52 protein-coding genes and 1 other RNA gene (1 of these 53 running past the window's edge) are annotated in these 57,671 nt (G+C 46.0%); 42 read left to right on the top strand and 11 right to left on the bottom strand.

Annotated features, from left to right (window positions below; translation table 11 throughout):
• The 9 genes from S1OALGB6SA_RS03790 to S1OALGB6SA_RS03750 all read right to left on the bottom strand — a co-directional run.
• A protein-coding gene (locus tag S1OALGB6SA_RS03790; RefSeq protein WP_124032611.1) for a type I restriction-modification system subunit M crosses the window boundary here: on the bottom strand, positions 1 to 1,564 show its 5' portion. It extends 68 nt beyond the left edge of the window; the window shows 1,564 of its 1,632 coding nt (coding positions 1–1,564); its start codon is at positions 1,562 to 1,564; its stop codon lies beyond the left edge, outside the window.
• Positions 1,565 to 1,585: 21 nt separating this feature from the next.
• Positions 1,586 to 1,801 carry a helix-turn-helix domain-containing protein gene (locus tag S1OALGB6SA_RS03785; protein WP_124032610.1) on the bottom strand — a complete coding sequence of 72 codons (216 nt, stop codon included), beginning with the start codon at positions 1,799 to 1,801 and terminating at the stop codon, positions 1,586 to 1,588.
• Positions 1,802 to 2,166: 365 nt separating this feature from the next.
• Positions 2,167 to 3,036 (bottom strand): hypothetical protein, encoded by an 870-nt coding sequence (locus S1OALGB6SA_RS03780; protein WP_124032609.1) that lies wholly within the window; start codon positions 3,034 to 3,036, stop codon positions 2,167 to 2,169.
• Complete coding sequence (locus tag S1OALGB6SA_RS03775) at positions 3,033 to 3,317, bottom strand: SAM-dependent methyltransferase (RefSeq protein ID WP_230204397.1); 285 nt, start codon at positions 3,315 to 3,317, stop codon at positions 3,033 to 3,035. Before S1OALGB6SA_RS03775 ends, S1OALGB6SA_RS03780 begins: the two co-directional genes overlap by 4 nt.
• Positions 3,318 to 3,539: 222 nt before the next feature.
• Positions 3,540 to 3,875: an HsdM family class I SAM-dependent methyltransferase gene (locus S1OALGB6SA_RS03770; RefSeq protein WP_230204396.1), complete on the bottom strand. Its 336-nt coding sequence runs from the start codon at positions 3,873 to 3,875 to the stop codon at positions 3,540 to 3,542.
• A 38-nt stretch (positions 3,876 to 3,913) separates the two neighbouring features.
• Positions 3,914 to 4,867, bottom strand: coding sequence for a competence protein CoiA family protein (locus tag S1OALGB6SA_RS03765; protein ID WP_124032608.1), 954 nt, complete (start codon positions 4,865 to 4,867; stop codon positions 3,914 to 3,916).
• Between the two features lie 194 nt (positions 4,868 to 5,061).
• Positions 5,062 to 5,436, bottom strand: a transfer-messenger RNA (tmRNA) gene (ssrA, locus tag S1OALGB6SA_RS03760).
• 341 nt (positions 5,437 to 5,777) lie between these two features.
• Entirely contained in the window at positions 5,778 to 6,251 is a 474-nt protein-coding gene (gene smpB, locus S1OALGB6SA_RS03755) for an SsrA-binding protein SmpB (RefSeq protein WP_124032607.1), read from the bottom strand.
• Between the two features lie 85 nt (positions 6,252 to 6,336).
• On the bottom strand, positions 6,337 to 7,944 hold the full coding sequence (locus S1OALGB6SA_RS03750) for an SUMF1/EgtB/PvdO family nonheme iron enzyme (protein ID WP_124032606.1): 1,608 nt from the start codon (positions 7,942 to 7,944) through the stop codon (positions 6,337 to 6,339).
• Positions 7,945 to 8,043: 99 nt separating this feature from the next.
• On the opposite strand from S1OALGB6SA_RS03750, the gene lepB (S1OALGB6SA_RS03745) reads away from it, so the two are divergent.
• The 8 genes from lepB (S1OALGB6SA_RS03745) to queA all read left to right on the top strand — a co-directional run bounded on the left by lepB (S1OALGB6SA_RS03745) (position 8,044) and on the right by queA (position 14,549).
• On the top strand, positions 8,044 to 9,081 hold the full coding sequence (lepB, locus tag S1OALGB6SA_RS03745) for a signal peptidase I (RefSeq protein WP_124032605.1): 1,038 nt from the start codon (positions 8,044 to 8,046) through the stop codon (positions 9,079 to 9,081).
• A 59-nt stretch (positions 9,082 to 9,140) separates the two neighbouring features.
• Positions 9,141 to 9,806 carry a signal peptidase I gene (gene lepB, locus S1OALGB6SA_RS03740; RefSeq protein ID WP_195910283.1) on the top strand — a complete coding sequence of 222 codons (666 nt, stop codon included), beginning with the start codon at positions 9,141 to 9,143 and terminating at the stop codon, positions 9,804 to 9,806.
• 524 nt (positions 9,807 to 10,330) lie between these two features.
• Entirely contained in the window at positions 10,331 to 10,558 is a 228-nt protein-coding gene (locus S1OALGB6SA_RS03735) for a hypothetical protein (protein WP_124032603.1), read from the top strand.
• A gap of 144 nt (positions 10,559 to 10,702) precedes the next feature.
• Positions 10,703 to 11,443, top strand: coding sequence for a YebC/PmpR family DNA-binding transcriptional regulator (locus tag S1OALGB6SA_RS03730; RefSeq protein WP_124032602.1), 741 nt, complete (start codon positions 10,703 to 10,705; stop codon positions 11,441 to 11,443).
• Positions 11,444 to 11,947 carry a crossover junction endodeoxyribonuclease RuvC gene (gene ruvC, locus S1OALGB6SA_RS03725; RefSeq protein ID WP_124032601.1) on the top strand — a complete coding sequence of 168 codons (504 nt, stop codon included), beginning with the start codon at positions 11,444 to 11,446 and terminating at the stop codon, positions 11,945 to 11,947.
• Positions 11,920 to 12,513, top strand: coding sequence for a Holliday junction branch migration protein RuvA (ruvA, locus tag S1OALGB6SA_RS03720; protein WP_124032600.1), 594 nt, complete (start codon positions 11,920 to 11,922; stop codon positions 12,511 to 12,513). The genes ruvC and ruvA overlap by 28 nt, the downstream gene beginning before the upstream one ends.
• A 19-nt stretch (positions 12,514 to 12,532) precedes the next feature.
• On the top strand, positions 12,533 to 13,549 hold the full coding sequence (ruvB, locus tag S1OALGB6SA_RS03715) for a Holliday junction branch migration DNA helicase RuvB (RefSeq protein ID WP_124032599.1): 1,017 nt from the start codon (positions 12,533 to 12,535) through the stop codon (positions 13,547 to 13,549).
• Positions 13,524 to 14,549 carry a tRNA preQ1(34) S-adenosylmethionine ribosyltransferase-isomerase QueA gene (gene queA, locus S1OALGB6SA_RS03710; RefSeq protein ID WP_124032598.1) on the top strand — a complete coding sequence of 342 codons (1,026 nt, stop codon included), beginning with the start codon at positions 13,524 to 13,526 and terminating at the stop codon, positions 14,547 to 14,549. The genes ruvB and queA overlap by 26 nt, the downstream gene beginning before the upstream one ends.
• 36 nt (positions 14,550 to 14,585) lie before the next feature.
• Here the strand turns inward: queA and S1OALGB6SA_RS03705 are convergent, their stop codons facing one another.
• Complete coding sequence (locus S1OALGB6SA_RS03705; protein WP_037560552.1) at positions 14,586 to 15,200, bottom strand: DUF8513 domain-containing protein; 615 nt, start codon at positions 15,198 to 15,200, stop codon at positions 14,586 to 14,588.
• Positions 15,201 to 15,266: 66 nt separating this feature from the next.
• On the bottom strand, positions 15,267 to 16,025 hold the full coding sequence (gene tmk, locus S1OALGB6SA_RS03700; RefSeq protein ID WP_052079664.1) for a dTMP kinase: 759 nt from the start codon (positions 16,023 to 16,025) through the stop codon (positions 15,267 to 15,269).
• Between the two features lie 27 nt (positions 16,026 to 16,052).
• Here tmk and S1OALGB6SA_RS03695 point away from each other — a divergent pair, with 27 nt between their 5' ends.
• From S1OALGB6SA_RS03695 to S1OALGB6SA_RS03530, 34 genes are all read left to right on the top strand, one after another.
• Positions 16,053 to 17,555 (top strand): hypothetical protein, encoded by a 1,503-nt coding sequence (locus S1OALGB6SA_RS03695; protein ID WP_124032597.1) that lies wholly within the window; start codon positions 16,053 to 16,055, stop codon positions 17,553 to 17,555.
• The gene (locus S1OALGB6SA_RS03690; RefSeq protein ID WP_052079666.1) at positions 17,548 to 18,183 is read left to right on the top strand and encodes a MotA/TolQ/ExbB proton channel family protein; all 636 of its coding nucleotides are present in this window, start codon (positions 17,548 to 17,550) and stop codon (positions 18,181 to 18,183) included. The genes S1OALGB6SA_RS03695 and S1OALGB6SA_RS03690 overlap by 8 nt, the downstream gene beginning before the upstream one ends.
• 10 nt (positions 18,184 to 18,193) lie before the next feature.
• On the top strand, positions 18,194 to 18,559 hold the full coding sequence (locus tag S1OALGB6SA_RS03685; protein ID WP_037560554.1) for an ExbD/TolR family protein: 366 nt from the start codon (positions 18,194 to 18,196) through the stop codon (positions 18,557 to 18,559).
• The gene (locus tag S1OALGB6SA_RS03680) at positions 18,556 to 19,278 is read left to right on the top strand and encodes a hypothetical protein (protein WP_124032596.1); all 723 of its coding nucleotides are present in this window, start codon (positions 18,556 to 18,558) and stop codon (positions 19,276 to 19,278) included. The genes S1OALGB6SA_RS03685 and S1OALGB6SA_RS03680 overlap by 4 nt, the downstream gene beginning before the upstream one ends.
• Positions 19,275 to 23,591 carry a translocation/assembly module TamB domain-containing protein gene (locus S1OALGB6SA_RS03675; RefSeq protein ID WP_037560556.1) on the top strand — a complete coding sequence of 1,439 codons (4,317 nt, stop codon included), beginning with the start codon at positions 19,275 to 19,277 and terminating at the stop codon, positions 23,589 to 23,591. The genes S1OALGB6SA_RS03680 and S1OALGB6SA_RS03675 overlap by 4 nt, the downstream gene beginning before the upstream one ends.
• A gap of 35 nt (positions 23,592 to 23,626) precedes the next feature.
• Positions 23,627 to 26,113 (top strand): outer membrane protein assembly factor BamA, encoded by a 2,487-nt coding sequence (gene bamA, locus S1OALGB6SA_RS03670; protein ID WP_037560558.1) that lies wholly within the window; start codon positions 23,627 to 23,629, stop codon positions 26,111 to 26,113.
• An 11-nt stretch (positions 26,114 to 26,124) separates the two neighbouring features.
• On the top strand, positions 26,125 to 26,649 hold the full coding sequence (locus tag S1OALGB6SA_RS03665) for an OmpH/Skp family outer membrane protein (RefSeq protein ID WP_037560559.1): 525 nt from the start codon (positions 26,125 to 26,127) through the stop codon (positions 26,647 to 26,649).
• A gap of 36 nt (positions 26,650 to 26,685) precedes the next feature.
• The gene (gene mutS / locus S1OALGB6SA_RS03660; protein ID WP_124032595.1) at positions 26,686 to 29,226 is read left to right on the top strand and encodes a DNA mismatch repair protein MutS; all 2,541 of its coding nucleotides are present in this window, start codon (positions 26,686 to 26,688) and stop codon (positions 29,224 to 29,226) included.
• Positions 29,227 to 29,274: 48 nt separating this feature from the next.
• Positions 29,275 to 29,925, top strand: coding sequence for a ComF family protein (locus S1OALGB6SA_RS03655; RefSeq protein ID WP_124032594.1), 651 nt, complete (start codon positions 29,275 to 29,277; stop codon positions 29,923 to 29,925).
• 113 nt (positions 29,926 to 30,038) lie between these two features.
• Positions 30,039 to 30,473, top strand: a complete 435-nt coding sequence (locus S1OALGB6SA_RS03650; RefSeq protein WP_081949776.1) for an LSm family protein — start codon at positions 30,039 to 30,041, stop codon at positions 30,471 to 30,473.
• A 15-nt stretch (positions 30,474 to 30,488) separates the two neighbouring features.
• Positions 30,489 to 31,976, top strand: a complete 1,488-nt coding sequence (gene nusA / locus S1OALGB6SA_RS03645) for a transcription termination factor NusA (RefSeq protein WP_037560562.1) — start codon at positions 30,489 to 30,491, stop codon at positions 31,974 to 31,976.
• Complete coding sequence (gene infB / locus S1OALGB6SA_RS03640) at positions 31,976 to 34,753, top strand: translation initiation factor IF-2 (RefSeq protein ID WP_037560563.1); 2,778 nt, start codon at positions 31,976 to 31,978, stop codon at positions 34,751 to 34,753. Before nusA ends, infB begins: the two co-directional genes overlap by 1 nt.
• Entirely contained in the window at positions 34,746 to 35,099 is a 354-nt protein-coding gene (rbfA, locus tag S1OALGB6SA_RS03635) for a 30S ribosome-binding factor RbfA (protein ID WP_037560564.1), read from the top strand. The genes infB and rbfA overlap by 8 nt, the downstream gene beginning before the upstream one ends.
• Positions 35,100 to 35,105: 6 nt before the next feature.
• Positions 35,106 to 35,981, top strand: coding sequence for a tRNA pseudouridine(55) synthase TruB (truB, locus tag S1OALGB6SA_RS03630; protein ID WP_306766981.1), 876 nt, complete (start codon positions 35,106 to 35,108; stop codon positions 35,979 to 35,981).
• A gap of 243 nt (positions 35,982 to 36,224) precedes the next feature.
• A complete protein-coding gene (gene rpsO / locus S1OALGB6SA_RS03625) occupies positions 36,225 to 36,494 on the top strand; it encodes a 30S ribosomal protein S15 (protein ID WP_037560567.1) in 270 nt (89 codons plus the stop codon).
• A 12-nt stretch (positions 36,495 to 36,506) separates the two neighbouring features.
• Complete coding sequence (pnp, locus tag S1OALGB6SA_RS03620) at positions 36,507 to 38,663, top strand: polyribonucleotide nucleotidyltransferase (RefSeq protein ID WP_077067504.1); 2,157 nt, start codon at positions 36,507 to 36,509, stop codon at positions 38,661 to 38,663.
• Positions 38,664 to 38,699: 36 nt separating this feature from the next.
• Positions 38,700 to 39,161: a dUTP diphosphatase gene (gene dut / locus S1OALGB6SA_RS03615; RefSeq protein ID WP_037560568.1), complete on the top strand. Its 462-nt coding sequence runs from the start codon at positions 38,700 to 38,702 to the stop codon at positions 39,159 to 39,161.
• Between the two features lie 140 nt (positions 39,162 to 39,301).
• Entirely contained in the window at positions 39,302 to 40,402 is a 1,101-nt protein-coding gene (locus tag S1OALGB6SA_RS03610) for a ligand-binding sensor domain-containing protein (protein ID WP_195910282.1), read from the top strand.
• Positions 40,389 to 41,666, top strand: a complete 1,278-nt coding sequence (locus S1OALGB6SA_RS03605) for an LptF/LptG family permease (RefSeq protein ID WP_037560571.1) — start codon at positions 40,389 to 40,391, stop codon at positions 41,664 to 41,666. The genes S1OALGB6SA_RS03610 and S1OALGB6SA_RS03605 overlap by 14 nt, the downstream gene beginning before the upstream one ends.
• 2 nt (positions 41,667 to 41,668) lie before the next feature.
• Positions 41,669 to 42,742, top strand: coding sequence for an LptF/LptG family permease (locus tag S1OALGB6SA_RS03600; RefSeq protein ID WP_037560572.1), 1,074 nt, complete (start codon positions 41,669 to 41,671; stop codon positions 42,740 to 42,742).
• A gap of 8 nt (positions 42,743 to 42,750) precedes the next feature.
• Complete coding sequence (gene tgt / locus S1OALGB6SA_RS03595) at positions 42,751 to 43,872, top strand: tRNA guanosine(34) transglycosylase Tgt (protein ID WP_124032592.1); 1,122 nt, start codon at positions 42,751 to 42,753, stop codon at positions 43,870 to 43,872.
• Entirely contained in the window at positions 43,844 to 45,445 is a 1,602-nt protein-coding gene (murJ, locus tag S1OALGB6SA_RS03590) for a murein biosynthesis integral membrane protein MurJ (protein ID WP_306766980.1), read from the top strand. Before tgt ends, murJ begins: the two co-directional genes overlap by 29 nt.
• On the top strand, positions 45,435 to 46,865 hold the full coding sequence (locus tag S1OALGB6SA_RS03585; RefSeq protein WP_195910281.1) for a HEAT repeat domain-containing protein: 1,431 nt from the start codon (positions 45,435 to 45,437) through the stop codon (positions 46,863 to 46,865). The genes murJ and S1OALGB6SA_RS03585 overlap by 11 nt, the downstream gene beginning before the upstream one ends.
• Positions 46,866 to 47,692: 827 nt before the next feature.
• Complete coding sequence (gspG, locus tag S1OALGB6SA_RS03580; protein WP_230204399.1) at positions 47,693 to 48,148, top strand: type II secretion system major pseudopilin GspG; 456 nt, start codon at positions 47,693 to 47,695, stop codon at positions 48,146 to 48,148.
• Positions 48,120 to 48,341: a hypothetical protein gene (locus tag S1OALGB6SA_RS03575; protein ID WP_124032589.1), complete on the top strand. Its 222-nt coding sequence runs from the start codon at positions 48,120 to 48,122 to the stop codon at positions 48,339 to 48,341. Before gspG ends, S1OALGB6SA_RS03575 begins: the two co-directional genes overlap by 29 nt.
• Positions 48,319 to 48,840: a hypothetical protein gene (locus S1OALGB6SA_RS03570; protein WP_124032588.1), complete on the top strand. Its 522-nt coding sequence runs from the start codon at positions 48,319 to 48,321 to the stop codon at positions 48,838 to 48,840. Before S1OALGB6SA_RS03575 ends, S1OALGB6SA_RS03570 begins: the two co-directional genes overlap by 23 nt.
• Positions 48,837 to 49,847, top strand: coding sequence for a hypothetical protein (locus tag S1OALGB6SA_RS03565; RefSeq protein WP_124032587.1), 1,011 nt, complete (start codon positions 48,837 to 48,839; stop codon positions 49,845 to 49,847). The genes S1OALGB6SA_RS03570 and S1OALGB6SA_RS03565 overlap by 4 nt, the downstream gene beginning before the upstream one ends.
• Positions 49,848 to 49,855: 8 nt before the next feature.
• Positions 49,856 to 50,281 (top strand): prepilin peptidase, encoded by a 426-nt coding sequence (locus tag S1OALGB6SA_RS03560; protein ID WP_195910280.1) that lies wholly within the window; start codon positions 49,856 to 49,858, stop codon positions 50,279 to 50,281.
• A complete protein-coding gene (locus S1OALGB6SA_RS03555) occupies positions 50,278 to 52,434 on the top strand; it encodes a secretin GspD/PilQ domain-containing protein (RefSeq protein WP_195910279.1) in 2,157 nt (718 codons plus the stop codon). Before S1OALGB6SA_RS03560 ends, S1OALGB6SA_RS03555 begins: the two co-directional genes overlap by 4 nt.
• A 3-nt stretch (positions 52,435 to 52,437) precedes the next feature.
• Positions 52,438 to 53,871, top strand: coding sequence for a GspE/PulE family protein (locus S1OALGB6SA_RS03550; RefSeq protein WP_124032584.1), 1,434 nt, complete (start codon positions 52,438 to 52,440; stop codon positions 53,869 to 53,871).
• Positions 53,871 to 55,055, top strand: a complete 1,185-nt coding sequence (locus S1OALGB6SA_RS03545) for a type II secretion system F family protein (protein ID WP_124032583.1) — start codon at positions 53,871 to 53,873, stop codon at positions 55,053 to 55,055. The genes S1OALGB6SA_RS03550 and S1OALGB6SA_RS03545 overlap by 1 nt, the downstream gene beginning before the upstream one ends.
• Positions 55,052 to 55,840, top strand: coding sequence for a PilN family protein (locus tag S1OALGB6SA_RS03540; protein WP_124032582.1), 789 nt, complete (start codon positions 55,052 to 55,054; stop codon positions 55,838 to 55,840). The genes S1OALGB6SA_RS03545 and S1OALGB6SA_RS03540 overlap by 4 nt, the downstream gene beginning before the upstream one ends.
• Positions 55,830 to 56,714 carry a hypothetical protein gene (locus tag S1OALGB6SA_RS03535; RefSeq protein WP_124032581.1) on the top strand — a complete coding sequence of 295 codons (885 nt, stop codon included), beginning with the start codon at positions 55,830 to 55,832 and terminating at the stop codon, positions 56,712 to 56,714. The genes S1OALGB6SA_RS03540 and S1OALGB6SA_RS03535 overlap by 11 nt, the downstream gene beginning before the upstream one ends.
• A 3-nt stretch (positions 56,715 to 56,717) precedes the next feature.
• Positions 56,718 to 57,398, top strand: a complete 681-nt coding sequence (locus S1OALGB6SA_RS03530) for a hypothetical protein (protein ID WP_124032580.1) — start codon at positions 56,718 to 56,720, stop codon at positions 57,396 to 57,398.
• Positions 57,399 to 57,671 lie beyond the last annotated feature (273 nt).

The raw sequence follows: 57,671 nt of genomic DNA, 5'->3' as shown, positions 1-57,671 counted from the left end.
CCTTCAACAAATCTGTAAACTCCGCCTGCAGACCAGCCATTTTTTCATCGAAATCGATATTCTCGTCCCGGTTTACAAACTCGATATATTTACTTGGAACAAGAGAGTAGTCCTTAGCTCTGATCTCATCGATATTCGCTGAATAGCAATACTCAGGAACATTTTCGTATTCCGTATCAGCTATGGTTTGCTGCCATGTATGATACGTTTTTGCTATCTCCTGAATGTGTTCGTCTGGAAACTGAGTATACTTCTTCTCAAAAGGCTCACCGATCTGACGGAGATCCATAAATAAGACTTCGCCTTCACGGTCGCGATAGTGGCGGGAAAGATCACCACCTGCTTGCGCGCCACGAGCAGGCAAGTGCTCAACGGTTCTGGCCTTCTTATTCTTGTTTAAAATCCAAAGTGTCACACTGATGTCGGTGGTATAGAACATGTTTCGGGGCAGTATTGTCACAGCTTCCACAAGGTGATTCTCGATCATCTTTTTGCGGATTTCTTTCTCTGTGTTGTCCCCGGAGAGAGCACCGTTTGCCAGAATGAATCCGGCCACACCGTTTTCTGACAATTTGGATGCGATGTGCAGAATCCAGCCGTAGTTGGCGTTGCCGGTTGGCGGCACTTCATAGCCTGACCAACGTGAATCATCGGTCAGCTCATCGGATGCTCGCCAGTCCTTTTGATTGAACGGCGGATTGGCCATGATGTAATCGGCTTTTAGGTCTTTGTGCTGGTCACGCGAGAAGGTGTTTGCGGCAACTTCACCAAGGTTGGCGGCAATGCCACGAATGGCCAGGTTCATCTTGGCCAGTTTGTAGGTTGCTCCGGTATATTCCTGTCCGTAAATGGAAATGTCTTTTTTGTTTCCCTGATGGTTTTCCACGAATTTCATGGACTGAACAAACATACCGCCCGAACCGCAACAAGGGTCATAAATCTTGCCTTTATAGGGCTCAATCATTTCAGCAATCAGATCTACTATGCTTTTTGGGGTATAGAACTCTCCCTTGCCTTTGCCTTCGGCGAGAGCAAATTTACTCAGGAAATACTCATAAACCCGCCCGACAATATCTTGCGACTTGTCAGCAAGAGTATTGATGTTATTGATAGTGTCGATGAGAGCAGCCAGTTTGCTGACATCAAGACCAAGGCGTGAAAAGTAGTTGTCCGGCAGTGCGCCTTTCAGGGCTTTGTTGTTTTTTTCAACGGTGAAGAGAGCGGTATCGATTTTGACGGCTATATCATTCTGCTTGGCGTGTTTTTTAATAAAGCTCCAGCGGGCCTCTTCCGGCAGATAGAAGACGTTCTTCATGGTATAGAATTCCACCATGTCGACATAGTCGCCTTGACCTTCGTCGATCAATTCCTGCATACGTTCTTCAAATTCGTCCGACGCGAACTTCAGGAAGATCAGACTCAGCACCACATGCTTGTATTCTGAAGGTTCAACACTGCCGCGCAGCTTGTTCGCGGAATCCCAAAGGGTTTCCTCAAAGCTCTTCTGTTTTCCTGCCTTCGCTTTGCGAGCAGGTGAATTGTTATTAGTCGCTTTCTTCGCCATTATAAATCCTCAACGGACCGGTTAATTGTTTTCATCTTCCGGATTGTCTTGTGTGGAACTGGTTCCGCCTGCCTCAACCCACTTGTCCACCTGATCTTTTTTGAATTTCCACAGGCGGCCCATGCGATGAGCGGGCATGCCGTGCTTATCGATCCACTTGTAGACGGTATCCTTACCGATCCCGAGGTATTTGCATATTTCGTCTACTGACAACCAGCGATCATCTATTTCTGCCATGTCTCATACTCCTCTTGGGGGCTATTGCGTTTTACCATGGCCTCAACAGAGGCAGTTAAGGAATGCCGCAAATACAACACTCCCACTTTAATTCACCTTGCAAATATGCTTAGATGAACGCCAGATGTCAAATATTCTTTGCCGATTTGAGCCGATTTCATTCTATTTTGCTGGATACCAGCGTCCAGAGGCAATCCTTTCCGTATTATGGCCGAGCTTGTAATTGTACAGCCAAACGGGCCAGATCAAGTCGTTGGTCTCCACCGTCACCAAAACCCGCGTATAAACACAGCGGCCATTGGGATCGAATGCCTCCAACCGGTCTGTGGCGGCACCCCGGAGCAGATTCTCTCAATTCATTTTTTTCATTGTCGGTAATGCAAATGCTCTGGGCCTCTACACCCTATATTGATATAGCCATTTTTTACCTCCGGCTTAGTCTCGGAGAGAATAAAGACCGTTTTGGGGGTCCTATCAGCTAAGTTTTCTAGTTCCTCAACCTTAAAACGCTTGAAGCCAGACTCTTTTGCCTTATCCATCGACATATAAGCTGAGGGCCGTTTGGTAATCTCACCTGATGTGAGTTTGTTATCAAAAACGATGGAATAATAACTCTCTTTTTTATTGAACCAGGCTTTGCCGTAGTAGATTCTAAACTCGTTTTTGAAGTCAGATAAGTCTTGCCCATTGATTTCGATGAACAAATCATTGATGTCAATTACACCGTTTCCAGGAATCCTTACCGGGTATGACTTTTTCGCTAAAAAATCATCAATCATTGACGAGGGCCTTTTTGAGCGTTGAATGCTGTGCTCGCCAGATTCTGGATTATTGCTTGGCCGAGCTCTTCCTTCTGCATCATCTGCACCTTGAATGTTACCTGTTGGCTCGGGTCTTTTAGTGCTTGGCGGTTGCAGATCTAAGAGAATGGTACGATCAACATATTCATCGCTGTCAATGTCAGTTCTGACTCTTGAGCCCTTCTTCCGGGTCTCAATGTTTTTTGCTATATCGCATCTGGAACTGTGTTTGCCGACAGCTTTGTAATATGGATTGCGTTTTCTTTTTTCTTTAGGGCGATCTAAATTGGCACAGGTAACCGCTGCATCGCAGTTTTTACCAGGACACTGAAAGCTAAATTTGGATTCAATGTTTCCTTTTGCAAACTGTTTATCTGCTTCTTGCGCTGTTATGTTTAGCGCAAGGTCTTCTGAAAAGGCTTTTTCCAACTTCATACTTCGAAATCCTCCTTAATCAACAAGGCTTCAAGCTCCTCTTCGGCTTGTTCAAGAGCTGCCAATTTGTTTTGGAAATCTTTTAAGACTTCTTCTACTGTGGTGGTTCCTTCTTCAAATGGCTTTTGCACATAACGGGCAATGTTCAAATTGAAGTCGTTCTCTTCGATTTCGCTCAATGGCCCCCAGCGTGCGACACCTTCAATTTCATCTACGGACAACCATCTGTCTTCCATTTTCAACTCCATTATTCTTTGAGGGCCGTCCAAACGGCTCGTCATTTGTTTAACCGGACAACATCCCATGAGGGGCAATCCGGCTACATTAGGTTAAACAGGTTTAAGGATATACAGGTGAAATGAAAAAATCAGGTTTTCCTCCCGGATTTAATCGAATTTAGCCGAATTTCCTGCCGTCCCTATCCACCGGGAAGGCGTAAACTGCCCCGGAGAATATGGTTGAGGCTTATGGTATGTCCGCAAGAGAAAAGGCCATCTTGGCCTTCAGCTGCCGCCAGTACCGCAAGCTGGGTCATAAACACTTTCACCTGCTTGTGGATCAAAGATATTCACCATCAGTCGGACTATCGTTCGTGGCGTATAGAACTCACCGGCTTTTTTATTGACTTTATCGGCAAAGCGTTTAATCAGATATTCACAGGCACGCCTCATGTCATCATCACGAACAGAGGCAACACCGAGATTCACTTTGTTGAAGTGGTTAAGCAAGGTGCTTAACAGTCCGTCGGATAGACGTTTCTTGCTGATCCAGCCGGCATCGCCAAAAATGCCATGTAGTTGAGGGTTAGCGAGTTCGATACCACGGTAAGCATCTTCCAATGTCTGGCCGATATCTTTATTCTGCTCAAAAAGCGTCGTTACAAATCTTTTCCATCTCCGTTAAATCTCAACACCAGGTGATCCAGATTTTTAAGATGAACTTCCAGTGGACAAAAAGAGCCTGTACTGGTCTTTACTGGAACTTCTTTCAGGGTGGGGTATGTGCCAACGAAAAAGCATTTAACGCCACTAACACCATCTTTGAGCAATGAGTCGATCCAGCTCCGGAACATTTTTCTTTTTCGGTAGCTTTCGATCAATTCATTTCGGATGTAGATGGATATCTGACGATTTTCACCTTCGAACCAGGGACGCTCCTTAAATGTAATGGCATAATTCTTGCCATAATCTTTGATTGATTTGACATGTCCCCAGTAAATCAAGCCTTCTTCATCGGTGAAAGAATTGATGTTTTTGAAGGCATTTTGGTAATTTTTGTTTTTGTCACCAATGGTAAGTGGTAAATATTGCAAAACTTCTGCGTCATTCGACACCCATATTTCGACGACATGTTCCAGGCAGCTGGTTTTATGGGGGGAAAAATTGTCACTATTGCTATTCGAGAGTGAGGCATCGACAGTGGTTTGGGGATTGGCTGCCTTTCTCTTTTTCTTCGGCTTCCCTGTACCGGAAGGAGGCGGTTGCCTTTCGAGCAGCAGCACTTCTGGATGATAGGATGCCTTGTAATTCCTTTCAGTGCCTTTCCTTTTTGATTCATCAGAGGCCTTCATGTTGCTTTCGTTCCCATAGTCACAAGCTTCCGAGTGTTTATGGTCGATCAGCAGGCGAAAGTGAGGCGTATTCTTGAATTTAACACTGGCATGGTTGACGCCGACCAGAGGTGCATTGCAGTCTTCATCGGGGCATTCGAATTTGGCATTACGGGCATCGAAGCTCGCATCGTCATCGAAATGTAAGTCACGCACCTGATAGATTGTCAGTACACTGTCGAATTCGTGGCAGTATGCATGGTCGAGCTTTATTAACGCCATGAAACGCCATGAATTTCCCCCCCGTCATTCGCTAAGGGTTCTGTCCTTTAGTCATGGGATTGATATGAGTCAGTGAACAGCTCATCATCTGAGTCCCTCATGGACCAATCCCCCGCGTTCTCTATAAGAACTAAAACAGTCAGCATTTTGCCATACTCTTCTTATGAGTAGACACTGTGCTCTTTGGCCTCTTCAGATGGAGGTGGCGGGAATTGAACCCGCGTCCGGTGAGCTGAAAATAGCATATCTACAGGTATAGTTAGCCGATAAATTTTCGTCCGCGAAGCAAGCGGCCAACTTCCGCCCGCGTCTTATCCCGATTAATGTCCCCAGGCTACCTCGGGCCGACACCCAGGTTAGTTCTGATTTATGTCAGAGTTACCAGTCCTCAAGAACCGCGTACTGGGACTCCGTGGCTGTCTTTTTATGCAGCCAGGGCGAGAGCATTGTCGAATTCGACAACTATCTCATCTTCAATTTTGGCACTTGAATGTGCGCTAGTTTTAGGAGTTGGCGCTCCACCTGCAATACTACCCCCTGTATCTCCCCGTCGAAACCGGGGCACCCCCAAGGACGCAAGAATACACTGAATGCTATGAACGGTCAAGTAAAAAGTGGAGAATAATCAAGGATTAATCAAGGATGAAACAATCTTGCGGGGAAACAAAACAGCCTGCGTGAGATAGTACTACAATATTTTGTCAGGTTTGGTGAGAAGCTTGAATGAATTTGCATCTCGACTTTATAAGGGACTTTATAAGGGACTTTATAAGGAACGCCGAGTTTTCTTACAATAGAACGCAAATTGCAAAGAATTCCCGCGCTAGCGGTAAGCTTCTTCTCATAAATGGCAGATTTCTCTCTCTTCTCATTAACGGGTTAACAGGGGGGGGATTTTCCCGTTAGCTGCCTAGCGGTTTTTGAAATCACGGTCGATATCGCGCTGAATATCGTGCACCTTAATGCTTTGGCGTTTGTCAACCAGTCTTTTCCCGCGGCAGAGGGCAAGTTCAACCTTTATCCTTCCCTGGACGAGGTAGAATTTTAAAGGTATGAGGGTGAAGCCCCTTTCATTGACCTTGTGCTCAAGTTTCAGAATTTCCTTTTTGTGAGCTAGCAGTTGCCGCGGGCGATCGGATTTGTGGTTGAATAGACTGGCATGGTTGTACGGAGTAACACTGAGATTGCGAAGGGTGAGTTTCCCGCCACTTGCTTCGATAAAGGAGTCGGAGAAGTCGAACTTGGCTGCTTTGATTGATTTCACCTCAGTTCCCCGGAGTTCTATGCCACACTCCAGGGTATCCTCTATCGTGTAGAGAAAACGGGCTTTTCGGTTATCTCCGAGAAGACCGGGAGTTTTCGCTCTTTTCTTTTTGCCGCCCATTGGAACGGATGTTCGCACATGCCATGTCAGAGGTCAACATAGAAGGTTGGTGTGAAGCAGCCACACAGTGGCACCGTTTCTGCAGCTATCTAGGGACAACCACAATGCGGAAACCGATTACGGGGCTTGTGCGATTTGCGTGCAGACGGCCGCGGACAGCGGCAGGGTATTCGAGGCTGTCGTCAATATGTGCTCCTCCGCGAACAGGGCGACTTAGGAGTGCATAGGGTCCGCTGGGATCCAGGAAATTATTTCGGCCATCTGCGGAACGGAAGCGGTTTTCGTTGATTCGATAAGGATTGAAACACCATTCGCGGACATTGCCGGCCATGCCTGTTATGCCAATGGAGCCGCTGTCGGCGGCATTGACTGGTTTTATGCCCACGGGCAGATTAGAGGTGTTTTGAACAATTTGGTTTTGGCGGGCGGCTAGCTCCCATTCATCTTCAGAGGGCAGACGCGCCTGACTGTCCTCTAGATAACGTCTGGTGAACCATTCGCTGTAGGCCTGGGCAGCATACCATGAAATTTCGGTAACGGGAAAATTTCCAAGTCCGGTTGGAGGTGCTCTTGAAGACCAACTCGAGAGATAATCTTCGTCGACAAGCTCCTGGGATTTCAATGATTCGATGTTTGTTACTGCCCATTCGGGATTCTCATCCAGGAAGACTGTGAACTGCGCGTTGGATATTTCGGTGGTGGATATTTGGAAGGTATCGATTGCGGCCCTGATGGGAATAGCTCCTCTGCGAACCTTCTCTTGTTGAGTGTAGAATTCCATATCGCCCAGGGGTGCGGTGATGCCTTCCAATGTAACGAATGCGATGTTGCCATAGACAGCAGTCGAGGCAGGGGCGTTCCTTCCCGTGTAGAATGCTTCTGTGTTCTCAGCGATGCTGAGAAAGCTCCCGTTTCTGGATGCTCTTTCTAAACCCAATGATGACAATCGCTTCTCGTCTATCAGTTCCAGTACAGCGTTAGCGGAGATGGGGAAATCTGCATTAGAGATGGCTGTTCTTGCTATGCTGCCCAATCCGGGGGGTATACCTTTGTTTTCAAGGATGAAATCTGCACGGATTATGTCGACGAGATGGCGCTCGTCAACACAGATAGGCAGGGCCGCGGTGATAAAGGATTGGTCTGATTCCTTTCCGCTGCGGATTGCATCCCGCGCCGCGCCGGTTAGCACAGGTGGAATTGCATATCTTTTCCGTTCAGGCCCTGTTTCTGCCCAGGCGGCGAACTCCTTTACTCCCCTGCCCAGGTGGTCGTACCCTTCTATCGCGTCCAGCACAACATCTAGTTCCAGACTTAGCGGGAAGAGTTTGGATGCAAATATTCGACCACGGAAGTCAACGGTTTCCCTATGGGGAACAAATCCGAAACGTTCCACATTCAATTCCCGTTTTCCGCGCGGCACAAAAATCACCTCTCCTGTGGAACCAAGGCGATATCCATCTATGATTACCGAAGCGTCGGGCGGAATGCTTTCGACGGTGAGTCTTATGCCGTTGTACCTTATCCCCGGCAGGATGAGCAGCAGGAAAACAGCAAGCGCAATCAGAATCAACCATATGTATAGAACGTATATGCGGGGTTGGATACCAAGAATTGGTTTTAGGACTATTCTTATATTTTCGATAGGAGTCGCCGAGCGAGAGCGGCTCTTTGTGCGCTTTTTCTGAGCGGACATGGCGCTGATTATAATTTTGTGCTGGAAAAGTGGTCAATGGTTCTTCATGATTTTGAATGTGGTGGCAGATTACAGGGTTTGCCTGATAAGATATGACGCATGAAAGGTGATAAAAGCTCGAATTTCTTGGATGTCTTGCGGGATTGGACGGAGAATCTTCTCACTAGAAGGGCTAGGAGGTTGGAGAGAAAGAAGCGAAAGCATATGAGACGGGGGACTCTGATGGAGTGGATAGATGCGTTTCTGTGGGCAGTGGCAGTGGTTCTGATTCTCAATCAGTATCTGCTCCAGGCTTATCAGATACCCTCGGGTTCGATGCGCGACACGCTAATTGGTGGAAGAGACCCCTACAGCGGACAGGTGAGCAAGAGCGATAGAATTTTTGTTGATAAAGTTATTTTTGGGCCGGAATTACTGCCGGGCATGGGTAAAATACCGGCTTTCAGGGAATCTCGGCGGGGTGAGGTGATTGTTTTCGAAAATCCAGAGTATGAGAGCCCTTCGCTTTTCCATGAGATTGCTCAGCGGGTGCTCTATATGGTTTCACTTTCGTTTTTGGATTTGAATCGAATTAGAGGGGGGGATACAGCCCATCAATTTCTGATAAAGCGGCAGGTTGCCATGGATGGTGATCGTGTTTTGTCTCGCCGGGGAAAACTATACATTCAGCCGAAAGGTTGGCCTGTTTTGATGGAGGAGAAGGATTTCAAGGCATTTACGAATCAGAAATACGGCAGCCACCTGCTTCTCGACGAAGAATATTACGATAAAGTGGATGCGACTGTAAAAATGTTTCATCTGGATAGGACTGGTTTGATTACCGATCGTACGCTTGTTGAGAGGGCGGCAGTAGACTGGGTGTCCCCGTTAAAAAAGACGATGATGGATCAGTATGAAATGGAGCGTTTGGATTTTGATGCATATCAATTGCTTTTCCCCCATGATGAAGAGGCAGGCTATGCCAGTGCTGCTTATGAACGTGGGATTTATGTGCCTGAGGATTGGCTTTTGCCTCTTGGCGACAATCGGAGCGATTCATTGGATGGTCGCTACTTCGGACCTGTTAGTTCAAAGAAGATTTTAGGGCGTGCCCTCTTCATCTATTGGCCTATTAAGCGCATTGGCAGCATCCGGTGATGTCTCCGTCGAAATTATCTTACAGAAACAGGCAAAGCTACAAGCGGCGACGATCGCGCATGCTGAAAAGGGTGTTAGTGATACTTCTGGGCTATCTTCTGTTCACATCGTTTTTTGTTGAAACCTGGAAGCTGGAAACTGATTCAATGAGTCCCGGATATCCTGCCGGCTCGCGATTTTTTGTTCGTCCATATCTGATTCGAACGAGGGGGGGGACTCTGAAATTTCCGCCAAGCAGAGGCGATTTCATTATTTTTCGACCACCCTATATGGAAATGCAACCCTGGTATCTTAGGATTTTGGATTCGCTTCTTCGACTGGTGACTTTTCAAACCCTTATGCTGGGTTCCTTCTCTCGCGAGGAGTGGGAGAACAATTTGATGCTCAAGCGTGTGATTGCCGTTCCGGGTGATACAATACGGATAGAGAAATCGGTTGCCTATATCAAGGGGATGGGAGAGGATTTTTTTGTCAGCGAATTTGAGGTGAGCAAGAAGGCTTACGACTTGGTATTGGAAGTTTTGCCCAGGGGATGGACCCTGGACATGCAGCTCTTTGGGGATATGAATTCAGTTGTGCTGGGCGAGGACGAGTATTTCATTCTTGGCGACAACCGTGCTGGATCGAATGATTCCCGGTATTGGGGAACCGTTACGAGTGACAACCTCTATGGACAAGTACTCTTCTCATACTGGCCGCCCAGCTCCTTCGGCAAAATTCGATAGCCTTTCACTTCACCTCACATGTTTTTTTCTGAATGAAGCGTTCTCACTACTGCGATTTTTACAGCACTGCCTTCAACGGATAAATTATAACTGGAACCATGGGATTCTGAATATCGCTGGAAACCTCAAATATATTCAAATTGAAGCCGCTGAGAATTGGTACGATTCATATAGGCGGGGGTAACCTCGGGTTTCTCCCCCCACGCCCCGCTCCTTCCTGGAATCACTGTATTCGATGTCGGCCCTGGTGTTTATGAGGAAATGGAAATCGTCTCTGCGACGCCTCAAGGAAATTGGCTATACTCGCTATTATGAGGTTTCCAATTTTGCGATCCCAGGTGAGGAGTCGGGTGCATATGCTTTCCTATGCTTTATGAGGATGCAGCATAGGCGTAGAATCAGGAGCTTTCTCAACCATTCCCGGCAATGTGGGCCCCCGCTGTTCGTCGGGCTGAACCAAACAATTTGCTAATCTGGCTTGCATTGTCGACAGATTCCTAATATGGAATCCAGGTTAAGCGTTCTTGAGATTCTGTGATTGGAATATTTGGGTATGCGAATGTCAGAAGAAATCAATTGAACGATTTGACAGAGACTTGGAATTGGACACTGCGAAACTTGTGCCGAAAACCCTTTGCCTCAGGGTTGATTCGGGAGATTTGATATCAGACGCTTATGGAATTCGGCCCAGTGCCGAAGGCATGGATTTTGTTGACTCGATATCGGCGGACATTGTCCTGGAAATGGATTAATCTCACTGGCCCGCCTCCTATGATTGGCCTTGGCGGAATGAGCCAATCTTGACATGTGAACTTTGGCGATGATACTGTTTTCGAAATAGTTTTTACTGGCACATAGTCGTGCGGTTTCTCATTTAGGAAGGGTTCCCTCAAAAGATGTCTGGCCATAGTAAGTGGAGTTCGATTAAGCATAAGAAGAATGCAACCGATGCCAAGCGTGGAAAGGTTTTTACCAAGTTTGCAAAAGAAATAACTGTTGCGGCACGTATCGGGGGTGGAGATGAGGAAATGAATCCTCGGCTGAGAACGGTTGTGGCGAGGGCAAAGGCAGCCAACATGTCAAGAGAGAGTATTGAGCGTGCCATTAAGAAGGGGTTAGGCAATCTCGAGGAGTCGAATTATGTTGAGCTGAGTTACGAAGCCTATGCTCCCGGTGGGGTGGGTTTGATGATTGAGGCGCTGACAGACAATAAAAACAGAACAGCTGCTGATATCCGAGCCGTGCTGTCCAGGGGTGGAGGGCAACTAGCCTCCAATGGTTCGGTTTCATACATGTTCGATCGAAAGGGAATTATTGTTTATGAATCTGCCAGCGTAAATTCAAATGCTCTCTTTGAGACCGCCCTGGAAGCTGGCGTGGAAGATATTGCCGAAGAGGGTGAGGTTATCGAGGTGATCGTAAATCCCGAGGAATTCGTAAATGTAATTGAATCCTTACAATCCTCTGGGTTTGAACAGTTAAGCGCGGAGCTCAGCCTGGTGCCGGAGAATACCATCACACTCGATGATGAGGGGACGGCTAAGGTGTTGCGTTTGATAGAATTGTTGGAGGATAGCGATGATATTCAGTCAGTTGCTTCCAATCTTGATATCCCGGATAATTTTGAGATACCGTAAGTGAATAGCAGGGTGCTGGGTGTCGATCCTGGTTTTACGCATATTGGGTGGGGTGTTGTTGATACCACTGGTGCCCGCCATCGACATGTCGAGCATGGCAGTATAAGCAGCGATCGGGCTGATTTGCCGGCCAGACGCCTTCTTGCGCTCTATAACGAGCTCGATGCCATTATCGACAGGCTTAGGCCCATCGCCCTCGGGATTGAGACTCTGTATTTCCTGAAAAATGTCTCATCGGCGATGGCGGTCGCTCAGGCTCGCGGTGTTGTTTTGCTGGCCGCGGCCAGGTGGGGTATGACGATTGGTGAGTATTCTCCATTGGTTATTAAGCAGTCGGTAGTAGGATCGGGCAGGGCGCAGAAAGTACAGGTTCAGAAGATGGTCAAAATTCTGCTGGGGTTGCCCCAGATACCGAAGCCTGATCATGCAGCCGATGCGCTTGCTGCGGCCATAACTTTTATCCACCATGGGGGGCTATGCTCAACAGCATCCGAGGCACACTGACATATAAATCCGAAGATCAGGTTGGTGTCGACTGTGGCGGTTTGGAATGGGCGATAGATACTACGTCTACTTCTATTTCGTCGCTTCCACAGGTTGGCGAAGAGGTTTTGGTTTATACGCATCTTCACCATACCCAGGACTTAATGAAGTTGTTTGGCTTTTCTACCTTCGAAGAGCGCAGACTTTTTCTTGCCCTGAAGACTGTCAACGGCGTTGGCGTCTCACTAGCTAGGAAGATACTGTCGGGGACTACGCCTTCACGTTTCTTAAGGGCTCTTGATTCTGAAGATTTGTCTGTGCTGGAGCGCATACCAGGGCTCGGCAAGAAGACTGCGCAAAAAATTGTGCTCCAGCTTCGCGGCTCGTTGGTTGATGCGGATGACTTGGAAGGCGTAGTTTCCAGTCAGGAGAAGGAAGTGGTTGATGCATTGGTTGCTATGGGTTTTGAATCCAAGGCGGCAGGTAAGGTTGTTAGTTCCATTCTTAGGAGTCCTGAGTTATACGACTTAAGCTCCAATGAGAGAGAAAAGGAGATTCTTCGACGAGCGATAGTGGCAATGAGCTGATTATAGGGTGATGAAATAGATGAATGATAGACCGCTCGAGCCAACAGCCGCATTGGGTGAGGATGGATTGGATATCGGTGTGAGACCGAAATTCCTGAAGGATTTTCAGGGACAAAAGGAACTTAAAGCCAATCTCTCCATATTTATCAATGCGGCCAAAACTCGTGGAGAGCCTCTTGACCATGTGTTTTTGAGCGGCCCCCCGGGATTGGGGAAAACCACTCTGGCCTATATTGTAGCCAATGAACTTGGAGCTGAGCTCAAGATTACCAGTGCGCCCGCGATAGAGAGGCCGAAAGATCTTGCCGGCATGCTCTCCACCATACCAAAGAATACCGTTTTTTTTATCGATGAGATTCATAGATTGAGACCGGCAATTGAGGAGATGCTTTACATCGCGATGGAAGACTATGAGCTCGATTGGATAATCGGTCAGGGGCCGGCTGCTCGAACAGTGCGAATACCTGTGCCGCCGTTTACGCTGGTAGGCGCTACAACTAAACCGGGTAAGGTTACGAGCCCGCTGTTCTCTCGCTTCGGAATAACGATTCGTATAGAATTCTATCAACCAGTTGAGCTTGAGTGGATACTTCGGCGGACTGCAGGGATTTTAGATATAACTATCGAAAAGAATGCTTCAAGCTTGCTTGCACGATGCAGTCGAGGAACTCCGAGAGTGGCAAACCGACTTCTTAGGAGGATGCGGGATTTTGCCCAGGTGAAGGGTGTTGATTCGATTAATCAAAGAATCATCGAGTCCGGGCTGGAAAGGTTGAAGATTGACACTGAGGGCCTGGAGGAACAGGACAGGAGGATTCTGACAGTCATAATCGATAATTATGGAGGAGGACCCGTGGGGGCCGAAACACTTGCAATAAGCATAGGCGAGGGAATTGATACTCTCGAAGATTTCTATGAGCCTTATCTCATTCAGAAAGGATTTCTGGCGCGAACCCCACGCGGTCGTGTTGTAACGGATTTAGCGCATAGGCATCTCGGACGGAAACCAGGTGCAAGCCAACCTTTTCTCATTTAATCTTCCAGATGAGTTAATAGCGAAGGTTCCATCCGGCAGGCGTGGCGATAGCCGCTTGATAGTTTGTGACAGGAACGAAGATGGCCCGCCGCAGCATACAGCGATGATTAAACTGCCAGATTTCTTAAGCCCCGGTACGGTGATGGTTTTTAATGACACCAAAGTTCGAAAAGCCAGAGTATATGCTCGAAGATCTGACACTGAGGGCATCTCGGAGTTCCTTTTTCTGCATCAGACTCGCGAGGGAGAATGGAATTGCATCGTAAACAGGATGAGGAAGAAACGCATTGGCCAGAATTGGTTTTTCCCGGGAGACATCTTGGGAACCATTACCAATCTTCGATCGGAAAATTTATGTACGATAAAACTGAATCCAATCCCGGATGAATCCTGGTTCGAAAAAAGTGGACATATCCCGCTTCCCTCGTATATCGGCAGACTGGATAATCGCGAGGATGAAGAGCGCTACCAGACCGTGTACAGCAGAAATATTGGATCCGCGGCGGCTCCCACCGCCGGGCTGCACTTCACTCAGGAGATAATGCAGATTCTGCGTGAAAATGACATCGAGATCTGCTGGATTACTCTTCAGATTGGACTTGGAACCTTTAGCCCGGTAAGGGAAAGGGATATTCAAAATCATATCATGCATCTTGAAAGCTATAATATCCCTTATGAAACTGCAGAAAAAATCACCGCAGCCAAGAAGGATGGCAGGAAGGTGCTAGCCGTGGGAACCACGACAGTGCGAACTCTTGAAACTTCCTGGAGCTCAAACAAACTGGCAAGCGGGGCTGGGAAGACAGATTTATTCATTTACCCGGGATACAGATTCAAGGTAGTCGATCAGCTCTTCACAAATCTCCATACACCCAAATCCACCTTATTGATGTTGGTATCGGCCTTTCTGGGCAGAAAACGCTTGCTGGAAGCATATGACATCGCGATAGAAGAGAATTATCGGTTTTTTTCCTACGGCGATGCGATGTTAATCAGATAGAGGGGAGCAGAAGCTCGAAGAATTCCACAAAGTAGTCTAATAGGTATCGTAGTCCATTGAAGCGAATTCACTGCGAACCTGCTCCAGGCGAGCAAGATGGACTGCAATGATATCGCCGTAATCGAGTTCCCCGTTTTCTATGCGAAAAGCCTCGTCTTCCCAGAATTGAATTTCATCCAGATGAAACCATCTGAATCTTTGCTCTCGTGCGGTTTCGCCATACAGGCGAGCAGCTTCCCAAGATTCAAGCGCCAGTTTGTAGTAGGCTTCGGCGATTTTGAGGCTGTCAAGATTCGCCGATTTCCACGGATAATTGTAAAAGTATGCGTTGAACTTATCGTATTTGGCGGCCAGATTAAGGTATTCGTTGATAATTCGCAGATGCAGATGCATCGAGAATAGATTTCTGTATTTTGCCCACTCGAGTTCATTTTCTATTTTTGCCAGAGCGTTAAGAGGGTTTGCGAACGGCGATCGCAGAGCCATCGACAGATACCAGAGATTTTCCGCGCTTTCCTCTGGGTAGCTGTACATGTGCTTGTGATAGAGCTTATAGAACTGTTCCGCGTATTCAATCTTCCACGCAGGTAGGTTAACTACGGGAAACATTAGAAGGGCGAAAAATACTACAATCCGCCTAAGCTGCGTCATCTTGTATATTTATCGGTATTGATATGCCGTTGATTCAGTTAGGTTTCAGTTACAGTTCCGTTAATGTCAAAATAGTTCACCGATGAAATTCAATACCGCGGCGCAAGTTTCTTCCAAGTTTCCACGGGAATCAATTTCAAGAATTTTTATGCCTGAATCCCGGTATTTCTCGATTGATCGCATGTAGCCTTCGGCAACCTTGTACTGCAGTTCAGCCGTTTCGAAAATGTCCTTCTCATCACGCGCCGAGATGCGCTCTAAGGCATGTTCCACAGGTATTCTGAGATAAACCATGTGACTCGGGAGAGGATACTCTGAGTTCAGCTGATCCACCCAGTGCCAATCCACAGAAAGTGTCTGGTAGGCCAGCGACGAGAAAAGATATCTATCCGTGATATAGATAAGTCCCGAATCCAGACCCTCTTGAATTCCACCTCCGCCGTATATGTGTTCACGCCTGTCAGCTGCAAAAAGGAGCGCCAAAGTTTTTGGAGTCACTGCTTTGCGTCCCGAAAGCGCATCTCGTATCACCTCTCCGATATTTCCGTTTGTAGGTTCGGCGCCAAATCGTATATTCTTACCCTTCAAGGATTTCTCCAGCGAGCTAAGCAGCGTGGTTGTTCCAGAGCCATCGATGCCTTCAATCGCAACCAACCCCTTCCAGATATTTCTTGTTTTACTCATCCAGCCCTCGAAGTTGGATTCAGTGTAATTCTCGATTTTTAAGGCGCCGGCGTTTTTCCTGGCCCTCAAAGTGCTCTCCCGAAAGGCAAAATCAATTTCCTTTTGAGGCTCGTCGTATTCAGGCCCCATTCTTCCGACCATCGATGTTTTTCAGATAAGATAGAATTGATGAGAGCACACGGTCCACCCCAAACGCTTAGAAGCATGCTTTCTCTTGCTTTTCTTTTGCTAACCTGCAAGACCGTCCACGGAGAAGTGCTCTTGCTTCCGGATTTAGTAATCATCAGAGACTCGGAACCAGACATACCACCTCCCAATCTGTTCCCGGATTTGGCGGAAACCTGGAATCCTGTTCCTCCCCGGTATCGACGGCAATACAGAATTCCCATCGAAGATTATTTAAAGGCTCCAAAATCCCTGCCCGAAAATTTGCCGGTTATCGATCCAACGAGGGGCATCGACGCGCTATCATTGGAATTGCTGGGAACTCTCGCAACCACGAAGTTGAAATCCCCTAAGCCAGGGGAGTGGGCTCTCAGCATTGTTTCGGATATTCAGGAAGGGGGCGATTTTGGCGCAAGCGGTGCATTTGAGAATCTTGGCGAAATCGGAGGGCAGTTTTTCGTTCCATTTCCTGAGACAAGTCCGCGCCCCTGGTCTGGCGAGTTCGGCTGGGAAAGAAATGGCTTGCTTTCGAGTTCCGTTAAAATAGGAACTAAGAAAGGAGATGATATTCTTCCTTATTCAGCTGCTGTTTTGAATTGGGACAGAGGGATAAACCAGCCCGACAACTACTTTCTCGAGTTACACCACTATGGCTTCTCAACCTGTCGCATATCCATTTTAGGCGGTATAGATTTATCCTTTCGGTTCGGGGAGAGTAATTGGTCGATAATTACAAAAATTGAGGGAGGCCTATCGCATACTATGAGTGATACAGAGGGAAGCGGTCGTGGGATGCTTGCGATTGCCCGAGATTTTTCCAATTATGGGCTGCTCGGTAAAATTGGGGTTGATGTTGCCTATGACGGCTCTGAAAAAATCCGGGCCATGCCCTTTTTAGGTTTCAACTGGTTAATAGACGATAACATAAGCATTTATGCCCATGCAGAAATTTTCATGAGATACCCGGATAATCTGGTGAGAATATTTCGCAGAGAGAGAATAAACAGTTTTGAAGCCCGGATTCCAATTCATTCCAGATATCGATTCGGCATTGCTCAGATTGAGAATAAACGAATTAGCTATCTGTTTGAAATGTCCTATACTGAAGGGGCTTTTTGTGAAGCGGAGAATGGGATTGTCATGAACAGAGATGATAAACGTGTGCAGGGGGAGGTATCGATTGGTTATAATTTCGACAACCAGCGTATCAATCTTTCGGGCAGATTGGATTTCTCCCTGCTGGGATTCACTGATATCTGGGAAGGCAGAATCGAATTAACGAACGAGAAGTTATCCTATTACATATTCAGTGGCTCACAAGATGCGATTCTTGCCGAATTTTTTGGCGGTTTCAGGAGCGAAGAGGCTATAATAGGATTAGGGCTGAATTGGGAAATCAATGAGAACTGGAATGCTGGTTTGTCGGCATATACAAGGGTACCATGGGATAAACCCTCGTTGAAATTAACACTTGCCTGGAAGAGCATTGGAGCGGCTGATGGCTGAATTAATTAGAACAAACTGGTTAATCCTCACACCGATAATTCTTCTGTCCGTGGCTGCGCTTGGGATAATACTCGAAAGGACTGTTTTCTACTACAGAACGCGAGTTAAATCTCAAACAGTTCTTAGAGAGGCTTTGAGCGGAATAGGAAAAACACCGGTTGATTTAATTCTTAAAACCTTTCCCAAACGAGATTTGAGCCTGGAGAAGTCACTACTGGCATTCGCACTTACAACAAGGATTAGATTGATGCCGGAAGTATATAAGCAAAGGCTCGAAGCCCTCAGAGAGAAGTATTTGGGACGGATGGAGCGCAATCTCCCGATATTGAACGGAATCGGCAATGTGGCAACGCTCATGGGACTTCTCGGTACCGTAGCCGGTATGATTACCGTTTTCTCCAGGATGAACGCGACCGGCAGTTCAGACCCATATGTTTTAGCTGGCGGCATTTCCCAGGCTCTTGTTACCACCGCCGCGGGTTTGGCAGTCGCAATTCCGGCGATGCTGGCGCTTCATTTGTTTGAGGCGATTGTCGGTCGGCATTCGGAGTTGCTGGATGAAATAGTTGCCGAATGCCTTTCAATATCAAGTGTGCGGTATGCCTTTAAAAGAGAATCTGCGAAATAGGAGGGGGTTGTTGCTAACTCCTCTTATCGATATCATCTTTTTGCTCTGTCTCTTCTTTGTTTTGAACACCAGTTTCCGACAAGAAAGCTATATCGAAGTTAATTTGCCGGAGTCAAAAACCTCAGAAGATACCCCGACAATGGGGATTATACTCACCTTGTATGAAAACGGTTCAGTGTCGATTAACGGCGAAGAAATCGGATGGGATTCAGTTGAATCAGTCTTAGAGGATGAAGCCGAAAAACAAGCTGGCCAGGAAATCATCATACAGGGAGATGAAAATATTGACTATGGCAAAATTATTGCCACCCTGGATAAGGTGCGGCGGGCCGGATTCGAGTTAATCTCGCTACAAACAATCAGGAACGAGCGTTGATAAAAGCGATTCTGGTATCGGCAGTTTCGCATGGATTCTTCATCACTATGATTCTGTTTGCTTCTGCGGAATTCTATGAATCCAGTGCTTTTACCAATAACCGAATACGTGTTAGGATTGATAGCAATCCAAATACAGAGCATAACTTAAAAACACCAACAGTGGTGGAGAGTGAGAACTCTCATTTGGCCAGTGTTTCTCGAAAAAGCGTATCCAAAGCCGAAGAAGGCAGCATGGATGATAAAACAGTTATAGGGAATGAATCGGTTTTCGGTGGTGAATTGGCTGATGAATTCGCAGCTCTTCTAAATTATGAGTTGCCACCTAGATCCAAACCTGGTGAACCGGTGCCAAGCCTCGATGCCGCGGATTCATCAGTCAATTTCGATGAGCAACCAAGTTCCGGTTCATCCCTGCTCAGTCCCTGGCTGATAAACTGGGTAAATGGAAGGGAACGGGAAATTTTGTCATTTCCGATTGTTGATGTAGCACAGTTCCCTCAGGAAACTGAAAAATTATTGGATGTTGTGATGAAAATCAGAGTATCAGCTCAAGGAGAAGTGCTTTCCGCGGAGCTTATACCACCTGGTTCGGGGGATACGCGGATTGATCGTTACCTGCACGGCGCTGCACTACAACTTACACTTGAACCGCGTCTCGATAATGAAGAAGTTCAAGAAGCCCATTTACGCCTTCTTTTCCTTGAGGAAAGCTTATGAAAATGGGATTCAAGAGTATACATGTCCTTCAAGCTCTCTTATTCGTTCCTAGTATCCTACTCACCATACTGGTGCTGAGCCCTCTGCGAACCCAGGCCGATCGCAGAGCGGAAATTGTGAAAGATCGTATAATCAGTCGACTGGAAGATTCACTGGGTGTTAAGGTTGGCTATGAACGCGTTTCGCCGGCACTCTTATCGAGAGTGCTCGTAAGCGGACTGCATGTCACTTTCGAGCAGGGCGATTTCAGAGCGGAAACTGTACAGATTCATTACAACCCCCTTCGAGTTTTGACAAGTGACGATCTGCTGCGGCATATCAGCAAAGTCGTGGTTAGAAACGGGCATCTCAATCTCTCGGTATTGTCCAACTCGTCGCGAGAGAAAGCGGTGGGGGACAAGGAAATTATCGATATCTGGTCTCTTCTTGCACATAAGTCAGTAGAATTCTCCGGATTGTCTGCAGAAGTTTACTTGAACCAAACAATTCGATTAAACGCAAACAATGTGGAGCTGACTTTGAATGATGAGAGAGGAATCGTTCGCTATGAAATTGCAGGAGTTTTCCGCGCGGAGGATATAGATTTCCTGAACAGGGAACTACGAGTGGTAACACTCTCTAACGGCAGTTTTTCTCCCGACGAATCAACAGTGAATGGTAGATTCGATATACTGTCGGCTGTTTCAAACCACGTAGTTCTACAACCCATATCCGTGGATTTCACTTATGCAGACAATGAACTCGCTGCCAGACGAGTCGGGGATGACATCCCAATCAATCTTTTGATTGATTATTCCTCTGATGGTTGGCGTATAAGTGGTGAAACCAAAGAACTCAATATAACAGATATTGCGTTGCCGGGTATCTCCTCGGGGTGGTTGACACCGTATTTTTCATCCATAGTCGATGGTCAATTTCAATTCTCTGGTTCTTCGTTTTTTGACGAGTTTGTTTATGAGGCTGATATGAGCCTCTGGAGCAATTCAGATATCGAGACGCACGATTATAGAACCGAATTGAAAATTCGAGGTTCGCAGAGTAACGTGTATATAAATAAATTGCGAATATCGTTCGAATGGGGCAGTCTTTCGTATGTTGGAACTCTGGATATCGAACGCTTAGCGCCTGATGGTTCCTTAACCTTCAGTTTGGATGAGTCTTTGCTGGGTTATCCAGCATTCGCAGCGTTTAATCTAGATACGAGAGCAGGTGTTATCACTGCCGAGCCGGAAATACTTGAGACAAACGATGCTCGGTTTAGGGATTTCCGATTTCTTGCAATACGTGAGAATGATTCATTCGTTGTTTCACTGATTGCGGTGCCGGAAAGCGAAGAGAATACTCAAGAGAAAAAACTGACTATAGACCTGTTTGTGAATTCACGTGCTGAACTTGCGATTCATGGTTTTGTCAATGTGAAAGGATTCGAATCTTCATTCATAACACGCCTTATCGGTTTGACAGGGCCGTTTGACCCGCCACTTATCAAAGATTTCCTTTTTGATATGAGCGCCTCTTTTGTAAGAAATAACAAAACCTGGACAGCCTCTCTCAATGAAGTTGCGCTTCGTCATAAAGACAATCTAAGCAATGGCTTCACTATCAGTGGCAGAGCCTCTCCTGAGAACTGGTCTCTCGATAGCCTTCGAGTTACCTGGAATGAGTACGTTGTAGATGGAAGGGGTTTTGGTAATAAGTTCGCAGAGGAAGGATTTGCAGAAGGCAGGGTGCTGTTAGGAGAGCAGATTTTTCCAATAACCGCCCAATGGTTTGATGATGGAAGCCTGGTTGTTAACAGCGATTTCGGTTTGTCGGCATACATGGAACCCAAATCCACGTATGAAAGATTGGTTCAGTTTGTCGGTGAAAGTGTTTCAATTCCATTGCCTGAGGGGCGGATAGTGACTTCGATTGACGTTAGAGGGCCAATTATAACACGCGGGAATTGGGAGTTGTACATCAATCGTGCACAATTTCTGTTAACGGAAAGATCGGAAAAACCAGATATTGCTGTTGAATTCAACGGCAAACTCAGTCGTGATTCAGTGATTATCTCGGAGATAAGCATTTCCGATGCATATAGCGAGCTCACTGGGAACGCGATATTCAAGATTGCAAATAACTCACAAGTTTTGCTGGGACAACTGTTACTCGATGGTGCAGGCGATGAAAATTATCAAATCACCCTTAATAAGGATGGAGACTTCTGGGCTGTGAGTTTGGATATATCGGCAGCTAGAATTGAAAGAATAATGCCCGGGCGCTTTTCCGGAGAACTTTTCGTTGATGGCAGCCTAAACGGAACCTTGAAGAATCCTTCAATTTCACTAACTCTAAATAGTAACAATGGGATATTTGACGGCCAACCTTTCGAAGTGCAGGGCGCAATCTCAGTTGAATCGGAATTTATGCGAATCAATGATATCCGATGTAGATACAACGGTATAAGCCTGAATCGAGGTCTTGTTTTACTGGATATGAAGGAAGGTTCGCTGAAATCGACGGTAGAATTGGATGTCACATATAATCAAGTTCCAGTGTCATCGGGTTTTTCTTTGGCAGTTGACTTTGGCAAATCCTTTCGCATAGCCGAAATTTTGTACTTACTCGATTCAAGTTACAAGGGAACAATAGCAACCCAGCCGATTATGTGGAATTCGACACCACATCTGCCGGCTTACACATTTCATTTTTCCAAAGATGATGCTTTTTTCAGAATAGTTTCCCCGGGCAGCGAAATGCTGAATCTGTCATACTCATATGGAAGTGGTGAACTCGTTGTGCTTTCGGGTTCGAAAATGCCTGTTATCGCAAGGGGAAACGGCACAATCAAGGATGGAGACATAAACTTCTCGTTCTCCGAGTTGTCTATGGATCCGGCTCTTATCAATTATGTGATGTATAGAGATCCGATTCTGCTGCAGTATTATGTTATTTTCCAATCAGGACGTTTTGTTGGAAAACTGGATGTAACCGGCCCACTGAATAACCCCGAGATTGACGGAATACTGCGAGCTGTAGATTTAAAAGTCGATACACCCTACACTTACGCGGAAATTCAGCCTGCAAGCACTGATATACATTTCGAGGGTCATAGAATCACTATTGACAGACTTCATATTCCTGTTGGGGATGGAATTCTGTATGGTGGCGGGTTTGTCGTGCTGGATAGATTCAGAATAGTAGATTTCGATATGTTCTACGGTGCCACTCCAACATCAGGGGGAGTCGGAGTGCCGGTTTACTATCCGCTATTGGGCGTGAATTTGGATGGAATTTTCACCGGTGAAGTTCATATGACAGGAGGGGATAAACGCTTCTATCTGGATGGGGATTTCACCTTTCATAAGCTGCGAGTATCGCTTGACACTTCGGGAACGCCCATAAGGCAGATTAGGAAGGAGGCATATTCTGCCACAGTTTCTCTAGATTTCGATTTCATTACAGGTAATAATTGTATTGTCTACCTTCCTAACGAGCAATTACGGATTATCCGGGCAACTGCAGAAACCGGACAGATTGTAAATTTGGTTTACAGTAATAAGCCCTACACTTTTTCCTTTACAGGCGTTTTACCAATTAAAACGGGCGATATCTTCTATTTCGATCGGGATTTTCGGATTACCGAAGGATCGCTAAGTTTTAACGAAACATCCGAAAAATTCAATCCCACGCTTGCCTTTCGAGCGGAAACTCGTGTCAAAGATGAGAAGAGTGAGGATGTTCAGGTTGCATTGGTTTATAATGCCCCGATCATGTCCGATTTCAATCCGACTATCGAAACCGTTCCACCACGTTCGGATATCCTATCTCTTTTTGGGCAGGCAGTTGCACCTTATGCAAATTCCCAGGATAATCGGGGAGCGAGCAGGATGTTGCTTGCGGCAAGCGGTATTTTCGGCCAAATGGGCATTGTTCAACCGTTTGAGAAAGCGCTACAGGAGAGATTCAATCTCGACATGGTTTCAATTCAAACAGATATCATTGAAAACACCTTGACAGAAGGCCTGACAAGGGGCACCGACACAGGGTTGGGAACTCAATCTCGAAGCTTGGGGCGGTATCTGGATAATACAAGTATGTACGTCGGCAAATACATAGGGACTTCACTATTTTTTTCCGGAACCTTAACCGCCAATTTCCTTGAAGATCAGAGAACTAGTTCCATCATCGGAAGTTTAGAATTCCAAACTTCGGTCGATTTGGAAATGTCAACTCCGTTCTTCAACGCTTTATGGTCGTATTCTCCCAACCCTGACGAAGGATTCGTTGCCGGCAATGCAATTACCCTCAAATGGCACTTTTCATATTAGAACTGACTGCGTCCAGAAATGGATTAGGATAGCGAATGCGACGTATAAGAATCCTGATTCTCTTAGTTATTCTTCCTATAAATGCTTTTGCGCAGGAAGAACAGTGGTATGAAGGCAAACCAATCTCCGATATCCAGTTTGAAGGTCTTGGAACAGTTTCAGAAAATGAACTCTTGGGATTAATACGGCCTTACCTGGGGAGAACTTATACAGATTCACTGTCTTGGGAGATACAAAGCAAGCTTTACGCGCTGGATTACTTCAATATCATCCTTCCAGATTTGCGTCCGGGGATTTCCAATCCGGAAGGTGTGGCGCTTATCTTTCAGGTTAAGGAGAAACCTCAGGTGGAGGACGTGCTTTTCACCGGCAACACCAAAGTCAGATATGGGGTGTTGGCGGATGAAGTACTAGTTAAATCCGGCGATCTTCTCAATCCAGGTTCCCTTAGTCTCGATGAACAGAAAATTGTCGATTACTATTTGGAGAAAGGATTTATCGATGCGGAAGCAGTTGCAAGCTACATCGTTGATGAACTTACGAACACGGCAAGTGTTTTATTCGCTATAGTTGAGGGCAAGCAGACAAAAGTCAGCGATATCCAATTCGTGGGAAACGATGAGCATGTTTCCGATAAAACGTTGAAGAGTTTGATGAAGACAAAACCCCAGTCATTTTTTGGCAAGGGACTTTATGTTGAAACGAAACTTCAGGAAGATATCAAGGCGATAGAGCAGTACTATAAAGACCAGGGACTTATCAATGCAAAGATTCTGAATGTTGACAAAGAGATTGTAATTGATGAAGAACAGAATCTTGCCAAACTTGCAATTACGATTGTAATCCAGGAAGGTGATGTATGGACATACGGCGGGATGAACTTTGATGGGAACAGTATTTATCAAGTTTCCGAACTGGAGGAACTCGTATTGCAACAGCCCGGAGAGGTGTTTAACAGCTCCAGATTTCAAATGGATATCCAGCGAATTGAAGATCTCTACTATGAAAATGGCTACATATTCAATAATTTTGCCTACGAAGAGATTCGGGACAGTGAACAGCATATAATTTCTTATGATGTAAAAATAACTGAAAGGGATCTCGCATACATTGAAAACATAATTATTCGTGGAAATGATAAAACAAAGAGCTACATCATTCGCAGGGAACTTCCACTCGAAGAAGGAGAGGTGTTCAGTAAGTCGAAGATTATTGATGGAGTAACCAATCTGCTCAATCTTCAATTTTTCAGCGCTGTCGAACCACAGCCGTATCCAGGAGATGAAGATGGACTGATGGATTTGGTGATTGAAGTAGAAGAAGGAAAAACTTCTGATATTGGTCTTGGCCTGACGTTTTCAGGTGGGCCTGATTTTCCGATATCTGGCCAAGTAAGCTGGAGCGATAAGAATTTCCTCGGACGCGGGCAGATTATTGGTGCAACTGCTACTGCGTCACCGAGTGTACAAAGTGTATCGCTAGGTTTTACGGAACCTCGAATTCTGGGTTTGCGTTGGTCTGGCGGGGCTGAATTTCGATGGGGCCACAGTGTAAATAGACGTATTAACATGGATTTGGATGGCAATGGCTTCCCCGATCCTTATCTCACTTGGAATGAATATGATGCAGTGGGCAGAATCGTGCCCAGAGATCATCAAATGCAGTATGATTCCCATTTTCTTTCTACCACTTTTAGCACGGGATATACATGGATAACTAGATTAGGTCGTTTCGGTGCTTCAACAGGGCTTCGTCTTGCATGGGAATTTGTCAAGTATGACCCAACTGTATATAGACCGCACAGCAAAAACATCAGAGAAAACCTGGAAACTTGGAAATATGATGACAGCATTTCTCTACGGGTTTCCTGGGATACGAGAGATCTTCAGTTTAATCCAACGAAGGGATTCATTCTGAGCGAGAGTGTTACTTTTGCAGGCATACTTCCGGCATCTCGACGGGATTATATAAAGAGTATAACTAGATTCAATTTCAATCAGTTATTGTTCAAGGTGCCTGTAAATGATGAGGGTGGATATTTTCAAAGCATCTTTTACTTCAATACGGCGTTCCAGGCATTGCTTAGCAAACCATGGATAAACGAGACCGTTGATAGGCAGAGAGATGGGTTTTACATTGATGGAATGTTTGTTGCGAGAGGCTGGGAGCCGAATTCCGGCTATCGATACCTGTGGGATAACACCCTGCAGCTTATTTTTCCGATTGCTCCCAATATTTTGGATTTCGATATTTTCTTAGACGCAGTTGGCTCCTGGGTTGCAAAAGATGGCAGATTCAAGAGCAGCAACGCTTTGCTAAAAATGAACATCCACGATTGGCGTTTCAGCCTGGGTGGAGGATTCCGATTCGCGAACCCTCAATTCCCCATTGGCATATATCTGGTGAAGAAATTCCGGTGGAATATTGATGGGGATATTGACTGGAATCCTGAGCCGCGTTTAGCCGAGTTCAAGAAATGGGGTATGGATCTGGTTATAGCCTTCAAACTGGATATTTATTAGGAGCTTTGTCAATGAAAAGGCTGGTTATTTCAATATTGTTCGAGATTGGATTGATTCAAGTTCTTCCTCTTGGTGCCGAGCAGATCACTAAAGTGGCTGTTTTGGATTATGCGAGAATACTATCCGCCTTTTATGTCGATTCTGCTGAAGCCAGGAGAATCGAGAAGATGAAGACAAATTATGCCAATGAAGTTCGTAAGTTGCAAGATGAGATACAAAGCTTGGAGGAAAGAAAAATCACTGCCATGATTCGTGGCAACGTGAGAGATGAATTGAATTTGGAAAGTAAGATTCAGGAAAGGAAACAGTACTATCAGGAATATGTCAGGATTAAGGGCAATCAAATTCAGCAGGCGGTAACGAACCTGAGTTCCAGCAATGAATTGGCCCGGACAATTCTTAATGAAATCCAGGTTGTCGCGGAAACAAATGGATTCAGCATTGTTTTAAAACGTTCAGACCCAAACTTACTGTGGTGGAATTACGAGGTTGACATAACCGATTTGGTATTGCAGCGATTAATGAAAACTGAATAGAGCGTTGAAATGCTCCCCAGCAACGAAAATACACCTATGTTCCGCCAATATGATCGGCAGAAGGAAAGCTACAAAGATTCCGTGCTTCTCTTCAGAATGGGTGATTTCTATGAGATGTTCAAGTCTGATGCCATAGAAATCAGCCGGCTGCTGAATTTAACTTTGACTCAACGGCAAGGTGTTCCGATGTGCGGTATACCTTACTATGCTGTCGATAATTACATTGCCCGCCTATTGGAACACGGAAAGAAAATTGCCATATGCGAGCAAGTTGAAATGCCTAAGGGGAAGGGACTGGCAAAGCGGGAAGTTGTTGAGGTTGTCACTCCGGGCACGATAATCAATGTTTCCCATTTGGATAATCGAACCAATAATTATCTTGCCGCACTAGTCGGAAATGGCAAGAACACCTCCCTGGCCTATGTCGATCTCTCCACAGGGGAGTTTCGCGCCACTGTGTTGGCGGAAAATTCAGAAAAGGAACTACTACGGAGAGAGATTGCGCGAACAAACCCTAGGGAGGTGATTATACAAGAGGTTTTGCTCGAGTCAGATAAATACTCATTTCTGGGTGATTTAGACGTAGTTCTGGACTGCCAGCCCGACTGGGTATTCGACTTAAGGCAGTCTCGGGAGCGGCTTCTCAAACAGTTTCAGACGGCTAATCTAAAAGCATTTGGAATCGATGATGAGGAACCGAGCATATTGGCAGCTGGCGCAATACTCAACTACCTGGATGACAAACATAAAGGAGTTTTACCTCATATTCGTTCGATTGAGATTTTCGACGAGAGCAGTGCCCTCGGATTGGATGAATCGACAATTAGAAACTTGGAAATAGTCAAGAATCTGCATGACGGGGGCAGTTCTTTCACACTGCTTGAGACTCTGGATCATACAAAAACGTCCCTGGGCGCGAGAAAACTCAGGAGAAGAATTCTACAACCCTTCCCAGAGCTTGCGAGTATAGTTCTGCATCATGAACGGGTGGAGAAACTGTACCGCAGTCAGACTACTCTCGCTAAATTGCGCGATTTGCTCTCTGGGATTTTGGATATTGAGAGACTATCGGCCAGAATTGCGATGGACAAAGCTCATGCCAAGGATCTTATCGCGGTGAGGGATTCGCTGACTGGGGCATTTGGAATTCGAGATATTGTAGAGGATTCTTTGCTGGATGATGGTCGAGGTGATCTTGAAGCGCTCTTCAGTCTTCTCTTCACTCTGGCGGAGATGTTTGATAAGTCGTTGATGGAGGAACCGTCAATTCTTTTAACGGAGGGCAGGCTAATAAAAGAAGGATGGGACAGCAAGCTTGATGAAATGAGGAGAAAAAATGACAGCGGAGAAAAAATACTGAAAGACTATGCAGCGGAAGAGAAGGCTGCAAGCGGAATCAACTCCATTAAATTGAAATACAACCGAATAATCGGATACTTCTTTGAAGTGAGGAAGGGGCAGGCAGACAGAGTTCCGGAGAGATTCAGAAGGAGACAATCACTGGCGCAGTGCGAAAGATTTACAACCGAGAAACTTGGGGAACTTGAAGCTGAAATCAACAGTATAAAAGAAAGAATAATTGAATATGAGCAGGAACTCTTTCTCAGTATCAGGGAAGAGGCAAAAAAACACGTTTCCGAACTACTTCGACTAGCGGGCATTATTTCAGATATTGATGTTGTTCAGGCCTTTTCCCATGCTGCAACCGAATATGGGTATGTTCGTCCCCGCATGATTGAAGATTCCAGAATTGAGATTGAGAGGGGACGTCATCCAATTGTAGAATGTCACATTCCGCATGGCTCATTTGTGCCCAACAGCATTTCCATAGATAGTGATGGGGTGTCCTTTGCTCTTATTACAGGCCCCAATATGGCCGGTAAGTCGACAATCCTGCGTCAGGTTGCATTAATCACGCTAATGGCGCACGCGGGGAGTTTCGTGCCGGCAGATTCCGCATTAATAGGGCTAGTTGATAGAATCTATTGCCGAGTTGGAGCCACTGACAATCTGGCTAGAGGAGAATCTACCTTCCTTGTTGAAATGAATGAGACGGCAAACATCCTTAGAAGTGCAAGCAAACAAAGCCTCGTAATAATGGATGAGATTGGGAGAGGCACTGGAACGGCCGATGGCCTGGCCATTGCGAAGGCCGTGTGCGAATATCTTCTCACTCAGACAACTCCAAAAACGCTATTCGCGACTCACTATCGAGAGTTGACGAAAATCGAGCATCCACATCTGATAAATCTGTCTATGGCTGTACATGAAAAAGATGGACTGCTGATATTTCCAAAGACTCTTGTGCCAGGTCCGGCGGAGGCTTCATATGGGATTCATGTTGGCTCTATGGCGGGACTTCCGGAGTCGGTGGTGAGAAGAGCACAGGAGTTATTGCTTTCGCAGGAAGCACGTTCATCGACTGAAACCACACGCAAAGCGGTACAAATTTCACTTTTTGACAACAGAGAAATGATACTGGAGAAACTTCGAGATTTGGAACTGGATAATTTGACACCTATGGAATCGTTACAGATTTTGGCAAGATGGCAGAAAGAATTGAATTTGGTTAGCTAGTTTCAAGCAGAAAAGACAATTCCATGGTTATCGCAGCCAGTGTCCATTGTGAATTGTATTTGTCCGCTATGCGGCGCTGATACACCCGCGTATTTCACGCCCTGTACCGATTGCAGCAACAAGGTTTCCAGGTTTAATCCGGATACCTGTAAGTACTGTAGCGTTGATTTGGCGGGAAGCAGAAATCCATGCCTTGTGTGCCGAAGCAATCCACCCACTTTGGATATGCTGAGGACAGTGGGGAACTGGAGCGGTCCTTTACGTGAATGGCTTTCTGCCCTTAAATATGGTGGCGATACAAGGATGGCCTGTTGGCTCTCAGATAAGCTTCTTGAAATCTATAGCGAGAACTGGGCTGGAATACCTATTGTACCGGTTCCGCCTCGAAAGGCACGCATTTTTTACAGCGGAATAGATCCGGTGAATGAGATGGCATGCTGGATGGAGAAGAAAGGAATTCAGGTTTTAAGATTGCTGAAGCGCAAAGGCAACCAGACTCAGAAGTCTTTGAATCGCGACGAGCGTTTACAAGCGTTGGCACTTAAGTACGAACTCAAATCGAAGGCCAATAGCACTTATAACGAAACAGTTCTTCTGGACGACGTAAGTACAACCGGCGCAACCTTAAATGCATGCGCCCGAGTGCTTAAATCGGCGGGGGTACAAAGGGTTTATGCACTGGCAGTTTGTAAGGACTAGCCTCGAAATCACTTGACTATCATTGTCGGAACTGCTAGTCTGCCTCATAAGTATTCAGAGTTGCTTCTTTATGAGTAAAGGGCCCACATAGAGGTTTCTTTTTCCAGGTTGCTATGCGTGCAAATCCTACATTGGAGGAATCCATCACTGAAATCGTGGAACAAATGGCATTTGTACTTGTCGAAATGTCCATTGAACACCACAAGAGGGGTGAAAAAATAAATCTTGTGCTCCACAAGAACGAGGGGATCAATCTCGATGATCTCGTCCAGGCTCAGAAAGTACTCCGTCCGAGGCTTGAAATAGAATTTAACAGGGAAAATCTTATAGTGGAAATCACATCACCTGGTTTAACGCGTGCCATAAAGCATCCACGCGAATACAAAATTTTCCGTGGAAAACAAATGAAGTTATTGCATGAGGGAAGATGGATTCATGGAATGCTCAAGGAAGCTAACAACTTGAGTGTTATGATTGCAACGGAAACTGGTGAACTCGCAATTCCAATAAAACAAATCAAAAAGGCTAAGCTAAGTAACTGGCAGTAAGTTGAAGGTGTGGAAATGAATTCCGATTTTGCTGACTTGGTAAAAATGATACAAGCCGAAAGGGGAATCACCGAAGATTTGGTTTTGGCCACGATTGAGGAATTCCTGATTGCTGCATATAAAAAAACCTTTGGGACGTCTGAAAATGCCGTTGTCAAGTTTTTGGGCCCTGAAGGCGGTGTTTCAATTTTTGCTAAAAAAGTCATAGTTGAGGATGATGATTTATACAATCCAGTAACAGAAATAGAGCTTTCAAACGCTTTGGACCTTAATGAGGACTGTGAAGTGGGTGATGAGCTGTTGATTGAGATAGATCCCAAGGATTTCGATCGGGGGGCGGTTCAGAGTGCCAAGCAGAAGGCCCGTCAGAGTCTTAGAGTAATCCAAAAAGATACGCTCTATTCTGAATTCAAAGACAAAGTCGGAGAAATGATAATCGGCTATTTCCAACGCGAAAAGAATGGGACAATTTTTGTTGATTTAGGAAAGACTGAAGGGATACTGCCGCGTCGGTTTCAATCACCAAGGGAAGAATATCATCATGGTGATAGAATCAAGGCAATGATCGCCGAGGTGAAAAAAGGCCTCACGGGATTGGAAATAATACTGTCTCGTTCTCATGGTGAATTCGTCAAAAGAATATTCGAACTGGAAGTGCCAGAAATATACGATGGAACGGTCGAGATATTCAAGATTGTAAGGGAACCAGGCTTCAGAACCAAAGTGGCGGTATATTCAACCCGCGAGGATGTCGATCCAGTCGGCGCCTGCGTTGGGCTTAAGGGTGTCAGAATACAGTCCATTGTTCGGGAGCTTGAAGGTGAGAAGATAGATATTCTGAAGTACGATAGCGATCCGGTCGTGTTTATTAAAAATGCGCTTAGTTCTGCGGAGGTTCAAGGTGTCATCATTCTTGACGGCAGAAAGAGACAGGCACTCGTGATTGTACCCGAACAACAGCTTTCACTGGCAATCGGCAAACAGGGGCTGAATGTTAGATTGGCCAATAGGCTGGTCGATTGGAATATCGATGTCAAAACCGAAGCACAATTTTCCGAAATGGATATCTCAAAAGAGGCTTCCCGAGTTGCTTCAGACCTGTTTAGTGGAATTGATTCTGGGGATGAAGAAATAACGAAAATCAGCGAACTGCCGGATATTTCCGACCGTCTTGTTTCGGTACTGAAAGAAAATGGCATAGAATTGATAGAAACACTTGTTAATTTAACAGCCGAAGAACTTGAAGGCCTTACAGGTTTGACTCTCTCTGATGTTGAACAGATTCGGAAAATCATTGATGATAACGTAGAAATAATAGAAGAAGGCGAGAATGAGGTTACGCAAACAAAAGAGGTAGTTGATAAGACTGGAGGAGAGGAGGCAGATACTTACGAATGTCCCGATTGCAAGCAGGCGATCACTGCAGATATGTCAACCTGCCCAAACTGTGGCGTTGGCCTGAGTTTTGTGGTTGAAGAAGTCGAAGAGCAGGAAAATAGTTGATGGTGGAAAAATCCGACAAAAAAAAACCAAAAGCCACTCTGATAAAGCATAGGAAAGCAGAGGTTCTAAAACCTCCGATACAGGAGAATTTGACCGACACCGAGAAGAAAAAGGTGTTGGTAGTGAAGAAGAAAAAAGTTGTTGTCAAATCCAAAATTACTTCTGCTTCGAGGACTGGGGGCGTAGGTTTGAACCGCATTGAGAAAGCCGAATTTTCAGATACTCAGAAAATCACGGTGAGAGAGGGCGAATTAGACAAAAAAGCCCCCCCCATTGTCGAGCAAGATTCGCAAAAATCGAGGTTGTCCGTATCGGGTGCCACCAGAAACAGCGGACGTTCTGCGGCGTCGAATGATACCGGTATCACAGGCGATAGAAAATTGGACAGAACCGCAGACAAAACAGAACAGACTAGAGTTGCTATTGAAAAGAGCCCGAGGAATGCAAGTTATGGTGCTGAAGCTGCTGGAATAAGCTCCGAAAAAATCGGATCCGGTAAGGATACAGTGGCATCTCCCCCTCGTGGAATGAAGAACATCAACGGAATACAAACTTACGAGTCTAAAAGAATTGGAGGCAGGGCCGGTATAGTATCCGGGCGGCGTGTAGATGGAGACTACAGTAGGCGTCCAGCCGTGCGAACTGAGAATAGGCAGAGAAATGGCTCTTTCAACCGTGTAGGATACAACCGTGGCAGTGCTGGGGGAACGGGTCGTGCTGGGAATTATGTGCCAGGTAAATCTTTTAGACAATCAGAGAATCGTACACCAGGTGGCAGGAGGGGGACGGGCACCCCGGTACGGACCGGTACAAGGATTGGAAGTGGAGGAACTGGCAGATCTATCGGGGGAGTTGGCGCTTATAGAAATTCACCAGCGAGTTCTCCACCCCCCAATCGAGGTAAGTCGTTCTACAAAGCAAAGAAAATTTACGACAAACACCGCGAGGAACAGGAAAAAATCTATCAGTATTCAAAGAAAAAACAAATAACGCAGTCTAATCCAGTGCCCAAAGAGATTGATATGATGGAAGTGATAACGGTATCGGAACTTGCCAGAAAAATGAATCTAAGGGCTTCAGCCCTCATTTCGAAACTGATGAGTATGGGCATGATGGTAACAATTAATCAGCAGATTGACGCGGAGACGGCGACAATTTTGGCAGATGAGTATGGGTGCAAAGTCAATATCGTCAGCTTATATGATGAGACAATTATTACTTCTGAATCCGATGACGAGGGCGATCAGACTCAACGTCCTCCCATTGTCACTGTGATGGGACATGTCGATCATGGCAAAACAAAACTGCTCGATGCGATTCGGAGCGCGGATGTTATATCGAAGGAGCATGGTGGCATTACACAGCATATAGGAGCCTATATGGTTCACACGAGAAAGGGGAATATAACCTTTCTCGACACTCCTGGACATTCAGCATTTTCCATGATGAGAGCACGGGGAGCTCAAATTACCGATTTGGTAGTTCTAGTCGTGGCTGCAAATAGCGGTGTGATGCCGCAAACCGTGGAAGCAATAAAACATGCAAAAGAAGCCAAATCTCCGATAATTGTAGCCATCAATAAAATGGATTTATCCGAAGCAAATCCGGATATGGTAAAACAACAACTATCTGAGTATGACTTAATTCCGGAAGATTGGGGTGGATCCACCCAATTTGTTGAAATATCTGCTTTGAAAAACGAAGGCATCGACAACCTCCTCGATGTCGCAATACTCGTATCCGAAATGCTCGAGCTAAAGGCCAATTGGATTCGCAAAGCCGAGGGAAAAGTAATTGAATCCAAGATAGACCAGGGTAGGGGAATTGTATCAACGGTATTGGTAGAAAATGGAACTTTGAGAGTTGGCGATGCCTTTCTTGCTGGAATATACCACGGGAAAGTGCGAGCCATGTTCAACGACAAAGGTTTACCGCTTAAAGAAGCCACGCCATCCATGCCTGTGGAGATACTTGGATTTTCGGGCATTCCGGATGCTGGCGATCCTTTTCAGGTAACAGAAAATGAGAAGGAAGCTCGTCAATATGGTGGCAAGCGGCAAGAGCTTAGGAAAATGGAAACTGCCAAGAATGTGAAGAAGATTACTCTTGATAATCTCTACGATTCAATACAGGACAGTGACGTTCAGGAACTTCGGATAATTATCAAGGGAGATGTACATGGTTCGGTTGAAGCGTTGCAAGACACGCTGGAGGACTTGAGTACTGATGAGATACGACTTGTTTGTATCCGTGCAGCTGCGGGCGCAATTATCGAAGACGATGTAAATCTTGCAGCTGCCCTGGATGCCGTTATTATTGGTTTTCATGTTAGGCCGACGACCAAGGCACTCACGATAGCTGAGCGTGAGAAGGTAGAAATCCGAAAATACAACGTAATCTATGATGCCGTGGAAGATATCAAGAATGTCATGGAGGGTATGCTAAAGCCTGATATGGAGGAGCGCCTGGTCGGCCGGATTGAAATCAGAGAAATTTTCAAGGTTCCCAGAATTGGAACCATCGCCGGATGTATGGTTATGTCCGGCAGCGTGAATAGGAAGAGTCAGGTGCACCTTGTCCGCGAGGGCGTTGTACTGCATACAGGTGGACTTGTCTCGCTGCGCCGTTTCAAAGAGGACGCAAAAGAAGTAAAAGAAGGATACGAATGCGGTATAGGACTTGAAGGCTATTCCGACATACAGGTAGGCGATATCATAGAGGTTTTCGAAATAGCAGAGGTAGCCAAAAAATTGGGAGTTCAAGCAAGCGATGAATGATATCCGCTTGAAACGAGTGGAGAGCTTAATTCGTGAAAAGGTGAGTTTCCTGATTTTTGCAGGGAATGTGAAGGATCCCCGGGTAGACTCCACCGTGACACTCACGCGAATCAAGGTTGCGAAGGATCTCTCATCAGCCCGGGTTTGGGTGAGTTCCTTTGGAGGTGAACAAGCTACCCAGAGAGCGGTCATTGGACTGAATAATGCGGCAGGATTCATTCAGTCCAGAATCGGTAGGGAAATTCACATGAAGAAAACCCCAAAACTTCGATTTCTTTCAGATGATTCAATTCGAGAGGGATTCACAGTCAGTAAACTCATAGACAGGGCTGTGTTAGACAGATAATCGAGGTTGTTAATCCAATTGAATTCAAATTCCAGAGTTTTCCTGTTAGATAAGCCAGTCGGGATTTCGAGTTTCATGGCGCTTGACAATCTTAAGAGGACGCTTGGAACAGCAAAAGTTGGTCATGCCGGCACTCTGGATCCCTTTGCAACGGGTCTTCTCGTTGTCCTTTCGGGTAAGTTAACCAAGGCGGCGTACTTATTCTCGAGAATGGACAAAGATTACGAATCTGTTATCCGCTTCGGGGTTGAAACCAATACGCTTGATGTTGAAGGAAAAGTAGTCGCCGAGGCTCCAGTTCCCGACTTTCACACTATCAAGAGAATTGTGGATAATTATACCGGAAATATAATACAGACACCACCTGCATTTTCGGCGGTTAAAATCAATGGCGATAGATCCTATAGACTGGCACGAGAAGGATTGGAAGTTGATATCCCGAAGAGAAGCATCCGGATATATTCATTTAGGATAATAAAATGGACCCCACCGAATCTTCGAGTTCACATACGCTGTTCATCGGGAACATATGTTCGATCTTTGAGCAGAGATATAGGCATTGCTTGTGACAGCAGGGCTTTTTGCTACTCTCTAAGGCGTCTTTCTATTGGACCATTCTCAGTTCGAGATGCGATGGAACCAGATCGAATTGACAAAACAAATGGATATGGCCCAGTTGAGCTTGCACAGCTTGTTCGAATTCCAACCGTGTTGCTTCCGGATGAAGTGGCTGAAAAACTGAGAATGGGAGTATCTCTGAATCGACTCAAACGATGGCTCCCGAAGATTGAAGCACCAACGCTTTGCATAAGCTCCGATAAAGAAGCGCTTGCAATGCTGGATATCAAGAGGGGACAGTTAGCCTATCGTATTGTGTTTTAATGCCGGATTGGAGCCAATATTCTTGAGACGCTTCGCTTGTCTTGACTGAGGCTTCTATAAATGACATCTTGACCCGGGCCATTTGATGAGGTACCTTGGTTTCTGACAGTGAGGCTAGCTGTAATTGATACTTCTGGTGTTTCACATCCGGGTATCGAGAGAATAATTTCGATCGCGTATGTTCGGTCGGTAAGTGGTATTTTTTACCATAAACAATTTAACATCGGAAGTCGAGGAATAAACATGCCTCTCACAAAGGACGATAAAGCTGTTATAATAACGGGTTTCGGCAAAGATAAGAAAGATTCGGGTTCTACCAGTGTCCAAATTGCTCTTATTACGAAGCGCATCGAGGATTTACAAGTTCACTTTGATAAGCACAAGAAAGATTACGCCTCCAGGCGTGGGCTGCTGAAGATGGTTGGACAGCGCAGACGACTTCTTCGCTATCTCAAGCATGCCGATCTTGAGAACTATAGAACGCTTATATCCAGGCTTGGACTTAGAAAATAGAGCAGGAAAAGAATGTATACATCAAGTTTTCGAATTGGCGGGGAAGATTTAATTCTTGAGACAGGAAGAATAGCGAAACAGGCAAATGGCTCAGTTTTAGCACGTTATGGGGGCTCGGTTGTGCTTTCCACGGCATGTTGCGGTGCTGAGACAACAGAGGGTGTGGATTACGTGCCGCTGATGGTTGATTACAATGAGCGTTATTATTCTGCTGGGAAAATTCCCGGTGGATTTATAAAGCGTGAAACCCGTCCTAAAGACAAGGAAATACTGGTTTCCAGGCTGATTGACCGACCGATGAGACCCCTGTTTGATAAGAGATTTGGCCGGGATATCCAGGTTATACCAATGGCCATATCAACCGATCAAATTCATACACCAGATATACTAGGTATGATAGCAGCCTTTGCTTCGGTAGAGGTTTCGGATATACCATTTAACGGACCCCTGGCGGCGATAAGAATTGGTTCTGTAGATAATAAATTCATCGTTAATCCGACATTCCAGCAGATTGAAGAATCTGAACTTGATATTGTCATTGCCGGCAACAATGACGGGATAGTGATGGTTGAGGGCGGCGCCAACCAAATTTCGGAACAACAGATGCTTGAAGCGCTTGAGCATGCTGAAAATGTATTGAAGGAACTTTGTAAATACATGTCGGATTTCGCGTCTGTGGCGGGCAAAAAGAAACTCTCGATTCCCGATAAACTTCCTCCTCTTAGCTTTGAGGATGAGGTTTTGAAAAAAGCGACGTCCATGCTCAAAGATGTGGTTTTTCTCCCGGATAAAATTACTCGCGCAAACAAAGCTAAGAACGTCAAAAAAAAGCTTGTCGAATTGTTTTCCAGCGAAATAGAGGCCCATGGTGATAATGGCAGGATGATTTTCGATGCCTTACTCGATAAGATTCATTCCAACATCATGAGACAATCCATCGTGAATAACCAAAAAAGATGTGATGGGCGTTCCCCCTCTGAGATTCGCCCGATAAGCACCGAAGTGGGATTTCTGCCAAGAGTTCATGGCTCAGCGCTTTTTACCAGGGGGGAAACTCAGTCAATTGGAGTGGCTACGCTTGGTAGTACTTATGATGAGCAAATATTTGATGACATAGATGGCGATAGGCGATCACGTTTCATGTTGCATTACAATTTTCCTCCCTATTCAGTGGGAGAAACCGGCCGAACCGGAACGGGACGTCGCGAGGTTGGACACGGGCATCTGGCCCAAAGAGCGATTGAACCGGTTCTTCCCACGAAAGAAGAATTCCCTTATACGGTGCGAGTTGTATCGGAAATTACCGAGTCCAACGGATCCTCGTCAATGGCGAGTGTCTGTAGTGGAACCATGTCTCTTCTTGCGGCCGGTGTTCCTATTAAGGCCCCAGTAGCGGGCATTGCCATGGGACTGATTCAAGAGAACGGGAAAAACGTTATCCTTTCAGATATTCTCGGCGAAGAGGATCACATGGGTGATATGGACTTCAAAATGACGGGAAGCGAAGCTGGTATCACTGCCTTTCAGATGGATATTAAGGTGACTGGAATAGGCCTGGATGTTATAAGAAATGCATTGGAACAGGCTCGTGAAGGCCGCTTGCATATCTTGAATGAAATGCTGAAGACTATTTCCAAACCATCTGAGAGAATTAGTGAATACGCTCCCATTGTTCTGACATATAATGTCGACATTGACAAAATCGGAACTATTATTGGCCCCGGGGGCCAGAATATTCGCAATATTAGTGAAACTTCGGGGGCAAAGGTAAACATTGATGATCAAGGTGCGATAACGATATTTTCAAGGGATGGGAGAAGTGGCGCGGAGATTGCTTTGAATATGGTGAAAGCGCTCGTAGAAGACCCTGAAGTTGGGAAAGTCTATAATGGAACCGTGAAAAGAATCGTCGATTTTGGGGCCTTTATCGAGATACTTCCCGGGAAAGAGGGACTTTGTCATATTTCCAAGTTGTCAGAGCAACGTGTCAGCTCCGTCGAGGCTGTTTTGAAAGAAGGACAAAGAGTTGAAGTTAGGCTCATCGATGTCGATCGTATGGGTCGATTCAACCTCAGTATCGTGGACGTTGGCAACCCGAACTGGAAGCCTGTGTCTGGTGTCGGCAACTTTCGACAAAAAACACCTCCGCCTAGAAGACCTAGAAGTTAGGTAACTGATAGCTTGCCGTGCCAATTTGCAAGATTGATGTCGGGGGAAATTTTGGCTGAAGCTGACAATCTGATTGTGGAATTCACTGGCAATACCAAGCTTTTCCCAAACTATGCCACTTCGTCTGCGGCAGGAGCTGATTTAAAGGCCGACTTAACTTCGCCTGTTTTTCTGAAGCCGGGGGATCGCTGTCTAATACCAACTGGTATATCTGTTGCAATTCCCGCTGGTTGGGAAGGACAGGTTAGGCCACGGTCGGGGCTTTCAATCAATAAAGGTGTTACGCTGTTGAATAGTCCAGGAACGATTGATTCAGACTATCGAGGAGAACTCAAGGTTATCCTTATCAATCTGGGTAGAGAAGTCGTTAGTATTGAACCAGGAGAGCGAATAGCTCAATTAGTTATCGGCAGGATTGCAACCGCTAATTTTGAGCTAGTTAAGGAACTTCCACCCAGCAATCGTGGTGCTGCCGGCTTTGGTTCAACCGGGAAATGAATTTGAATCGCTTATTCCATGCACGCCGCTTCAGCTGTGTGCTTTTTTTCCTGTTCTCATCCTTACTGTTGTTTTCTTGTAACACATCGAAAAAAAGTAATACAGTAATCTCAGATTCAGTCGATGAAATTTACCGTGATATGAGAACGGAATCTGCCGCACACATACGAGAAGCCAATGCGTCGGCGGAAGCTTCTATGCCGCTTGATTATCTGCTGACGGAAATTGACGCCTTGTGGAAAACAGACAAGAGGAAAGAAGCAAAACAACTCTTTGGAAAAATTGACAAAGAGCGGATATCACCTGGATGGGAAAGATCACAATGGGCGTACATGCGCGGGCTTTTGTTCACTGAAAAGTGGTCTGGATCGGAACTGGGATTAGCGGGAGGGAATGTTTCCGCGCTGCTTACTGATAATGATGATGTTTGGATTGGCACCTGGACAGGAGGCATAACACGCTTATCGGATCCTCTACAAACTTACACTCCGTGGGATGCTGGCCTGCCAACCCTGGCAATACGGACAGTTAATCGAATCAGGAAACATAAAGCCTCGATTTGGGTTGTAAGATATGGAGTTTTAGAGAGATATGATATCGAATCGGGGATTTGGGAGCTTATAAAGGATTTGCCGGTTAATGAACGTCTGCAGGATTTGTGCATCCTTGACAACAAGGTTTATCTTGGCACGCTCGGAGAAGGACTCTGGGTAAAAGAAGGATATGAATGGAGTATAATCCCTAATCCAGGTAAGTTTATAACAAGACTTGAATTAGGAGACGATGAAGAACTTATTGTCACTACAATGAACATGGGTCTATTTTTATATAGACCCAGGGAAAACATTTGGATACGACCTCCTTCAGCTTCACTTAAGGAGGCAAACATAACTTCTGTTTCGAAATTTGGTGATCGGATTGTTGGGGGAACCTTTGGTGATGGTGCTTTTATCTGGAATACGAAGACTTCCGAGGTACTGTGGTTTGGATTGGAAGAACTAGGCGATCTTTGGGTTCTATCAGTAGCTGAATTGAACGGATTACTATTCTTCGGTACTTTTGGATCTGGCTTGAACTGCTGGAATCTGAACAATGGGACTTGGGATAGACTGAGTATTGACGAAGGATTGCCATCCGTCGATGTAACCAGTCTATCTGTCGATACCAGAGGGAATATATGGGCTGGAACCCTGGGCGGAGGCCTTGTCAAAATATCCGGCGATATCTATGACACTCGGTAAGCATCACACTCTCAATCGATATATCGCATCCGAGTTCCTATTTTCCTTTTTTGTCAGTTTTCAATTCTTCTTCCTGGTTTTCTTTTTTAATCAGCTTTTGTTGATGGCTCAGGGAATACTGGCAAAGGGGATACCGATAGGATCGGTATTGTTGTTAATACTGTACTCCACCCCCTCTTTTCTAACTTTGTCTGCTCCATTTGCAACAATGACTGCAGCTCTAATGGCCTACGGCCGATTTTCCTCCGACAACGAAATTTTGGCCATGAGGAGCGCCGGGGTTAAGAAATCCGCAATTCTTCAGCCTGTTTTGGTTCTAGGAATCGCCATTTCCATAGTATCGTTCGGTGTAAATGATTTTCTCCTTCCCGCCGGCACAAAGGCTTTTCAGCGGCTTTGGGTGGAACTCAGTCTTACGTACCCTGAGTTGGAATTGGGAGAATACTCGGTTCGCAGATTTCGTCACACAACCTTTATTACAGGCGCAATTGACGATGTCGGTATTCATCCTATGATAATAGTGGAGAGAGACAATTCGGGGAATCTCAGCTCCATTATAGCGCGTTTTGCTTCGCCCTCAATCAGGGATAACAAAAGGGGATTTCCTGGTTTCAGAATGCATGATGTTTTATCACTAACCCCAAATTCAATTAGAACTGATGAGTGGACCTGGGGACGGGCTGATTACATGGATTATCGCCTTCTGGGTGATATGTCGACAATTTTTGATCAGTCTGAGAATCCAGCATACATGCGCATTTTGGCAGTTCGCAATACTATCAGGGAGAAGTCGGAAAATCAGAGAAAACGCTTTGAGGAACAAGGAGTGCGAATTGAGCGGCAGAAATACGAGCTGTCTCTGGAATATTTCAGCTTGGCCAGAGGTAAGGCTGGCATGATAGAGAATACCAAGAACAATATAGCCAATGATTATTCAAGAATAAAAGAGCTTGAAGCAGGTTTGCCTGTAGATCATTCAATTCAAATCTGGAAGCTGGAGTACTATCAGAAATTCGCCATACCGTTTGCCTCCTTGCCATTCGTTTTCCTGGCCTTTCCATTGGGTTTGATGGCAAAAAGGAGTGGCAGGGCAGTGGGATTTTTCATTGGTTTATTGTTAACAACTTTCTATTGGAGCTTACTTGTATTAGGGCGCTCGTTAGGATTGAGAACTGATGCTTCTCCGTTCCTTGTGATGATAGCACCTGAGATTGTGTTGCTTGTTATAGGAGTGGGCTTTTATTTGCGCCGGGTGCAGTCTTGAGGTTGTTTCAGAAACTGTTACTTCTGGAGTTTGTCCCCTTTCTAATTCTCGGAGTTCTTTTTTTCACTCTCATACTGGTACTTGCAGATATTTTTACCAATCTTTGGCAATACCTGAATCTTGAGGTGCCATTTGGCCAGGCCATCCAAATAAGCTTCATGTATGCTCCAAGAGCTTTGATATTTGCAATACCTATCGGTGCAATGTTCGCGGCTGCTTTTGCGTTTGGGAACCTTGGCGCAAGAAACGAGCTGATTGCGGTTTTTGGATCAGGAGTTTCGTTGTTGAGGTTTGTTTTACCTCTGTTGGCGCTGGCCGTCGTTCTGAGTGCAGGAGTCTTCATATTGGAAGACCGTGTTGCGATACCAATCACTAAGAAGAGCAATATGATTTCCAATAAACTCCTCGGAAAACAGGATTCAAAAAGCCGTTCGAATGCGGTGGCTATATCCATGGGAGGACGAGTTATTTATGTTGCGGATTACTATGATGATTCAACTTCCACACTCTCGGGTTTAACTGTCATTATGCTGAACGAGGATTATGAGTTCTTTAAGCGGATAGATGCACAGAAGGCGGCCTGGAATGAATCTGGGTTGTGGCAGCTTGAAGGGTGTAGAATCTATTACTACGGGGAAGACGAAGAGATACTACAAGTTTCGAGAGAGGAATACAGCGACGAGCTGATTAATGAGAATCCGGATACCTTCCGACTTGATACGAGGGAAATTGAAGAGATGACTGGAAAGGAAGCGCGGGCATGGATAGCGATACATAAGAGAACGGGGTTGCCCTATAAAGTGCACCAAGCGAAATACTATCAACGTTTCACAATGGCGCTCACACCGTTTTTAGTTGTATTGTTCGCCGGTGCCCTTGGCGGTCGTTTTCGGCGCAATATCTTGCTGGTTAGTCTGCTGGCCAGCCTTGCGATGTCTTCCGTATGGTACATAGTTCGCATGATATCAACCTTACTATCTGAATTGGGTATTCTCACGCCAATAGCGGGAAGCGTGATTCCTTACCTGGGCTTTTTAGCGCTTGGTGCGTGGATGTTCAGGCATGCGAAGACTTAGAAGCGACGATGTTAGAGATAGTTGCGAACGACAAGGATTGCTCGGCTAGAACCGGAACGCTTCACCTGCCAAGAGGCGACGTTGAAATTCCGACATTTTTGCCTGTTGGCACCAACGGTACGGTCAAAGCGATACAACACAGCACCCTCCGTCATATTGGCTATTCACTTATTCTGAGCAATACATACCACCTGTATTTGAGACCGGGCGTTCAAGTTATAGAGAAATATGGCGGCTTGCACAATTTCTCATCGTGGAATGGAAGTATACTCACTGATTCAGGCGGGTTTCAGGTGTTTTCACTTGCATCGTTTAGAAAGATTGCAAGAGATGGAGTTGCTTTCACTTCCCACATTGATGGATCCAGGCATTTCTTAACACCAGAGTCAGTTGTGGATATACAAGTTGCTCTCGGAAGCGATATTCAAATGCAACTTGATGTCTGCACAGCCCCTGGCATAGAAGCAGATGAAGCGCGTGAAGCTGTTGAACTTACGGCTCTTTGGGCTAAACGTGCAAAACAACGCTATCTTGAGCACTCCGCATCATCCAGAGGGTATCTATTCGGAATTGTTCAGGGAAATTTTTTCAAGGAATTACGAGTGTTGAGTTCATCGCTTCTATCGGAACTGGATCTTCCCGGTTATGCGATTGGCGGTCTGTCAGTTGGCGAAAAACCCGAAGTTTTCAAGGAATTCCTTGGATATACCGCTCCTTTGCTACCCCGTGATAAACCTAGGTATATAATGGGAATAGGTACGCCTGAGTATATGCTGGAATCAATAGAAGAGGGGATTGATTTCTTTGATTGCGCTTACCCGACGAGAGTTGCCAGAAACGGTACTTGCTTCACTCGATTTGGGATGATCAATGTCAAGAACTCGCAATTTAAAGATGATGTTCGTCCTATTGATACAGAATGCATATGTCCCGCTTGTGCGCATTACAGCCGCGGTTATTTAAGGCATCTATTTGTAGCGAAGGAGATACTGGGGCCGATGCTGCTTACCCATCACAATTTGCAATTTCTGTTTACGATGATGGAAGAGGCGCGTGGAGCAATAAGAAACGGTACTTTTCTAGGCTTCAAAACCGCATTTCTTGAGAGGTTTGGAACAGTTGATAAATAGTGCGAGCAACCAGCGGAGCGCACGTTCTGCGTTCGTAATAATGGGATGTACTTTAATCAGCAGGATTTTGGGTTTTGTTCGCACGGCTACAATAGGCGCTCTGTTTGGCGCAGGGGGTACAGCCGACGTTATCAACTTGATATTCAATATTCCTAACAATTTGAGGAAGCTTCTGGCTGAAGGCGCCTTAAGCACTGCGTTCGTACCCGAGTTATCTCGTGAGATTGTCTTAGATACATCTGGTTTGAAGGCCAGGCGATTAGGTAAAACCATAATCGGGTTTCAGATAATCATTATTGCCCCTGTTTTGCTTGGGGCGCTTCTATTCCCTGAGCAGGTTCTATACATTTTCGAGAGATTCAGCGATCCGTACAAAAAAGAGCTAAGTGTTGTACTACTTCGCTGGATGATGCCCTATCTGCTGTTTGTTTCGCTCAGTGCGATTATGATGGCGGTGCACAATAGCCATAACCGATTTCTTATTCCGGCGCTTACTCCAATTGCTTTCTCGATTTGCGTTATACTGTTTTTGCTATTCGGGCAGGGAAGATGGGGGACGGTGTCAATCGGTGCAGGTGTTCTGGCTGGCGGCCTGGCACAGATACTTGTACAGTACCCGAGTTTTAGAAGAATGGGGTATGGACTGATTCCATCGTTCGATTTCAATGATGATTCGTTAAAACGGGTTTTGCGGAAATGGCTGCCTATGCTGCTCACCTCCTCGCTATTTGTGATAAACAGTCAGATAGCGATGTTGCTGGCATCAACTCTTCCCGATGGGAATACTTCTTCTCTTACCTACGCAATTGTCTTCTTTCAGCTCCCTTTTGGTATATTTTCCGCATCAATTGCAACTGTTCTATATCCTAAAATGAGTCGATGTGCAGCACTCAATGACAACAACGGCTTGATAGATTGCCTAAGTTTTGGATATCGAAACCTTTGGGCCCTTCTAGTTCCTTCAGCTATGATTTTAGTACTCCTTGGAGAGCCCATAGTTGCTATTGCTTTTCAAAGGCGTGCCTTTACACCTGAGAATTCGATTGCAACGGCCAATGTGCTTGCCGCGTACTCGGTGGGAATGCCTTTTATCGGCCTTTTTGGTATTTCTCAAAGAGCGCTATATGCTCTAGGTGCAATCAAACGATCCTTTTTTTGCGCCTTGCTAACAGTATTCATTGACATAGCTTTATCTCTAGTATTTGTTTTTTGGATGGATGGGGACAGCATTGCGTTGGCATGGGCCAATTCCATAGCTTTTACAATTGGTTCGATTTTGCAGTACATTTTGATTCGACGTATAAGCAAATTCAGGATAGCAGGGGAAGTATTGTCAGCATTTGGAAAGATTTTAATCGGTAACACTGCCGGCGTGTTAGTGATTTTGGGTTTTTATCAACTCCTTGGAAGAAGCTGGTGGCTATCCGGAGTCAGCTGGACAGGAGTTGGATTGTTAGCGCTCATTGCTCTTGTAAGTTCCGCAATCATAGTTCTTTTCTATGGCTGGATGAAAATTGAAACCGTATCTCTGGTTCTCAATTCGATACGTCAGGATAATGATGGTGAGAAGTAAATCAGCGTTGATTTTAATCCTGTTAGTTTCAGAGATTCTGATCTCGCAGGAATCGCCTAATCGATTAGATGTGGCAACTTCGCCGCTCAACTCCAACAGCCTGCCAGACAGTATGAGAGTGAATCTTCCAGTGGAGAATCCAAGTGAAGAGGTAGATCGTCGAAAGAGCGTTCTTTTAAACGGAATTGATAGTGAAGTGGCAACAATACTGACAGAACTCCGAAGAGAAAAGAATGAGAAGTACAACGATGTACTGAAAGACATACTGCAGGAAACTCGAAACTCGTCAATCGCCACTGGAATATACAGTTTATGGGAAGAAACATCTTATAAGGCCGGACTTGTTATTGCGGAAAATGAGCTGGTCAAGGTTGTGGACGAACTTGCCTTTGAACCTGCTACAGTCAAAGCGGCAATGTCATACCTGGCAAAGCTGAAGCACTTTAAATCACAGAATTTGCTGATTGAGATTGTAGATAATCGAAATTCGGAAATTGCGACCTCTGCCGTAAGAGCCATTGGACTTATGGGTGGAGCAGTAGATGCGGCGAGAATCAAACGGTTGCTGGACAAACTGAAGGCTGAGGATCCGTTTGTCGAGGAAGAGCTCGTAGCGGCACTTATAGTAGCACTTGGAGACTTGCGTTATGGGCCGGCCGCAGACGAACTAATTGCCATAGTCGATGATGCGAGTATCCCTGCCGTTCATCGCAGATTCGCATGTATTTCGGTTGGCAAGATTGGTCGTATTGAAGATTACGAAGTTATTGAGAGGATTTATTATGAAACTGATGATGCGAATCTGCGTTCGTATGCACTGGCTGGACTTGCTGAATTTCCCAATCGGGATGATATAACCGCGGTTTTAATTCAAGCGCTCAAACGAGATTCTTTTTGGCGTATAAGGATGATTGCGGCCGAAAAACTCTCCGAATCGGATGCACCCGGGGTTCGCGAATTATTGAGATACAAGATAGTCAACGACCCAGTAAAGCAAGTTCGAATCGCGTCGGTTCACGCGTTGGGGAAATCATCTAACCGAAGAGATTGGAATTTTCTAATTGAGTATTTTGTAAATAGCAAAAATCCTTCTGATATCCGATTGGCCAGCTTCCTGGCGCTTACCGAGAACAGAATACCCGGCACTGAAAAGGCAATTTTTTCCATCATGGACAGATTGTGGAAGGAGGATAAGGAACGTTTTCTGGAGTTCATCTGCCTCGAGGCCTCAAAAATCGAATGGGCTGCTCTTGCAACGGTTTATGAGCGAATGCTTAATCACGAAAATTGGGTAATCCAAGTATACGGAATTCGAGGAATCCGTCGAAACAATATTGTGTCGTTGATGAATAGGATAAACAGCTTCGATAGAGAAGGTATTGACGAGCGAGTGCGCCGGGAAGTAAGGCATGGTGGATAATCAATTGCTTTGCGGGAGCAAAGGCTTCAGCCAGCTATGCATCTTCAGAATGAAGATATCAGTGGAGCAATCTCTTCGGGAAACTCGAGTCTCATTTCCGCCTCGACGCTGATGAACCCTGGATTCACTTCGATTTTCCCGGGCCTGCGGTGATTGGGCAACTTGGGCCTCATCGGAAGTCTCATCTTCCACAGTTGCAGAAATGGCCTCACTGCAGTCTATCCAAATAGCTCCAAAATCACCGCCGAGGCATCGCAATGGCTCGCCAATTCCTGACTCCGTTATGGAGATTCACATTGCATATTTAGGGTAGCAGTGACACTGTAGCTGCTAGGCCGGTATCACGTATCATTGTTCCGGAGTCAGTTTCCGCTCCTGTTGTACTAACGTTTATGCGCATCTAAGATTCCACATTCGTCTGAGCTCTCTCATGTTTGTGCAGTTCTTACATGGACAAGAGAAATCGTGGATGAGAACTATTGATTACGAGATATCGCTGTTACGAACTAAATAATCACTGATGTTTCTTGTTCGAGTGCTTATTCTGAAGCTTCCGGAGCCAGGCTTGCATTTTCCGATGTTGAAACCTTCCATCCAGTCAGTCATCCAAAAAAACATATCGATGACAAATGCGACATATAGAAGTTCCTCGATTTCGAAAGGACAGACCCATCCTCGATGTGCTTTCAACAAAGAAAGCACTTCTCGAGAGCAATTTATGCTATACTTATCCACTGTGATTTCAACTTGTTCTTCGCAAATGCCAATCTTGGCATATAAGACTCGTGTGTGTTAAATTCATAGTCTATGAGGGGCAACTGTAAGTGATGACTAACAGGATATTGAATGCAGAAATGCGGCCCTTTGAAGCCGGATGGGCCCTTATAGAGACTGTTATCGCAGTTACCATTTTTTTTATTCTTACCGGAGCTGTGAGCTTTGCCGGTGTTCGTTATGTGAACAAGGCTAGACAGGCCACCGCCGCCAATGAAATTGCCGCATTTTCCTTGGCTCTGGACAGCTATTACCTGGACTGTGGCATGTATCCCAGCGAAGAACAGGGGCTTGATGCCCTTTGGGCAGTGCCGGTAACATCCCCGGTTCCTTCTGGATGGTCTGGACCATATCTAACCAGGAAGGACATTGAGGATTCCTGGGGGAGAGACTATATCTATAGGCGCCCGGGGCCAGAGGGACTACCCTATGCAATATTATCACACGGCGCCGATGGACTGGAAGGCGGGGAGGGTCCCGATGCGGATATCCACTCCTGGAAAAACTAGCGGATATGCCACACTCGATGCTCTTGTAGCTATCATTATTTTTGCCGTGGTGACGGTGGCGGCGGTAAGTGTATCGGGAGCAATAGTATCGGTGAGAACTCGTCGCCTTTCCGTACTGACAGAACTCTACTATACCAACGCCGAGGTGCAGGAAAGAAGCTGGAAATACTATGCATCATCCTCGAATCAGTAAAACCGAGGGGGGCGGCTCAGTTGTGGATGCTCTTATAGCGATAGTTCTTACTTCCATTGTTTCAGGCGGTGTATACATTTTCTTAAGCGCCCATACCGGACGTCTGTTTACCAATCTGAAGCAGGATCGCGATCTTATGCGTTTTGTTTCTCTGACAAGAGATTTCGAGCAGCGACTGGAACTTCTTTACTGCGATTGGTGGAAACAGGGAATTCGATACATAAAGAGAGAAAAAGGTGTGGAACTACACGCTGAAAACGGTGATCAAATCGACGTGCTGCGCATTGAGACTCAAGAGCATGCGATACTGCTTTCCGGACCTTCGGAGAAGGCCGTGACAGTCTACCACTTCGAAATAGTGGTGCCGGTTATCAATCCTGTGTTCGATGGAGAGGGTCGTTTTTCCTCCATTCAGCTCACCTACTCGGAATCGCTTAAGGCATCACTCTATCTGCAGTCACGTCCACTTCATTCACGGTTGTCGGAGGCCATGCATTGACCTTGCAGTCTGGTTCAGCAACGCTCTATTCACTTATCGCACTTTCATTTTCCAGTCTGCTGCTTTCTGCCCTTGTTGGACCACAGATAATCATGGGTCGACGAATAGCGACTTATGAAGCCGATGCACAACGAAAACAGCAACTGGAAGAGGCAGTAATGTCAGTCCTTTCGATTCTGTCATCCGATCCAACGCCGCGGGTCGATGCTCCTGTCGATCCCCTCTGGACCACCATATCTCAATCGCAGAGTCAGCCGGTACTTTTATCGATTAAAGATGTTTCTTCTTCATTAAACCTAAACACCATCGGAATCAATTGGCTTTCCCAAAATCCCATCGCCGTAGAAATGGCATCCACCGGTGCTGTAGGGGAAATTCAGAAACTGCGTTCATCAGGAGGCATTTCGCCGAGAACTAACCTGGAAGGCATAGTTCCTCGAGATGCCGTTGGATCGATTTTTGGAATTTATGGATATGCCCATCCTCGCCTTATCGATAAGGAGGGATTGGAAGTCCTTTTAAAACCACGTCTGGGCGATTTATCGTCCGCCCTGGCTGAAAGAATCGTTTCGTACGGGAATGTCGATGAGGAAAATCATTTCCACTCCATGTTTGGAGAAGATTTGGGCCAGGCCGCTCCGATTGTTTCTCCCAGGCCCCTCATCAATGTCCATTTTATTGATGAACGATTGCTGAGAATTGTGCTCTCTCTTCAGTTCAACGGTGAGCCTCTGCCGAATCCCGATGTGGCTTTGGACGCTATTATATCAGTTCGCAGATTTAGAGAAATAACATCCGAATCATTACGTTCCATGATAGATATCGAGGAGGGGCAAGACGAGGTTTTTGCCTTCTTGGGCGTCCAGACATGGTTTTGGCAGATTAGTGCGGAAGACTCTGAGAAACGCATAATAGTTATTGCGGCTCGGATTCCGAGAAGTAATGAGGTGGATAATTTTCGAATCGTTTCAAAGCGATGGGTAGACATAAAGGACCCTGCTTCATGAATACGGCCATGCTGTTTCTTATTCTGCTCGTGGGTGGATGGGCTAGCTGGGTTGATATCAGGGAATTGCGAATTCCTGATACCGTTATAGTTTTGGGACTTTCAACTTCCCTGACTGCGACTTTCGTCGGTTTACTCTCACCTTCAAGCTTTTTGGCAGGTACTTTGACAGCTTCCGTTCAGATGTTGAGCATCCGTTTAATCACTCGAAACAAACTCGGCCTGGGCGATGTCAAACTGGGAATTTTCTTAGCCGGAATTCTAGGCCCCCTTCGATGGATAATAGCCGCGGTTGCCGCATCGATGATGATGCTCTTTTTTCTTATGCCGCGTATTATCAGTGGGAATGCCGAGAAGCAGGAGCTTGTTCCTCTGGCGCCGGCGCTTACGGCGTGCTCTCTGCTATGTGCTTATATACCGGAGAATTTGATGTGAAATTACACAGATTGATGCTTTTATCGATTCTGAGCGCACTGCTCCCTCTGTCGCTACATGCTCAAACACTTTCGGAGATGGTTTTCCACAACAGGGATATCAGAGATATCCTGCAAGTTCTGGGAGCCGCAGCGAATTTAACTATTCTCAGCGATCAAACCGTAGATGGAACTTCAAGTTTTCAGTCTCCCAACATTGTTCCTGAAGAGGCTCTGTTTCTTTTTTTGGAGCAGGAACGCCTGTACTGGACAAGGAAGCATTCGATCGTCCGCATATCGCGAATAAATCTGACCTACGACACTCAGAGCCGAATCAACCTGGAGGCTGAAGATGTTCTACTGCAGGATATTGTGTTAGCCATAGCCCGTACAGCGCCGCAACCTGTTCTTTTTGACGCTCTTCCTAGAGAACGCATAACGATAAAAGTTATTGAAACTGAATTGGAAGAAACCCTGAACACCTTGATTCTACGTTTTCCCGATTACGAACTTATAGCGGATGGAAATTCCTTCTACGTCCAATCGAAACCTTCGACATCCGATACAACCCGCCGTGCCCGCGGCAGCGTTGTCCGCCAGGGAGAGATGTATTCGGTGGAGGTTGATAACGTTCGCTTCAGAGATGTCATTGACGAGCTGTTCCGGTTGGGCGAACGTGAGTATTCCTATCTGGGACGCAATGAAGGTGTTCTCACCAGAATCAGCTTCAAGCCCAGGGATTTCGATGCAGTACTCACCTTACTCGCAGAGCAGGTTAAAGTTGATTTCCTGAAGGTGGGCGAGCTCTACTATATCTTTGATAATCAGCAAAGCAATGTGCTCGCACGCTATCAAACCGCAGTCTATCATCCGCTCGAATACATAAGCGCTTCAAGCGCCCTCCAGCTGCTGCCTGTTGGTTTGGTTGGCCAGGGAGATATCCGGGAGGATAAACGCAAAAATTCCTTGATTTTATATGGGTCACTGGGAAAAATCGCCAGCATCCAAAGTTATCTGAGTATTCTTGATCAGCCCATTGAGGGGCGGGAGTGGACTCGCTACAACCTTGATTATCTGAGCACTTCCGATTTGAATTCCATTCTCCCGCCCGAGCTACGCTCCCTGGAATTGACACCGATTGCCGGAACCAGCAGTATACTGGTTTCGGTGACGGAAAACCAACACCAGGCCCTGGCGCAGTTCCTCATGGAGGCCGACAAACCTTCCGAAAGCTACCCTGTCAAACTGCGCTACATCACATCAGAAGAACTTAAGGCCAATATTCCTCCGCCCTTTACTGAAAAGGATATCAACGTAACCCAGGATTCCAGTCTCGTTTTCTTTAACGGAAATCGCGATAAACTCGCTTATTTTCGCCGCATGTTGGATACAATGGATAAACCCGTTTCCCAAATTCGCTACGATCTTCTGGTTGTAAACTATCAGGATACCCAGGGGTTTAACTGGAGCAGTGAGGCCAAATTTTCAGAAGCGGATTCCTCACAGTCTAACCAGCTCAAATCCTTCAGTGGCAATATCAGCCCGCTTATGAATCTCAGTTTTGATGTCGTTACGAACTTCGGAGTTCAATTTGCATTAAAGCTGAGTGCCGGATTAGAGAGTCAGGAGTCTACGATTGCGGCCGATACAACGCTTAATGGACTCTCAGGCGAGAAAATACAATTTAGAAATACAAACACATCGCGATACCGCGATTACCGGTTGGATTCAAACACCAACACCAGGGTTTCCGAAGGAGCCAGGGAAATCACATCGGGTCTTCTTATCGATATTGAAGGCTGGGTATCGGGGGACAATATGATCACAATGGACATAAGAGCGACGATGAGCCGGCAGTCCGATTCCAATAAAAACAGCACGGAAGTTCTTCCCTCCACAACCGAACGCAGCATTGCTACGAATATACGAACTCCCGCCGGAAAACCTATCATAATTTCCGGCCTAACCCAGCAGATGCTCCAAGTCACCGAAGAGAAAACCCCGATTCTGGGATCAATACCTTTGCTGGGGTGGCTGTTCAAGAAGCAAATTGAATCCTACGAGGATACCGAACTAGTTATATATATCATCGCCCATGTGGACAATCAGCATATCAGCGCCTCAGACGAAAATGTCCTTTTCGAACGGATATATACAAAATACCTGGAGAGGTAGACAATGGAAACTCAATACTCTCTGGATTTCATGGCTGCCAACCACATCATGTTGCTCAGTGAGGGCTTGGCGGATGTTGAGGTTGCCTATGTGAAGGAACTGACTCAAGAAAGCCTGCGAGAAAGAATCATGCGTCATCATTTTCCCAAACAGGTTCATTGGAGAGCTTACACCCGCGAAGCTCTTTCGGCGGCTCTGGTACGACATGGTTCTATTGACAGCAGCATCAAGGATGAGAGTCTCACAATGGAAGAGAAAACCTCGCTTGACAAGCTGGCTAATGACGCCCCGGCGGTCAACCTGGTCAACAGTCTTATTCTTGATGTCTTGCCGTTGGATGCGTCAGATATTCACTTTGAAGTTGACGGCGACAAGATGGTGGTTCGCTGTCGTGTTCATGGGGCACTGCGAGTTTTTTACAAGGATTCCGCGGAACGATTCAGAGCCGTGGCCACGCGCATTAAACTGCTGGCCAACCTGAATATTCTGGAAACAAGAAGACCTCAGGAAGGACGAATGACATTGACGCTGAACAACAGGGAAATCCATATGCGTGTCTCCTGTGTTCCCCTGGCCAGAGGGGAATCGATTGTCCTTCGAATTTTTAACCGCAGTGAACTCCTAAGAACTCCAGAAAACCTTGGATTTTCTAAGCGTTCCATCGAAGAAATCCGAAAAATGTTCAAAAAACCATACGGCCTAATCTTGGCGACAGGACCGACAGGCAGCGGCAAAACCACTACGTTGAGAGCGTTTCTGTCTGAAATCAGCAGCGAATCGAAAAAGACAATCACGCTGGAAGATCCCATAGAATACCTGATGCCGGGCATTGATCAGATTCCTATCAGGGATGATATCGAATTGACTTTCAGCAGTCTTTTAAGGCGTATTCTTCGTCAGGATCCTGACATCATTATGGTTGGGGAGATTAGAGATGGAGAAACGGCGCAGTTGTCAGTTCGAGCCGCATTGACAGGGCATCTGGTTGTATCCACGCTTCACACGAATGATGCCCCCTCGGCGGTTAAACGTCTTGTGGATATGGGAGTTCCTCCCTACCTGATAGCGGGAATTCTGCGTGGGGTTATGGCCCAGCGTCTTGTGCCTGAGCTTTGCCCGCACTGTTTGAAATTTCGTCCGCTGACAGATGAAGAGCAAACCTATGTCAAACGCTACGGAGAGGATTTCTCAGAAACCGGAGAATCAGCCGGATGCAATCGATGCGACAACACCGGGTATCAGGGGCGTACGGCCATCATGGAATCCTTCTCGGTGACTCCAGAACTGGAATCGGCAATATCTCGGCAACAAGGCAACGGAACGCAATGGGATGTCATGTTAAAAACCATCAACTGTACCCCCATGATATTTCATGGCTTTGAGAAGGTTGAAGACAGAGTTATTTCACTGACTGAATTAAGGAAGGTTTTAGGGTAATGCCTGTTTTTCACTGCCGCAGAAAAACTGCAAATGGTAAAACGGTTACTGAATATCGCTACGCGCCTAATGAGAATCAGGCTATTCAGGAAATCACCAACGAGGGCGGCATCCCAATCAAAATAATTCCTGCCAGGAAAGGCAGGGGACGCATCAAACTGAAGCTTGATGACTCTCGCCGTCTATCGACAATGTTGGCCTTGCTTATCAATTCAGGGCACAGACTGAAAACATCGCTGGAACTGGCTGCCCTTGCCGACGAGAACAAGCGGATAGGCATGGCCTGCATTATCTGGAGAGATGAGTTGGAAAAAGGCCGGGGCTTCAAAGAGGCTCTCACGGTTTCCCCTGTGCGTCTGCCGCCTTCTTTCACAGCTCTTACATCGATTGGGGAAAGTGTCGGACGGCTAGGATCCGTTTTCTCACGGCTCGGTCAGTACTATCAGAAGCTCTCTGGAATGAAGAACAAATTCATTTCTTCAATGATTTATCCAACTATCGTGCTTCTCTTCACCATTGCCGCATTCCTTTTTCTTTCTATAATGGTTGTTCCGACACTAAGTGAATTCTCCAATGTGCTCATGAGGGAACCTGCCTTAACCGAGGGAACAGAGGCGGAAGAGAACTGGTTGTTCGCGATTCGGATAATGGTTATTGCTGCCGCTGCCGGGATTATAGTTTTTCTTACACTTTTTGTTATCAGACGAAAGGATATGCTTGCTAAGGGTTTCTTAAAAATCCCGTTTGTGGGTGCATTCATTATGGAATGGAATCTCATGAACTGGGCATTTGCCGTGGAAATGATTCTTGAGGGCGGATTAACCTTGTCTCAGGCACTCAAGGAGTCTCTTTCATCAGTCGGTAATCGGTATTTGAGATCGGTTCTCGCACGTGTTGCCCATTCCTCGGAATCTGGTGAATCCCTCTCCATTCTATTTCGTAAAGAGCTGATTATCCCGCCCATTGTGGCATCATGGATTAAGCTGGGCGAGAACACGGGCAGCAGCTCAGAGATATTCGGCCACATCCGTTCTTACTTTGAAGAGCTGACAGAGCGGAAAATCAGCATAGTTTCCCAACTGATTGAACCAATTCTTATCCTTATCGTAGGAATAATTGTTATCAGTTTTGTCGCTATTTTTGTACTCCCGCTTCTTCTCCCCGTTACAGGAGATATTGCATGAAGGCAGCGGCTCTGGCGGACGGTATATACGAAATCCACACTGAAACCTGGCCTCGCATGAGCAGAAAGGAAGTTTATTCAGCTATGATGCAGAAACTGCCAGTGCTTGTCCCAGGTAATCCGAAATCCTATGCTATTGATGTTAAGACAAAAAAAATTGCTCCGAACTCGCATAGAAGTGTTTGTATTATTGTCAAAAAAGATGCGCTGGCCTCCTTCAGAAAGGCTCACCCCGATTCAGCTATGCGAATCAGGGAAACCGATTACCTATGGAATCAGAACAAACCCTGTCAATATCCCTTTTTTGCTCCGCCGCGCTTTCACAGCAGGTACAAAGTTCAGATTATAAGTTCGTCCATTTTGTTGTTTGCAATGAGCCTGTTTCTTCTGGGGCAGCTTTATAAATATCTGGCGCAAAAGAGATTGACAGAACTATCAGAGACATATGGCAATTTAACAGAACTCTTGCGGGGAAAAACAGAATTAATAGATGAAATCCATTCAATGGAGAAGAGGCTTCTGTACTTAAAAAGAAACAGCCCCGATAATCCCTACAATCTCATAGAGGAATTAGCCGCATCGACACCTGAGAGAATCCATTCTGAAGCCGTTGTGATTAGAGGGCGATTCTTTTCCATCCGCGGCTTAACTGAAAATCCGTTTTCCGTTATACAGATTCTGGAGAAGCATCCCTACTTTGAAGAATGCCGACTGGAACGCACTGTGCCTGACAGTCGCAGCGGATTGACTGCCTTCACCTTAACGGGTATTTATAATGCGCCGTAAAAACATCTTTGTCCTTATTACGAGCATATCCAGTCTTGTGTTCTTCATCCTTGCAGCAAATAAACTACTCGACGCCGGCACTGTATCAATGCAGGTTCGTCGGCTTAATGAGTCAATCCAGCTTATGCATTCCAATCAGAATTCCGTTTACACTCAGGACGATCTGGAAAAAGTTGGGAACCGGATAAGAGATGAAGAAACTCGCTACTATCAGAACCCCGAAGAAATGTTCTACTCCTTTGCCGCTAATTCTGTTGCCGGAGCGGCGGAAAGAAACCTCAGAATCTACGAAACAATCGCAGCACAGCAAGGTGGTATTCCAACCTGGGAGCTCATGGTTGCCGGCTCAGAGACAAGCATCCTTGCCTATCTTGAAGACTTGGTAAAAATAGGGAAATATGTGGTTTTCACTGCGGTGAATATTCAGAAAACTGATGGCGAAGCCAGGGCTCGGCTTACCATGTATCTTCCGGAGATTCCGGAATACGATCCGACCCTGCATGTTGAAACGCCGATTGTGAATAATGAAAACCTGAAGGAAAGAGAGAATTGGACCACTTCACAGATTGCGGCCGCTCTCTTTCGTCCGTTTCCCGGACAATCATTGCCGATTTCCTCTTTGCCTCTGCAACCTCAGACAATTTCTTCATCAGAGGCGGTGCAAACCGATCGATTACCTGCTTGGGTTGAAGTAGTTGGCAGATATCGAAAGCCCTCGGGACGACTGGTATTGGCTCTCAAAGATACGCGGGCAGGAGCCGTCTATTCACTTGAAGAGGGGAGAAGGATTAATGGCTGGAGCATAAGAGAACAATCCGAACGTTCGGTTATCCTGTTTATCGATGAGAATAACTACATTTTGGAGCTTGAGTAAGAAATGAAATTACTTCAGAACAAAGAGAACTGCCTTATTATCGCCCTGCTTCTATTGCTCATCTTCTCGTGTGAAAGCACCCTTGTCGATGAGTTTTCGGTTTTTGAAGAGGCGACTTTGATGGGCATGGTGTACAATTCCCGTAGCAGTCCCTGCGTAGGGGCGGCACTGCGAGTGGATGATGAAAAGGGCGTCTACACATCCGATATCAACGGACGTTTTGTTATTCCGAAATTGAAACGCGGTCGACATCTGATACACATCAGCAACGACGGCCATGAGCCGGAAGTTGTGACATTGAACTTCAGTGACAGGAGACAAATTCTCTATATAAGGTTAACCAGTAATGAGTCTCTTCTTGACTGGGCTGAAGAGGCCCTTGATGAGCTACGCTGGGAAGAGGCGGAAGATTTTATCATGCGCTCCTTAGCCGTTGAGCCGGAGGGCACACGAGCCATAACTCTCCTGGGAGCTTTGTATTACCGTACAGAGGAATTTGAAGATTCGCTGAAGCAGTGGCAGCTGCTCATCGAAAAGGGACATCGCTCTCCCTATCTGTATCTTCTGATAGCCAACACTTACGAATATGGTTTGGAATCCCCTGAGGAGGCGCGCCCCTGGCTGGAACGATATCTTGAAAACCATGAAGCTCCTGAAGTCAGGGCCCGACTGCCTGTGGAGTGAACTTCGTATGAAGCAAGAGTTGTTTTTGACTGCTGTGGAGTCAATGCGCAGTTTGGCCTAATCCGATTGAGAAACGAGACATCATCCTTAATCAGATTCATTTTCAAAGCATTAAGTGGGATAGTTTTGACGTTTTTCGGCAGGTATTGATACAGTGCAATAGGAGGATTGCCACTTTGAAGGATTTTCTGCGTCGTGCACTGGGACTTGTTATGGTAGAGACGCTGCTCTTTGCACCCTTTCTTTGGGGCGAAGGTGCCGATGGAGAGGCCT

This window comes from Olavius algarvensis spirochete endosymbiont (assembly GCA_900608495.1).
Classification (GTDB): domain Bacteria; phylum Spirochaetota; class Spirochaetia; order DSM-2461; family DSM-2461; genus UBA2779.
This window is presented reverse-complemented; position numbering and strand designations above follow the sequence as displayed.

Coding starts and splice junctions, on each gene's coding strand:
- tgt (WP_124032592.1), top strand. CDS start 42,751: ATGTTAGAGATAGTTGCGAACGACAAGGATTGCTCGGCTAGAACCGGA.
- S1OALGB6SA_RS03750 (WP_124032606.1), bottom strand. CDS start 7,944: ATGTCCGCTCAGAAAAAGCGCACAAAGAGCCGCTCTCGCTCGGCGACT.
- mutS (WP_124032595.1), top strand. CDS start 26,686: ATGTTCCGCCAATATGATCGGCAGAAGGAAAGCTACAAAGATTCCGTG.
- lepB (WP_195910283.1), top strand. CDS start 9,141: ATGCTGAAAAGGGTGTTAGTGATACTTCTGGGCTATCTTCTGTTCACA.
- S1OALGB6SA_RS03730 (WP_124032602.1), top strand. CDS start 10,703: ATGTCTGGCCATAGTAAGTGGAGTTCGATTAAGCATAAGAAGAATGCA.
- ruvA (WP_124032600.1), top strand. CDS start 11,920: ATGCTCAACAGCATCCGAGGCACACTGACATATAAATCCGAAGATCAG.
- S1OALGB6SA_RS03610 (WP_195910282.1), top strand. CDS start 39,302: ATGAGAACGGAATCTGCCGCACACATACGAGAAGCCAATGCGTCGGCG.
- S1OALGB6SA_RS03765 (WP_124032608.1), bottom strand. CDS start 4,867: ATGGCGTTAATAAAGCTCGACCATGCATACTGCCACGAATTCGACAGT.
- infB (WP_037560563.1), top strand. CDS start 31,976: ATGGTGGAAAAATCCGACAAAAAAAAACCAAAAGCCACTCTGATAAAG.
- S1OALGB6SA_RS03545 (WP_124032583.1), top strand. CDS start 53,871: ATGCCTGTTTTTCACTGCCGCAGAAAAACTGCAAATGGTAAAACGGTT.
- rpsO (WP_037560567.1), top strand. CDS start 36,225: ATGCCTCTCACAAAGGACGATAAAGCTGTTATAATAACGGGTTTCGGC.
- S1OALGB6SA_RS03775 (WP_230204397.1), bottom strand. CDS start 3,317: ATGACGAGCCGTTTGGACGGCCCTCAAAGAATAATGGAGTTGAAAATG.
- bamA (WP_037560558.1), top strand. CDS start 23,627: ATGCGACGTATAAGAATCCTGATTCTCTTAGTTATTCTTCCTATAAAT.
- S1OALGB6SA_RS03665 (WP_037560559.1), top strand. CDS start 26,125: ATGAAAAGGCTGGTTATTTCAATATTGTTCGAGATTGGATTGATTCAA.
- S1OALGB6SA_RS03785 (WP_124032610.1), bottom strand. CDS start 1,801: ATGGCAGAAATAGATGATCGCTGGTTGTCAGTAGACGAAATATGCAAA.
- S1OALGB6SA_RS03605 (WP_037560571.1), top strand. CDS start 40,389: ATGACACTCGGTAAGCATCACACTCTCAATCGATATATCGCATCCGAG.
- lepB (WP_124032605.1), top strand. CDS start 8,044: ATGAAAGGTGATAAAAGCTCGAATTTCTTGGATGTCTTGCGGGATTGG.
- S1OALGB6SA_RS03550 (WP_124032584.1), top strand. CDS start 52,438: ATGGAAACTCAATACTCTCTGGATTTCATGGCTGCCAACCACATCATG.
- S1OALGB6SA_RS03695 (WP_124032597.1), top strand. CDS start 16,053: ATGAGAGCACACGGTCCACCCCAAACGCTTAGAAGCATGCTTTCTCTT.
- rbfA (WP_037560564.1), top strand. CDS start 34,746: ATGAATGATATCCGCTTGAAACGAGTGGAGAGCTTAATTCGTGAAAAG.
- smpB (WP_124032607.1), bottom strand. CDS start 6,251: ATGGGCGGCAAAAAGAAAAGAGCGAAAACTCCCGGTCTTCTCGGAGAT.
- S1OALGB6SA_RS03560 (WP_195910280.1), top strand. CDS start 49,856: ATGCTGTTTCTTATTCTGCTCGTGGGTGGATGGGCTAGCTGGGTTGAT.
- gspG (WP_230204399.1), top strand. CDS start 47,693: ATGACTAACAGGATATTGAATGCAGAAATGCGGCCCTTTGAAGCCGGA.
- S1OALGB6SA_RS03705 (WP_037560552.1), bottom strand. CDS start 15,200: ATGACGCAGCTTAGGCGGATTGTAGTATTTTTCGCCCTTCTAATGTTT.
- S1OALGB6SA_RS03690 (WP_052079666.1), top strand. CDS start 17,548: ATGGCTGAATTAATTAGAACAAACTGGTTAATCCTCACACCGATAATT.
- tmk (WP_052079664.1), bottom strand. CDS start 16,025: ATGGTCGGAAGAATGGGGCCTGAATACGACGAGCCTCAAAAGGAAATT.
- S1OALGB6SA_RS03570 (WP_124032588.1), top strand. CDS start 48,319: ATGCATCATCCTCGAATCAGTAAAACCGAGGGGGGCGGCTCAGTTGTG.
- dut (WP_037560568.1), top strand. CDS start 38,700: ATGTCGGGGGAAATTTTGGCTGAAGCTGACAATCTGATTGTGGAATTC.
- S1OALGB6SA_RS03780 (WP_124032609.1), bottom strand. CDS start 3,036: ATGAAGTTGGAAAAAGCCTTTTCAGAAGACCTTGCGCTAAACATAACA.
- ruvB (WP_124032599.1), top strand. CDS start 12,533: ATGAATGATAGACCGCTCGAGCCAACAGCCGCATTGGGTGAGGATGGA.
- S1OALGB6SA_RS03675 (WP_037560556.1), top strand. CDS start 19,275: ATGAAAATGGGATTCAAGAGTATACATGTCCTTCAAGCTCTCTTATTC.
- nusA (WP_037560562.1), top strand. CDS start 30,489: ATGAATTCCGATTTTGCTGACTTGGTAAAAATGATACAAGCCGAAAGG.
- pnp (WP_077067504.1), top strand. CDS start 36,507: ATGTATACATCAAGTTTTCGAATTGGCGGGGAAGATTTAATTCTTGAG.
- S1OALGB6SA_RS03530 (WP_124032580.1), top strand. CDS start 56,718: ATGAAATTACTTCAGAACAAAGAGAACTGCCTTATTATCGCCCTGCTT.
- S1OALGB6SA_RS03650 (WP_081949776.1), top strand. CDS start 30,039: ATGCGTGCAAATCCTACATTGGAGGAATCCATCACTGAAATCGTGGAA.
- S1OALGB6SA_RS03575 (WP_124032589.1), top strand. CDS start 48,120: ATGCGGATATCCACTCCTGGAAAAACTAGCGGATATGCCACACTCGAT.
- S1OALGB6SA_RS03540 (WP_124032582.1), top strand. CDS start 55,052: ATGAAGGCAGCGGCTCTGGCGGACGGTATATACGAAATCCACACTGAA.
- S1OALGB6SA_RS03535 (WP_124032581.1), top strand. CDS start 55,830: ATGCGCCGTAAAAACATCTTTGTCCTTATTACGAGCATATCCAGTCTT.